The following is a 56,368-nucleotide window of genomic DNA, read 5'->3' on the forward strand; positions in this document are numbered from 1 at the left end:
TGGGACGCGAAGAACCAGGTGACCCAGGAGCAGGAGCGGGTCCGGCTGCCGCGCGCGGTCGCCGGGGACACCTGGCTCGGGCAGAACACCGACGCCGACCGGGCCACGCCGGTCGTCGACGAGGTCAAGCGCCTCGTCGGCGGGACGGCGACGATCTTCCAGCGCATGCCCGACGGCGGTATGCTCCGCGTCGCCACCAATGTCCTGGGCAAGGACGGCAAGCGCGCGATCGGCACCTATATCCCGGCCGTCGGCGCCGACGGCAAGCCCAACGCGGTCGTCTCGACCGTCACGGCGGGCAAGACCTACCGCGGCATCGCCTTCGTCGTCGACAGCTACTACGTCGCGGTCTACGAGCCGCTGAAGGACGAGCGCGGCCGCGTCGTCGGCATGCTGTACGTCGGGGCCAAGCAAGAGAGCATCCCCACGCTGCGGGAGGCCCTCATGCAGGCGAAGGCGGGCGAGCACGGCACGGTCGCCATCGTCGGCGGCAGCGGGGACCGGCTCGGCAAGGTCATGATGAGCACCTGGCCGGAGGGCACGGATCCGCTGACGGTCGCGGACGCCGACGGGAAGAAGTACCTCGCCGACGCCGTGGCCGCGGGCGCGACCCTCGACGCGGGGGAGCTGGCGACCGTGGCCTACCGCGACGGAGCGACGGGCGGCCACACCATCCGCGTGAGCTACTACCAGCCCTGGGACTGGGTGATCCTCGTCGACTCCCAGGACAGCGACTTTGCGACGGTGGACAAGGACGTGGCGGACGGGACGCGCGGCCTGATCCTGTCGCTCGTCGTCGCGGCACTGCTCGTCGCCGTCGTGGCCGCCGTCGTCGCGGGGCTCGTCGGCGCCCGCATGGCGCGCCCGCTCGAGCGGCTCCACGAGCGGCTGCGCGCGGTCTCGGACGGCGACGGCGACCTCACGGCTCGGCTCGACGAGGACGAGCCGGGGGAGGCCGGGCAGCTGGCGCGCGCCTTCAACGCCTTCGTGGCCAAGGTCGCCACCACCGTCGACGGCGTGGCGCGGGTCGCGGCGAAGCTGCAGGCGAGCGGCGCTGAAGTCGGCACGATCGCCGAGGACCTCGGCCGGGCGGCGAACCGTTCGGCCGAGCACGCGGCGCAGGCCGAGGGCGCCGCTCGCGACGTGAGCGCCAACGTCCACGAGCTGACGATGGGGGCCGAGGAGATGTCGTCCTCGATCACCGAGATCTCGCGCAACGCGGCGGAGGCGGCGGCGGTCGCGGGCGACGCGGTGCGGACCGTCGAGCGCACCACGGTGACGGTCGACAAGCTCGCGACCTCGAGCGCCCGGATCGACGAGGTGGTCAAGGCGATCACCTCCATCGCCGAGCAGACCAAGCTCCTCGCGCTCAACGCGACCATCGAGGCGGCCCGCGCGGGTGAGGCCGGCAAGGGGTTCGCGGTCGTCGCGAACGAGGTGAAGGAGCTGGCGACCGAGACCGCCCGCGCGACGGACGACATCAGCCGCCGCGTCGGCGCCATCCAGGAGGAGACCGGCGAGGTCACGGCGGCCATCACGCGGATGGGCGAGGTCATCGCGTCGATCGACAGCTTCCAGACCAACATCGCCGGCGCCGTCGAGGAGCAGACGGCGACGACGGCCGGCATGCAGCAGCAGATGGCCGGCACCCGCGACGCGGCGACCCAGATCGCGGCCGGCATCGCCGACGTGGCGGCGGCGGCGTCCTCGACCGACGAGCGTGCCGGGCAGGCGCAGCGGACCGCCGCCGAGCTGGCCGAGCTGACCGACGAGCTCGGGCGCCTCGTGTCCAGCTTCCGGCGCTGACGAGCTCACCTGGACGCCCACCACGGGGCCGGCTCGCACCCGCACGGGTGCGGGCCGGCCCTTCGTCGTCGCGGAGTGACTTCCGCAGGACCGTGCGTAGCCGATTGCGCTGGCAACGCGTTGGTCCCGCGTCCATGACGCGAGATCAGTCGGGTTTTTCCGGTTTTTCGCGCTGACGTGTCGGGGATCGACACCTCCGTCACGAGATCGCGAGTCGCGGACAGTCGCGACGGGAGCCGTCGAGCGGGAGGCCCGCTCCGGCACGAGACCCCACAGCACGGAAGGACGGACACCCATGATCGGAACGACCGACATCTCCGGCGTCATCGGCGGGACGCTGTACGGCAGCGACGGCGAGAAGATCGGCAAGATCGGCCAGGTCTACCTCGACGACCAGACGGGGCAGCCCGAGTGGCTGACGGTGCACACCGGTCTGTTCAGCACCAAGGAGACCTTCGTCCCGCTCGCCGAGGCGAGCACCACGGGTGACGAGGTGCGGGTGCCCTACACGAAGGACCAGATCAAGGACGCGCCCAACGTCGACCCCGAGGGCGGGCACCTGTCCGAGGCCGAGGAGGGCGAGCTGTTCCGCTACTACGGCGTGCAGCAGACGGGCACTGCCGGGTACGCCGGCGGCACCGAGGGCTACGCCGGCACCGAGCGCACCGAGGGCTACACCGGCACCGAAGGCTTCGCCGCGACCGAGGGCCGGGCGGGCTACGACGAGGCGGGCACAGTCGGGCACGACACCTCCGGCCCGACGACGGACGACGCGATGACGCGCTCGGAGGAGCGGCTGCGGGCCGGCAAGGAGACGGTCACCGCGGGCCGCGCCCGGCTGCGCAAGTGGGTCGAGACCGAGCAGCAGACGGTCACGGTGCCGGTCACCACCGAGCGCGCGACGCTCGTGACCGAGCCGATCACCGACGAGAACTACGACCGCGCCACCTCCGGCCCCGCGATCAGCGAGGAGGAGCACGAGGTCGTCCTGCACGCCGAGCGCCCGGTCGTCACGACCGAGGCCGTCCCCGTCGAGCGCGTGCGGCTCGACGTGGAGAGCGAGACGGTCGACGAGACGGTCACCGGTGACGTGCGCAAGGAGCGCATCGAGCTCGAGGGCGACGTCGACGCGGGCACCACGCGCCGCTGAGCCAGGCACGAGGAGCGGTGGCCGGACGTCCGGCCACCGCTTCCGTGTGCCCGGGCTCCTATCGGGCAGGGAGGACACATGTCCGAGGAAGCCTGGAGCGCTGCTGGGGTCGCCGAGCTGTCCGGCCGGCTGCGCGCGTTCCTGCTGGGCTACCTGCGCGACCGCAGCGCCGAGGTCGACCTCGACGACGTCGTGCAAGAGGCGCTGGCGCGGACCTGGGCGGCACGCGACCGGCTCGGTGAGGAGTCGGTCGCGGCGTTCGCGCTCGTGACCGCACGCAACCTCGCCCTCTCCCAGCTGCGCGCCGTGGCGGCGGCCGGTCGGGCGTACGACCGGATCCCCGTGCCCGAGCAGCCACGCGCCCCCCACGACGTCGCCGAACGGGCCGACCGCGCACGGATCCTGGCCGAAGCGCTCGCGGGCCTCCCCCTTCGCGACCAGGAGGCGCTGCTCCGGCACGACGTGGAGGAGGAGCCGCTCTCGGCGATCGCCGGGGACGAGACCTCTCCGACGGCACTGGCCGCGCGGCTCGCGCGGACCCGTGCCCAGCTGCGGGTCAACTACGTGCTGGCGGCGCAGCGCGTGCGGCTCCCCACGCCGCGCTGCCGTCCCGTCCTCGTCGCCCTGTCCGCGTCCGACCAGCGCCGCCTGCGCGAGACCCGGGCCGTCGCGCATCTCGCCGAGTGCGAGGCCTGCGCCCGCCTCGCGGAGCCGCTCTCCGCCCGGCGGCTGCCCGCCGGGTGGCTGGTCCCGGGGGCCGCCCCGCTCGCGTCGGTCGACGGGCCGCCGCCCTGGTGGCGGACGGCCACCCGCCGGGCGCTCCGGCCGCGCAACGTCACCGTGGCGGCGGTGGTGGCAGGTGCCGTCGTGGCCGGCGCCTTCGCGGCCGACCGGTCGCCCGAGCCCGTGCAGCAGGCCGCTCCTGCGCCCTCTCCCGGGATGCTGCCGGTGCTCGCGGCGCCGACGCCGCCGCAGCCACGGGCGACGACTACCGAGGTCCGCCTCGTCGGGGCCCGTGTGCTCGCCGTGCCCGCCGACGAGGGCTTCTGGGTGCAGGCTCCGCCGCAGGTGCGGCGGCTGCCCGGCCAGTCCGACCGCCTCTGGGTCCAGCTGCGCATCGCCGGTGGCGAGTCGCCCGCGCAGGTGGACGCGGGAGACCTCGTCGACGGGACCGGCCGCCTGGAGCCGACGCCGTCCCGCTTCGCCGCACGGGTCGGGGTCACCGCGGCGGAAGGGGCGCGGGACCTGGACCGGCAGCCGCTGCACCTCGTGATGCCGGTGGGCGGCCTGCGCGTCACGGCGGGCGGGTAGCCGTACCGCAGGGTGCGACGATGCACGCATGAGCGTGTTGATCTCGGTCGAGGAGCTGGCCGCCCGTGTCCTTCCGTCGCACCGCGGCGACGTGCGCCTGCTCGACGTGCGCTGGGCACTCGGCGGCCCGCCCGGGCGCGAGGAGTTCGAGGCCGGGCACGTCCCCGGCGCGGTCTACGTCGACCTGGACACCGAGCTGTCCGCCGCACCCGGCGAGGGCGTGGGCCGGCACCCGCTGCCGACACGGTCGGCCCTGCAGGAGGCCGCGCGCTCGTGGGGGCTGCGCGCCGGAGTGCCGGTCGTGGCGTACGACGGCGGCAGCGGCGCCGCGGCCCGGGCCTGGTGGCTGCTGCGCTGGGCGGGGCACGGCGACGTCCGGCTGCTCGACGGCGGGCTGCCCGCGTGGAGGGCGGCCGGGCATCCGCTGGAGGCCGGCCCGGCTCCCGTCCCCGAGCGCGGGGACGTGACGCTCACCGCGGGCCGGCTGCCGACACTCGACGCCGACGCGGCCGCGCGGCTCGTCACGGAGGGCGGGCTGCTGCTCGACGCCCGGGCGGCGGAGCGCTACCGCGGCGACGTCGTCTCGGTCGACCCGAAGCCGGGGCACATCCCCGGCGCGGTCAGCGCGCCGTACCTCGAGAGCCTCGGCGCGGACGGGCGCTTCCGGTCGCCGGCCGAGCTGGCCGAGCGCTTCGCCGCCCTCGGCGCCGCAGCGGGCAGGCCGATCGGCGTCTACTGCGGTTCGGGGGTGACCGCCGCGCACGAGATCGCCGCGCTGGCGGTCGCGGGCTACGAGGACGTGGCGCTCTACCCCGGCTCGTGGTCGCAGTACGCGACGCTGCCCGACCGCCCCGTCGCGACCGGACCGGAACCCGGCTGACGGGTCACACCGTCAGCGGCAGCTCGCGCAGGCGGGGGCCGGACTCGCGCAGCGGGGCCGGGTCGGCCAGTAGAGCGAGCCCGGGCAGTTGCTCGGCGACCTGCTCGAAGACGACGCGCGCCTCGAGCCGCGCCAGCGGTGCGCCCAGGCAGAAGTGGATCCCGGAGCCGAAGCCGATGTGGTGGCGCACGTGGGGACGGAAGATGTCGAAGCGCTCGGGGTCGGCGAAGACCTCCGGGTCGTGGTCGGCGCCGAGGATCGACAGCGCGACGAGGTCGAGCGCGGGGATCACGCCGCCGCCCAGCTCGACGTCGGTGAGGGCGTGCCGCGGAGGAGCGATCTCGACGGGCCCGTCGTACCTCACGGTCTCCTCGACGACCGCCGCCGCGAGGGAAGGGTCCGCGCGCAGCGCCTCCCACTGCTCGGGATGGGGCAGCAGCGCGGCGAGGCCGTTGACGACGACGTCGACGGTGGTCTCCTGGCGGGCCACCAGCAGCAGGACGACCATGGCGACGAGCTCGGAGCGGTCGAGCGCGTCACCCGTCGTCTCCTGCGCTACCAGCGCCGACAGCAGGTCGTCCTGCGGGTCGGCCCGTCGCCGAGCCGCCAGCTCGTCGACGTAGCGGCCCAGGGCGACGGTCGCCTCCGGGTTGTCCGGCCCGCCGGAGACGATCGCGGCCGAGCACTGCCGGAAGCGCGCCCGGTCCCGCTCGGGCACACCAACGAGCTGGGCGATGACGTTGACCGGCACCGGGTCGGCTAGGTCGCGTACACCGTCGGCGGAGCCACGCGCGCGGACGTCCGCGAGCAGCCGGTCGACGAGCTCGCGGATCGCGGGCTCGAGCCCCGCGACCATCCGTGGCGTGAAGGCCCCGCTGACCAGCCGCCGCAGCCTTGTGTGGTCCGGCGGGTCCACGGAGATGAGCTGGCGGGCGCCGATCCACTCCGCCTCGGTCAGCGTGTCCGGGCTCGGCGGGGGCGGGCCGCACGGGTCGTGGCGCCACGCCTCGTGGCCGAGGCCGGGGGAGAGCAGGCCCTGGCGGACGTCCGCGTGCCGAGCGACCACCAAGAAGCGACGCCCGCTCGCCGGGTCGATCTGGGGCACCGGCCCACCGGGCGCGCGCACCCGTGCGTAGAACGCGTGCCGGTCGCGTCGCACGGCCGGGTCCCACAGCTCCGAGGGCTCGAACGCGGCCACCGGCGCATCCTCGCACCGCCCGACGTCACCGACCCGTAAGGCCGAAGCGGCTTCCGCTCGACTCCCCGAGAGGGCGCAATGGGACACGAGGTCGCGAGGACGTACGCGGCCCGAGGCGAGGAGGCACCCCGTGGCACGTCGTTGGCTCGTCCCGCTCGTGGCCGCCGGAAGCGCGCTCGCGGGGTGCGGCGGCACGGCCGAGCCGTCGGCGGCCCCGGCCCCGCCGGCGGGTGCCGGCACCTCAGCCGCGAGCAGCGCCCCGGCCGCCGGCCGCACCCCCGCCCCCGGCAGCACTTCGCAGCCCGCCGCCGCACCGGGCGGGGCGCTCGACTTCGCTGCCACGACCCTCGACGGCGCGGCTTTCTCCGGCGCCTCGCTGCGCGGCAAGCCGACGGTGCTCTGGTTCTGGGCGCCCTGGTGCCCGACCTGCCTGATGCAGGCGCCCGGCGTCCGCGAGGCGATCACTGCCCACGGGGACGACGTCAACCTCGTCGGGGTCGCCGGGCTGGACAAGGCCGCCAACATGCCCGCCTTCGTGGAGATGGCGAAGATCTCCGCCATCCCCCACCTCTCCGACGAGCCGGGCGAGCTCTGGAAGCGCTTCGAGGTGGTCGAGCAGAGCACGTTCGTCATGCTCGACGCGGACGGGCAGGTGGTGTTCCGGGGCACGCTCGACCCCGACGAGATCGCCGGCCGCGTCGACGCGCTGGCCGGCTGAGGCAGAGGCTCGCATGACGGACGCCCCGCTCGCGCTCGCCGCCGCGGCCGGGATGCTCGCGGCGCTGAACCCCTGCGGCTTCGCGCTGCTGCCGGCGTACCTCTCGCTGGTGCTCGCGGACGCGCCGGGCCGGTCGCGCGCCGCGGCCACCGGGCAGGCGCTGCGCTTCGCGGCCGCGATGACGCTCGGCTTCGTCGCCGCCTTCGGGGTCTTCGGGCTGGCGCTGCGCCCGGTGGCCGGGCCGGTGCAGCAGCGGCTGCCCTGGCTCACGGTGACGCTCGGCGCGGCCTGCGCCCTGCTCGGCGTCTGGCTGCTGCTCGGCCGCAGCCTGCGCCTGCGCGGTGTCCGGGCACGCGGCGGCTTCCGGGTGGACGGCTCGTTCCCGGCGACGGTGGGCCTCGGCGTCGCGTTCGCGGCCGCCTCGCTCGGCTGCACCGTCGGCCCGTTCCTCGCGATCGTCGTGAGCAGCCTGCGGGCCGGCTCCCTCGTCGAGGGAGTCGCGCTCTTCCTCGCGTACGCCCTCGGCATGGGCGCGGTCGTCGCCACCGTCGCGGTCGCGGTCGCGCAAGCCCGCTCCTGGCTCGTACGCCGGATGCGGGCGGCGGCGCCCTTCGTCAGTCGGGCGGGCGGCGCGGTCGCGCTGGTGTCGGGGGCCTACGTCGCCTACTACGGCTGGTACGAGCTGCGCGTGCTCGGTGGGGACCTCGACGGCGACCCGGTGGTGCGGGCCGCCGGCCGCGTCCAGGGCGCGCTCGCGGACGCGCTCGACGCGATGGGCCTGGGCGCCGTCCTGGGCGTCCTGGCGCTGCTCGTCCTCCTCGGCGTCGGCACCGGCCGGGTGCGCCGAGCCGTGGCGGCCCGCAAGCTTCGGAAGCCGCTTGACCCGGTGAGCTAAGAGCATTAGCTTTTCGGCTATGACGCCTAGCTACCTCGACCGCGGCACCGGCCGCATCGCGTACGACGTGGTGGGGGCCGGCCCACTCGTGGTCTGCCTGCCCGGGATGGGCGACCTGCGCTCGGCCTACCGGTTCCTCGTCCCGCAGCTGGTCGAGGCGGGCTTCCGGGTTGCGACGATGGACCTGCGCGGCCACGGCGACAGCGACGTGAGCTTCGACCGCTTCGACGACGTCGCGGCCGGCGGCGACGCGCTCGCGCTCGTCGAGCACCTCGGCGGCCCCGCAGTCCTGGTGGGCAGCTCGATGGGCGCGGGCGCGGCGGTCTGGGCTGCGGCGGAGGCGCCGGCAGCCGTGTCTGGCCTCGTCCTGGCCGGCCCGTTCGTCCGCGACCCCGCCGCCGGCCACCTGACGAGGCTGGCGCTGCGGCTCGCCCTGCTCCGGCCGTGGGGCCCCAGCGTGTGGCGGGCCTACCACCGCAAGCTCTACCCGACGCGGCCGCCGGCCGACCTCTCCGACCACCTGCGGGGCATCGCCGCCGCCCAGCGCCGTCCGGGCGCCTGGCGGGCGTTCGCCGCGACGACCCGCACGAGCCACGCGCCGGCCGAGGCGCGCCTGGGGCAGGTGGCGGCGCCGGTCCTCGTCGTCATGGGCGACAAGGACCCCGACTGGCGCGACCCCGAGGCCGAGGCCGCCTGGGTCGCCGAGGCGCTGCACGGCGAGCTGCTCATGGTGCCGGGGGCGGGGCACTACCCGGCAGCGGAGCGTCCCGAGCTCGTCGGCCCGGCGGTCGCCGCACTCGCCGCAAGGGCGTCGGCGCGTGCCTAGGGCCGGCCTCACCCCGGGCCGGGTGGTCGAGGAGGCCGCCGTCCTCGCGGACGAGGCCGGCCTCGACCGCCTCACGCTCGCCCTCCTCGCACAGCGGCTCGGGGTCGCCCTTCCCAGCCTCTACAAGCACGTCAAGGGCCTCGACGACGTACGTCAGCAGCTGGGCGCGCTCGCGACCGCAGAGCTCGCGGCGCAGCTGGCCGACGCCGCCGCCGGCCGAGCCGGGCTGGACGCGCTCCTCGCCGTCGCGGTGGCCTACCGCTCCTACGCGCGGCGGCACCCTGGCCGCTACGCGGCGGCACAGCGAGCGCCCGACCCCGAGGACCCCGTCCACGTGGCGGCGGGGGAGCGGGCGGTCGGAACGATCTTCGCGGCGCTGCGGGGCTACGGCCTGGACGGCGACGACGCCGTGGACGCGACCCGCGGGCTGCGCAGCGCGCTGCACGGCTTCGTCTCTCTCGAGCAGGCCGGCGGGTTCGGCCTGCCGCAGGACGTCGACCGCTCGTTCGACTCGCTGGTGCGTTCGTTCGACGTCGCGCTGCGCGCGTGGCCGCGTGACCGGACCGTCGAAACTGTTGGCCCAAGGGGCTAAACCCGACCTCCCCGGAACCGATGACCTTTGTGTCAACGAGCTGCACCGGCCAGAAGGGGCGCCCCACCCAGGTGGGAGCCAAGTCAGGGGTCACGGCGACCCGCTGCGTCCCTGACGCCTCGGCCGGCACCGACATGGTGCCGCGAGGGACCGGCGGGGCAGCTCACGCACGGTCCTCTGGGAAGGAACCCCAATGCTCGCTCGTCTCCGCAACGCGCAGGAGAAGAAGGACTCGGGCTTCACGCTCATCGAGCTCCTCGTCGTCATGATCATCATCGGCATCCTCGCCGCGATCGCGATCCCGGTCTTCCTCTCGCAGAAGAGCAAGGCGCGCGAGACCTCGGCGAAGTCCGACGTCACGAGCCTCAGCAAGGAGGTCGCCGCCTACTTCGTGGACGGCCCGGCCAAGCTCAACGTGACCGGCTCGAGCGGCTCGTGGACCGCCACCGAGACCGGCACCGGCGCGTCGACCCCGGCGTGGACCACGACCGGCAAGCTCAGCTCCGGCAACGTCATCGACTCCTCAACGCACGTCGACGCCGCTGACAACTGGTGCGTCGCTGTCAAGACCTCGGACAGCGCGATCTGGACCTACAGCAGCACGCAGGGCCTGAAGAAGCTCACGACCTGCACCGGCGTCAACTAATCGTCACCGCTCGCAGGAGGGGTGGCCGCTTCGGCGGCCACCCCTTCTTCGCGTTCCGCGGCCCTCAAGCCGCCGCGGATCCGACCGACACACATCTCGTGACCACGGACGAAGGGATGTCGCGCGTGCTCTCCCGGCTGCGGCGTGACGACGGGTTCACCCTCGTCGAGGCCGTGCTGTCGCTCGTGATCTTTGCGCTGCTCGCCTCGATCACCGCGTCGCTCCTGATCGGGATCCTGGCCGTGACCAAGGCGAACGACAACCGTTCCGTCGCGTCGAGTCTGGCCTCGCAGCAGATCGAGGCGGTCCGGGCGAGCAAGGCGGTTGACATCCCCGACGGACTGGTCACCAGCAGCTCGACCGTCAACGGGACGACATACACCGTGCGGCAGAACGCGAACTTCGTCTCCTCCGGAGCGTCCGGCTCGCTCTGCACGTCGTCAAGCTCCACCCTCGCCTACAAGCTGGTCACCGTCGAAGTGACGTGGCCCGGCATGCGGTCGGAGAAGCCGGTACGCATGGAGACGCTCGAGGCGGTCGGCCTCGGTGCCGACGCGCTGGACGCCACGAAGGCGACGATCGCCGTACTGGTGCGGACACCCGCGGGAACGCTTGTGTCCGACGCGCTGGTGACCCTCGGGAACGGGCTGAGCCGGCTGACGGGGCTCGACGGATGCGCCGTCTTCACCGGTGTCGCGGCGGACACGTCCTACTACCCGTCGGTGTCCAAGTCCGGCTACGTCAATCGTGACGGGCAGGCGACGTGGACCGCGGGCTCGTCCGGGGTGAGCGCTGCGAGGGGCGAGGTCGGCCGCATGACGGTGGACACGTACGCCCCGAGCGGGTCGCTCGCCGTCACCCTGCGCTCGGCCAACGGCTTCCCGGTGCCGTCCTCCCTCGGCCTCACGATGCAGAGCACTATCTGGACGACGTCGCCCGTTCGTTCCTTCCCCGACTGCACGAACGCGCCGACGCCGCCGATCAGCTGCGTGTCTTGGGGATCGTCGGCTGACCCGACGGTCCAGGCACGGCCTCGGGTCGCGACCGCGCTCTTCCCGGATCGCTACACAGCCTGGGCCGGGACCTGCACGCCGGGTGCCCCGGCCACCAGTGCCACCACGGGGCTGCAGCGGGTGAACGAGGGGGCGACGACCCCGGCCACCCTGCAGCTCGTCGATCTGCTCGTGCGTCCTCCGGGCGTCACAGGCGCCAACCGCGTATGGCTGCAGAACACAGGGACCGGATGCGCGAGCGAGCAGTGGGCCCTCACCGAGGACGCGTCGACTCCGGGCACCTACCGGATCGCCCTGCCGGCGGGCACCACGACGTGGCGCGTCGTCACCACCGCGACGAGCGCACCCCCTACGTCGACCGCGCAGGTGGTCGTCGCGCCACGGCAGTTCCCGACCGCTTCGACGGTCGGGAACCCGGTGGTCCTGCCATGACCCTCCTCCAACTGCTCCGGCGACGTCGACCGAACGGCGATTCCGGCATTACCCTTGCCGAGCTCGTCGTCGCGATGTTCGTCGGCGGGATCGTGCTGTCCGGAGTGACAGCCCTGAGCATCGCGGTTCAGGGGTCCGTGGGGAAGGCCACCGCGCGGTCCTCCGCGACCTCGGACGTACGCATCGCGCTCGGATACATGACCGCGCGGCTCCGGGTCGCCGTGTCGCCGGACGGCGGGGCCACGCCGGCATTCACGTACGCCGGGCCGGACAAGGTGGTCTTCTACGCCAGCCTTTCCAAGCCCTCGAACCGTCCCACGCGATGGGACAAGCCCCGGCCAGTGAAGGTGGAGTACTGGGTCGACTCCGGCACCGGCTGCCTGATGCAGGCGGAGACCGCGCCGACGGAGGCGGCGGCGCCGTATTCCTGGACCAGTGGCCGCACGACCACCTGTCTCGCCCGCGGGACCGTCAACCCTCCGGACTCGACGGGGACGCGGCGACCGATCTTCACCTACTACGCGCAGAACGTGCTGGCAATGAAAGAGTTCGTCGCCGTGACGCCCGACGCGACGGGCGCCGTGGCCGACGCGGCCCGGCCGAGCATCGCCAGCGTCGCCATCGACCTCTCCCTCCAGCCGGCCAAGCCCGCGGGCGTCACGCCCGCCCGGGCGCAGACCCGGCTGACCCTGCCCAACCTGCTGAAGCTGTCATGAGCCGTCGAGGAGGAACTCCTGTGCGTCCGCGCCTGCTGTCGCGTGCCCGCCGCGCCGACGACTCCGGCTTCACCCTGGTGACCGTCACCGTCTCGATGGTCGTGCTCTTCCTGCTCCTGTCCGCAGCGATGGTCGTCGTGGTCAACGACCTGGGCCCGGAGCGCAGGAACCAGAGCGACCTGTCGGCGGTGGCCGCCGCGCAGGCGGGGGTCGACGAGTTCACGTCGCGGTTGAACGTCAACTCGAACTACTACCGTGACGACGAGATCGCGAAGACGACGAACGCCGCTCTTGCGACCGCAGCACAAATGTCCTCGAAGACGTTCCTCGGCGCGCCCGTGCCGGGCACCGGCACGTCCGGTGGCTACTTCAAGTATCGCCTGCTGAGCTCCACGGCGGACACGACCAAGAACGGCATCATCCGGCTGCAGGTCACCGGCACCAGCGCGTCCGGCTCGGGCGGGCGCTCGCACACGCTGACCGTCGAGTACCGGCGCAACCCGCTGCTCAACTACCTGTGGAACACGCAGTACGAGGCGCTGTACCCGGGCGCCTACAAGAACTCGGCCTCGGCTGTCGTCGACGGCGCGCCCTCCACCAACCGGACGTCCTACCGGGCGGACCCGAGGATGGTGGAGGAGCTCTGCGCCGCACGCTACTTCACACCGCGAGGCTCCAGCCAGATCGGCCGCGCCAACGTCCGCTACACCAGCGGCGTGCAGACGACCCTGACGAGCGGCGAGCGGTACACCCCGTACTACCTCGTCAACAACGTCGTGTCCTACGACCAGCGCACGATCACGGGGCTGTGCGCCTCGGGTGAACCGGAGTGGACGACGGGGGACGTCGTCGACGGGCCGCTGCACAGCAACGACGCGCTCAAGATCGGCGGCACGGTCGCCTTCCTCAACCGCATCGTGGAGACCGGGTGGAGCAGCACGGCTTCGCCGGCTCCTTCCTCCACGTCGCGGCTTTGGTACGGCAACAGCGCGCCGCTGACGCAGTACGCCGGTCGGCCGGCGTTCTCGCCGTACTACGCCCCGGACATCGAGCTGCCCGGAACCAACGAGAAGCTGCGCCAGTCCGCGGGCACGGACGGCTGTGTCTACACGGGGGAGACGACCGTCGTCTTCAACCGCACGACGATGAGCGTCTACAGCCCGAACACGAGAACGACCAAGGCCGGGTGCTTCAACGCCGCCAGCGCGAACACCGCGCAGACCTACCCGATCCCGTCGGTGGTCTACGTCGACGCCTCCGGCAGCACAGGCTGCACCAATGCCTGGGCGAGGCCGGCGGGCATGGACACCGGCGTGCAGACGAACGACTACTCGTGCACCCAGGGAGACGTCTTCGTGCAGGGCACGGTCGCGGGCCAGGTGACGGTGGCCGCCGCCAACGACATCGTCGTCACGGGTGACCTGAAGTACGACTCCGGGATCACGGGCACGGACGTCATCGGCCTCGTCGCCAACAGCTTCGTGTGGGTCTACCACCCGGTCGACGGCGGATCGAACATGCTCACGTCGGCCAACAGCGTGCACTACATCGACGCCGCCGTCACCGCGCTCAACCGCAGCTTCTCCGTGGAGAACTGGAGCGCCGGCGCCGGAATGTCCACGTCGGCGAACGACGCCACCAAGCTGAACGTCCGCGGCGTCATCGTCCAGAAGTTCCGCGGGGCGGTGGGCACCGGCGGCGGGGCGAGCGGCTACCTCAAGAACTACTCCTACGACGCTCGTCTGGCCAACCAGCCGCCGCCGTACTACTCGCGTCCCGAGGCCACCTCGTGGGACCCGACTCTCGTCTCGGAAGGCTAGCCCCGGGCTATGGCATTGCTCCTGCTGCTCGCCGTGGCCGGCCTCGCCGTCGGCTCGTTCCTCAACGTCGTCGTCTGGCGCGTGCCGCGCGGCGAGAGCGTCGTCACCCCGGCCTCGCACTGCCCGTCGTGCGGCGCAGCCGTGCGGACGCGCGACAACGTCCCGGTCCTGAGCTGGCTGCTCCTGCGTGGCCGGTGCCGCGACTGTGCGGCTCCGATCAGCGCGCGCTACCCGCTCGTCGAGGCGCTCACGGCCGTCGTGTTCGTCGTCCTGGGGGCGCGGCTCGGCGCCTCCTGGGAGCTGCCGGCCTTCCTCTACCTGGGCGCCGTCGGCGTCGCGCTCGCCCTCATCGACCTCGACGTGAAGCGGCTGCCCAACGCGATCGTGCTGCCGTCGTACGTCGTTGCCCTCGTGCTCCTGGCCGTCCCGGCTCTCGTCGACGGCCGCTGGCCGGACTACGGGCGCGCCCTGCTGGGGATGGCGATCCTCTACGGCGGCTACTTCGCCCTGGCCTTCGCCTACCCGGCCGGGATGGGCTTCGGTGACGTCAAGCTCGCCGGCGTGCTCGGCCTCTACCTCGGCTGGCTCGGCTGGGGGCCGCTGGCCGCGGGGGCGTTCCTTGGCTTCCTGCTCGGGGGAGTGGTGGGCGTCGTGCTCCTCGCCGGCCGCCAGGCGACGCGCAAGACGGCCCTTCCGTACGGCCCCTTCATGCTCCTCGGGGCGCTCATCGGCGTCCTCGCCGGCAGCGGGCTGGCCGGGGCCTACCTCGAGGCCATCGGCGCCTGAGCGGCGCACACCACCCGATCCCGCGCCCGCCGAGCGCTCAAGGGACCGCCCGCCGCGCCGAAGGTTCTTCTCGAGTGCACTTCCGTGCGCAGCGCGGCCAGGTCCGGCCGGGGAAGGAAGCGACGTGGCTGGAGCCATCGGTCTCGACATCGGGACCTCCGGCGTGCGGGCGGCAGAAATGTCGTTCAGCAAGGGTCGGGCGACCCTCGAGCGCCTCGGCGAGGTCCCCCTCCCGCCCGGCGCCGTCCGTGACGGGGAGGTCGTCGACCCGGCCGCTGTCGCAGCCGCGCTGCGCCAGCTCTGGAGCAGCGCGCACTTCTCCAGCAAGCGGGTCGCCCTGGGCGTGGCCAACTCCCGCGTCGTCGTCCGTCAGGTCGAGGTGCCGTGGATGCCGGTGGAGGAGCTCAAGGGCTCGCTCGCGTTCCACGTCCAGGACCTCGTCCCGATGCCGGTCGACCAGGCCGTGCTCGACTTCCACCCGCTCGAGGAGGTGGAGACGCCCTCCGGCGCCCGCGTCCTGCGCGGCCTGCTCGTCGCCGCCTCGCGGCAGATGGTCGACAGCCTGCTCGAGGCCGTCCAGCAGGCCAAGCTCGTCCCGGCCTCGGTGGACCTCACACCGTTCGCGGTCCTGCGGTCGGTCGGCTCCGTCGCCACCGACGACGCACCTGCTGAGGCGCCGGTGGAGGCGATCGTCGAGATCGGCGCCCGCGTCACCAACGTGCTCGTTCACCGGGCAGGGGTGCCGCGCTTCGTCCGCATCCTCGCCATGGGCGGGCAGCACCTCACCGAGGCGGTCGCCGACCGGCTCGGCGTGCCCTTCGGGCAGGCCGAGCAGCTCAAGCAGGACCTCGCCGGGCATGACGCCTTCGCCGAGGCAACGGCGGAGCAGGCCCAGGCGCGGCAGGCCCTGGAGGACGCGACGGGAGCGCTCGTCGCGGAGATCCGCGGGTCGTTCGACTACTACGTCGCGTCCACCGGCTCGGCGCCGATCGCGCACCTGCTGCTGAGCGGTGGCGGGGCCCGCCTCGCGGGCCTCGCGGCGCGGCTCTCCGACGTGACCCGGCTGCCGGTCCACGCAGTGACGCCGCTCCCGCGGCTCCGGCTCGGCAAGCACCTTCCCAGCGACGGCAGCCTCGACCGGCTCGCGGCCTCGTCGACCGTCCCCGTCGGCCTCGCTCTCGGAGCTGCGTGATGACGACCCCGCTCCTGTCCCTGCCCACCGAGGCGGCCGTCTCGCCGGCGCTCGCCGCTGCGCTGCCGCGGGTCAACCTGCTACCCCCGGAGATCGTCGAGCGCCAGCGCTTCCGCAAGGTGCAGGCCGGCCTCGGTGCCGGCCTCGGGGTCGTCGCCGCGCTCGTCATCGCCGCGTACGGCGTGACCGCCGGCTCCGTTTCGGACGCCCGGCAGGACCTGGCCGTGGCCACGGCCGAGGGCGCGCGGCTGCAGACCGAGCAGCAGGCGTACGCCGACGCCCCGGCCGTGCAGGCGAAGCTGAAGTCGGAGAAGGCGCTGCTCGCCGCGGCGATGGGCCAGGACGTGCGGTGGTCGCAGTACCTGCGCGACATCGCCCTGCTGATGCCGAACGGCGTCTGGCTCACCGACGTCTCCGTAGTCCAGGCGGGGGCCGGCGCCGGCGCGTCGGACGCGGCCGGGCAGGGCGTCGCCTCCATCGTGTTCAGCGGCAAGGCCACGAGCCAGAACGCCGTTGCGGGGTGGCTCGACGCCCTGGCCACCGAGCCCGGGTTCAGCGATCCCTTCTTCACGAACTCGACGTCTGCCCTCGATCCTCAGCTCGGACGGACGGTCGTCACCTTCTCCTCGACGGTGACCGTGACCTCCGAGGCGCTGTCCCACCGCTACGACTCGACGGGAAGCTGACATGACCCGCACCCACAAGTGGACGGCGGGCACGGTCGTTGTCGGCCTGCTCCTGCTCGCGGCCGGGTGGCTCCTGCTCGTGGGCCCGAAGCGCGCCGAGGCGTCCGGCCTGCGGGACGAGGCCACGGCGCAGACGGCTCAGAACGCGCAGCTGCACACCCAGCTCGCCGAGCTGAAGAAGCTCGCGGCCGAGCTGCCTGCCGCCCAGCGCGCGCTCGACGAGATCGGCAGCAAGGTGCCGGACACGGTCGGGCTTCCCGCGCTGGTGCGGCGTGTCTCGGCCCTGGCCAAGTCCTCCGGCGTCGACGTCGTGAGCATCACGCCGGCGGCGCCCGTGTCCGTCGCCGCTGCGGACGCGAGCGCGGACTCCGGTCTGCAGAGCGTCTCGGTCGGCCTTTCCGTCACCGGTGACTACTTCGAGGTGGCCGCCCTGCTCTCCAAGCTGGAGACGATGGGGCGGGCGTTCCTCGTGACGACGGTCTCCCTCGCCGACGCGAGCGCCAGCGGCGAGGACGTGCCCGCGGGCACCGTGCAGGCCCAGATCCAGGGCTCGGTCTTCGTCCGGGCAGCGGCCGGCGCGACCGCGACCGACGCCCAGCCGGGTGCCGCCGTGACGGGCTCGACGGCCCCCGCGGGCGCTTCCGGAACCTCCACCGCGCCGGCCAGCTGAGCCGGCCCCAGCAAGCGAAGGACATCTCGATGCCCCGCAGTGCAGGCACCGGCGCCCAGCCGCAGGTGCGGCCCGGCTTCCTCGTCGCCGGCGGCGGCGCCCTCGTGGTCGCCGTCGCCGCGGTCGCCTGGTCGGCGACGACCGGTGACGACTCCGACCTGGAGACGGCCTTCGACGTCCCGGTCGCCGTGGCCTCCGCGACCCCGACGCCGAGCGGAGACGCCCAGCCGGCCGAGGTCCCCGTCACCAGCGGCCGGACCGCCGGCGGCAGCGCCCTGCGCAACCCGTTCGTGCCGGTTGTCGCCGCGGTCTCGCCCACCCCGACCGCGACGCAGACTCCGACCGCGGCCCCGACCGCCGCCGTCTCGCCGGTGCCGTCCCCGGCCGCCACCGCGGCGCCGAGCGCGTCCCCGGACGGCACGGGGGCCCCCGCCACCACGCCGTCGCCGAGCCCCTCCGCGACCGCGGTCACCGTCAAGCTCGTGGCCGTGGCGGCGGACAACGCGGCCGCGACGTTCCTCGTGGCCGGCAAGACCTACGTCGCCGTCCCCGGCGCAGCCTTCGCCACGGACTTCACCCTCGAGCGGCTCGAGGGCGGCAGCTGCGGCACCATCGCGTACGCCAGCACCAAGAAGGACCTCTGCGAGGGCGAGACGGTCGCGGCGAAGCTGGGGTGACGGCCGGCGCTTGCGTGGGGCGGGCCCCTCGCGCTGTGCGAGGATTCGGTCCGTGCTGCGCTGGATCACCGCCGGGGAGTCCCACGGCCCCGCCCTGCTCGCCGTCCTCGAAGGGCTTCCCGCGGGGGTGCGCGTCACGACGCGCGACCTCGCCGATGACCTGGCCCGGCGCCGGCTCGGCTACGGCCGCGGCGCTCGCATGTCCTTCGAGCAGGACGAGGTCGAGCTGCTCGGCGGCGTGCGCCACGGGGTCACGCAGGGCGGGCCGGTCGCCGTGCGCGTCGGCAACACCGAGTGGCCCAAGTGGGAGCAGGTCATGTCCGCCGACCCGGTGGACCCGGAGGTGCTCGCGGGGCTGGCCCGCAACGCGCCGCTGACCCGGCCCCGCCCCGGTCACGCCGACCTGGTCGGCATGCAGAAGTACGGCTTCGAGGACGCCCGCCCGATCCTGGAGCGCGCGTCGGCCCGCGAGACCGCGGCCCGGGTCGCGCTCGGCCGCGTCGCGAAGGCGTTCCTCGCCCAGACCGTCGACGCGACGGTGGTCAGCCACGTCGTGCGCATCGGCGGCGCGGTCGCCCCGGACGGCGTCGTGCCGGGCCCGGACGACCTGGCGGCGGTCGACGCCGACCCGGTCCGCTGCTTCGACCCCGCGGCCAGCGCCGCGATGGTCGAGGAGATCGACCGGGCGCACAAGGACGGCGACACGCTCGGCGGCGTCGTGGAGGTCGCGGTCCTCGGGCTGCCGCCCGGCCTCGGCAGCCACGTCCACTGGGACCGCCGCCTCGACGCCCGGCTCGCCGGCGCGCTCATGGGCATCCAGGCGATCAAGGGCGTGGAGGTCGGCGACGGCTTCGCCCTCGCTGCGACGCCCGGGTCGAAGGCGCACGACGAGATCGAGACGGGCCAGGACGGCCGCATCCGGCGCCGCAGCGGGCGCTCGGGCGGCACCGAGGGGGGCATGTCGACCGGTGAGGTCCTGCGCGTGCGGGCCGCCATGAAGCCGATCGCCACCGTGCCGCGCGCGCTGGACACCGTCGACGTCGCCACCGGCGAGGCGACCAAGGCCCACCACCAGCGCAGCGACGTCTGCGCCGTGCCGGCCGCGGGCGTGGTGGCCGAGGCCATGGTCGCGCTCGTCCTCGCCGACGCCGTGCTGGAGAAGTTCGGGGGCGACTCCGTCGGCGAGACCCGGCGCAACGCCACCGCCTACCTCGACGGGCTGGGCATCCGTTGACGGCTCGACGGGTGCACTCGCTTTCATGAGCCCGCGTGCTGTCGTCGTCGGCCCGCCCGGTGCAGGCAAGACCACTGTGGGGCAGTTGCTCGCCCGCCGGCTCGAGGTGCCCTTCCGCGACACCGACTCCGACGTCGAGGCCGTGGCCGGCATGACGGTCGCGGACCTCTTCATCGAGAAGGGTGAAGCGCACTTCCGTGAGCTCGAGCGGGCCGCGGTCGCGGCCGCCCTCACGGAGTTCGACGGGGTCCTCGCGCTGGGCGGGGGAGCAGTGCTCGACGCCGGCACCCGCGCGGCCCTCGTCGCGTCCCCCGCACCCGTCGTCCTGCTCGTGGTCGGCATCGAGGACGCCGCGGCCCGCGTGGGGTTCAACCAGGCCCGCCCGCTCCTGCTCGGCAACCCGCGCCAGCAGTGGCAGCGGCTGCTCGAGCAGCGCAAGGGCTTCTACGAGGAGGTGGCCACCATGACGGTGCCGACCGACAAGCGCGCTCCCGCCCACGTCGCGGACGAGATCGCGGCCCGGCTGGCGGACGCGCAATGAGCGGGCCCACCCGCATCCACGTCGGGGGCGAGGCGCCGTACGACGTCGTCGTGGGACGCGGGCTCCTCGGGGAGCTGCGCGGCCTGCTCGGCGACCGCGTGCGCCGGGTCGCCGTGATCCACCCGCACGCGCTGGCCGCCACGGCGGACGCCGTGCGCGAGGACCTCGCGGCCGCAGGGCTCGAGGCCTTCGTGCTCGACACGCCAGACGGCGAGGACGCGAAGACGGCTGAGGTCGCGGCGTTCTGCTGGTCGGTGCTCGGGCAGGCGAGCTTCACGAGGACGGACGCGGTGGTCAGCGTCGGAGGCGGCGCCACCACCGACCTCGCCGGGTTCGTGGCGGCGACCTGGCTGCGCGGGGTGCGCGTCGTGCACGTGCCGACCACGCTGCTGGCGATGGTCGACGCGGCCGTGGGCGGCAAGACCGGCATCAACACGGCCGAGGGCAAGAACCTCGTCGGCGCCTTCCACCCGCCCGCGGGCGTCCTCTGCGACATGGCGACGCTCGAGACTCTGCCGGTGAACGACTACGTCGCCGGCCTCGCGGAGGTCGTCAAGGCCGGCTTCATCGCCGACCCGCGCATCCTCGAGCTCATCGAGGCCGACCCCGAGGGCGCGGCGTCACCGACCGGGCAGCACGCCCGCGAGCTGGTCGAGCGGGCGATCGCGGTGAAGGCGAAGGTCGTGACGGCGGACCTGCGCGAGTCCGGCGAACGCGAGTTTTTGAACTACGGGCACACTCTTGGCCACGCGATCGAGAAGGTCGAGCGCTACCAGTGGCGGCACGGGTCCGCCGTGGCGATCGGGATGATGTTCGCCGCCGAGCTCGCCCGGCTCGCCGGCCGGCTCGACGACGCCGTCGTGGACCGCCACCGGGCGATCCTCACCACGCTCGGGCTCCCCACGCAGTACGCCGCGGGCACCGCCGCGTGGCCGAAGCTGCTCGAGACGATGAAGGTCGACAAGAAGTCGCGCGGCGACCTGCTCCGCTTCATCGTGCTCGACGACGTCGCCAAGCCCTCCCGGCTCGAGGGGCCGGACCCCGCGCTGCTGGCGGCGGCGTACGCCGAGGTCACGCCGTGAGGACCGTCCTGGTGCTGAACGGGCCCAACCTCGGCCGGCTGGGCAGCCGCGAGCCCGAGGTCTACGGGTCGGAGACGTTCGCCGACCTGACCGCGGCGTGCGAGCAGGCGGCAGCCGAGGTCGGCCTCTCCGCCGACGTGCGGCAGACCGACGACGAGGCCGAGCTGGTGCACTGGCTGCACGCCGCCGCCGACAGCGCGACGCCGGTCGTGCTCAACCCGGCCGCGTTCACGCACTACTCCTACGCGCTGCGCGACGCCTGCGCCCAGCTCGACGGGCGCGCGCCGCTCGTCGAGGTGCACATCACCAACCCCGCCCGCCGCGAGGCGTTCCGGCACACGAGCGTCGTGGCCGGGGTCGCGACGGGCACGGTCGCCGGCTTCGGGCTCGACTCCTACCGGCTCGCGCTGCGCGCGGTCGCGTCGCTGCTCGGCTGACGAGCTTCCGCCGCCGACGGCGCGAGCGCCGCGCCTCGAGGAGAGGCGCGGCGCTCGCTGGGTCCGTGGCCGTGGCGTGTGTCAGGAGACGCTGATCGCGTCGACCGTGACGTCCTTGCCGCGCGAGCGCTTGTTGGCCTTGCCGGTGGCCGCCACGACGACCGTGTGCTTGCCGGGCGCGGCCTTCAGCGTGGCCACCGTGCCGCAGGAGCTGTAGCCCTTGTAGAGGTCGATCACGGCGCGCCGCTTCCCGTCGACCGCGACGGCGACCGTGCCGGACCGCGTGCTGCGGCAGGCCTGGACCGTCACCTTCGTCCCGCGCACCACCGCCCGGACCGCTGGCTTCGCCCCGACGGCGGCGACGCGCAGGAACGACTTGCCCGTCGCGTCCGAGGCCGTCACGGTGCGCCAGCCGCCGCGTACGCGCACGAGCGCCTTGCTCGCGCTGTCGACGACGCCGGTGGTGCGCACCGCCGTGGCGCTCGCGACCGCGGGCTTGCCGGACAGGTCGAGCACGCCGGCCGCCACCCAGGCCGAGTAGCGGGTGTTGGCCACGAGCGGCGCCGCGGGGGTGAAGGCGTAGGACGTGTCGCCCACCCGGGAGACGACGCCGCGCACGCGCACGCCGTCCTCGCCCACGACGCCCACCGTCGACGTCGTGACCCCGGTGACCGGCTCGCTGAAGGCCAGCGGCACGGCCCCGGTCAGCGCGAGCCCATCGCTCGCGCCGATCGAGAGCTGCGGGGTGTCGACGTCCCGGCGGAAGGACGGGCCGACCGACCACGGGTAGGCGAAGCCGGACTCGTCGAGGGCGCGGACCCGCCACGCGTAGACGCCGTTGCCCAGCTTGCTCGCGTCGAGCGTGGTGTGGCTGGTGGCCGGCGCGTCACCGGCGCGCACCACGCGGTCGGTGGTCACGTCGGCCACCGGCTGGGCGAAGTTGCCTTCCACGGCCAGCTGGAGCTGGTACGCCTTGGCCTCCGAGTCGGTCGCGCTGATCACCGCTCCGGCGGCGAGCGTCGGGGCCTGCGTCGACCAGGTGGCCGTGATCGTGGCCGGAGCCGACACCGTGGACACGGCGCGAACCGGGGACGCCGCCTTCTTCGTGAACTGCTGCGGAGCGGTGACCGGGCCGCACGTGCTCCACCCGCAGGCCTGCACGCCCCAGTAGAGCGAGCGCGCGTCGGGGAGGGTGCCGTACGGCGACAGGCTCGTCGCGTGCGTCTCCCACACGTGGTCGGCGTCGCGCAGGTCCTTGCTCCGCGACAGGTAGACCCGGTACTTCAGCGCTCCCGCCACGGGCTCCCACGAGAAGAACGGGGTCGCGGTGAGGCCGGCGGAGCCGGCAGGGGCGAGCCGGGCCGAGCCGGGGGCGGCCGAGACGTTTGCCTCGATGGCGGTGCCGGCCACGACCGCCACTGCCTGCTGCGACCACCGGCTGCAGTCGGGAGCGGGGGCGTACTTCGGCACGTCGGACGGGATGGGCACGGTGACCTTGCCCGTGCTGTCCTTCACCCCGTCGGCGTTGTCCCAGACGCCCGTGCAGCCGACCGCGGGGTCGGCGAAGGGCGTCTTCGTCGTGCTCACCGTGCCGTCGCGCCCGCGGACCCGCCAGTACCACGTGCCCGGGAAGAACTTGCCGTCCTCCATCGGGTTGCGCGCCGCGACGTCGTCGGCCGCGTCCTGCAGGCACACGGCCTTCGCGTCGGCCTGGGCCTTGTCCAGGCAGGGCTTCTGGGCCTCCTCGAGCCACTCGACCCGCGGGTCCATGCTCGTGTAGGCGAACGTGCAGCGCGCCTCGTCGCCGGGCAGCGCCTCCTTGCCGACGGCGGTGGCGTACGGCGCGAGGAAGGTGTGCTGGGTGAAGCAGGTGAAGCGCCGCTTGTCCTCGCGCCCCTCGTAGCCCCAGTCGTCGTGGAACGGGTCGGTGCTGAACTCGACCTCGTAGAACGAGGCGTCCTCGACCGGCTGCCAGCTCACGGCGGGCACCCGCGTGCCGGCAATGGTCACCGGCGACTGCGGCTGCGCGTCCCAGCTGCGGGTGAGAACGGCCGGCGCGCTCCAGTCGCCCGCTCCGGCGGCGGTCGTGGCGCGGACGCGCCACACGTAGTCCCCGCTGGGCAGGAGCGGAGGCAGCTGCCAGCCCGGGGCCGCGACGGTCGCCGCGAGGACGGTGGGGTCGAACTCGTCGCTGTCGGAGAGCTGGACCTCGTAGCCCGTCGCTCCCTCCACCGGCGCCCAGCGCAGCTCGGCGTTCGACACCACGGCCCCGCCCGCCGGCGCGAGCTCGACGGGGGCGGGCGCCGCCGCGGCCCCGGCCAGCTGAGCGGGCGCCACGACGAGCGCGGCGAGCACGGCGAGCGCGACCGGCAGCGCGCCGAGGCGCCAACGGCGCGATGTGGACATGCGGGCTCCCCTCGCGGGGGCGTCCGCCCCCTCTGCCCGACAGTCGGCGGGAACGCGCAGGCTGCGATGGCCCAGACGGATGATCGACCGCGCCCGGGCTGGGCCGGGAGGGTGACGTACGCGCGCCGCAGGCCGTCGGGCGGCCGCCCGCCCGCTCCCGGTAGGCTGGACCGCCGTGCCTTCGTGACGGTCGCATCCCGCAGCAGACGCGGGGACGACGGCGGGGCCGAGCGTCGAGGGACCCGCCGGAGCCGCCGTCACGGTCGGACGGTGCCTTCGAACGCCCCAGCGGGCGCTCGGCGGGGCGGGCACGGCACGACGACGGACGAACGAGCGAGGCGAGGCGTACCCGTGGCGACGAGCAACGACCTGAAGAACGGCCTGGTGCTGAACATCGACGGCCAGCTGTGGACCGTCATCGAGTTCCAGCACGTCAAGCCCGGCAAGGGCGGCGCCTTCGTGCGCAGCAAGCTCAAGAACGTCCTGTCCGGCAAGGTCGTCGACCGCACGTTCAACGCGGGCGTCAAGGTCGAGACCGCGACCGTGGACAAGCGCGACATGCAGTACCTCTACAAGGACGGCAACGACTTCGTGTTCATGGACACGGACTCCTACGACCAGCTGCACGTGCCGGCGGCGACCGTGGGCAAGAACGCCGACTACCTCCTGGAGAACCAGGAGGCGATGGTCGCCATCCACGAGGGCACGCCGCTCTACATCGAGCTCCCGGCCTCCGTCGAGCTCGTCATCGAGTACACCGAGCCCGGCCTGCAGGGCGACCGGTCCACCGGCGGCACCAAGCCGGCCCGCCTCGAGACCGGCGCCGAGATCTCGGTCCCGCTCTTCATCACCAGCGGCGAGAAGGTCAAGGTCGACACCCGCGACGGGTCCTACCTCGGCCGCGTGTCGAGCTGACGTGTCGGCACGCCACAAGGCGCGCAAGGGTGCGCTCGACGTCCTCTTCGAGGCCGAGCAGCGCGGCCGGGACGCGCTGACCACGCTCGCGGAGAAGGTGCAGCGGGCCGACCCGCCGGTCGCGGCGTACGCGGCCGAGCTCGTCGAGGGCGTCAGCGCGCACCGCGCGGCGATCGACGCGGTGCTCGCCGAGCACGCCCAGGGGTGGGAGCTGGACCGGATGCCGGCCGTCGACCGCAACGTGCTGCGGATCGGCGCCTACGAGCTGCTCTACCGGGACGACGTCCCGGGCGCGGTCGTGGTGTCCGAGGCCGTCCTGCTCGTCGGCGAGCTGTCCACCGACGAGTCGCCGGGGTTCGTCAACGGCCTGCTCGGCCGGCTGCTGGAGCTGCGCCCCCAGCTCTCCCAGGTGGCGGGGCCGCAGGAGCCGCAGGCCTGAGCGGCCGCGCGGGCAGCGGACGCCCGCCCCAGACAGCGAAGGAGGCGCCCCCTCAGGGGCGCCTCCTTCGTCGTCGTTGCGGGCCGTCGCGGCCGGTGCTGCCTCAGTCCTCGACGACTGCGCGCCGGGCCTCGGGGTTGAGCACGCCCCACGTGATGAGCTGCTCGGTCAGGACGCTCGGCGACTGGTCGTAGATCACCGCGAGCGTGCGCAGGTCGTCCTGCCGGATCGAGAGCACCCGGCCGTTGTAGTCCCCGCGCTGGCTCTGGATCGTCGCGGCGTAGCGCGCGAGCGGCCCGGCCTTCTCCGCCGGGACCGAGCCCAGGCGCTCGAGGTCGATGACCAGCCGCGGCGGCGGCTCCGCCGCGGCGCTGGGCGCCCCCTCGGGCAGCAGCTCGGCGACCGGGACGCCGTAGAAGTCGGCCAGCTCCGCGAGGCGCTGCACCGTGACCGCGCGGTCCCCGCGCTCGTACGACCCGACCACGACCGCCTTCCAGCGGCCGTCGGACTTCTCCTCGACGCCGTGCAGCGAGAGGCCTTGTTGGGTCCGGATCGCCCGGAGCCGCGCTCCCAGCGCCCTTCCGTACTCGCTTGCCACCCGTGAACCTCCCAGCGATTACCGGCCGCGAGGGCCGTGACTTAGAGTGACGTTACGGAGAGTGAAGGCCGCAGGTCAAGGCCGACTCCGTGTTCACCATCCGTACGGGGGACAGCGGGCGGTCAAACCGGGTCACGATATCCCACTGCGCCATGCTCGCTCCCGGTTCGCCCGTCCGACCGCCGGTCTGGCCGGTGCGCCGGCAGCTGCCCTTGCCCCGGGCCCTCCTCGTGCCCCCTTCGGTCGCCGCTGTCCCGCTTGATCCGGTCGGAAGGTTAGGGGAGGGCGGAGCCTCGACTGCGCCGCTCTCCGCGCGACGCGCCGCGTTGGCTGTTGCCGCGCCAAGAATCGCACTGCGCGTCACGATGATCGGACGCTGCGTGCGGGGCTGACAGCTGCTCGTGCCTCCCCGCCGACGCTCCGCGGGCGAGGTGCACCCGCCCGACCACCAGGCGCGCGGCGAGGGCGGGAGGCCCCGGCTGGTACCGTGCCAGACGGTGCGGCGGCTCCCCGCCGCGCCGAGAATCCGAGATCGACGTCCTTTAAAGGCCCGTCCAGCGAGGCGGGCAAGGAGGTCCAGCGTTGACGACCGTCCCCTCCGCGGGGCGGCGCGATGTCGAGCCCGGCCCGGCAGCTGCCGAGGACCGCGACGCCGACGTGCGCACCGTCCTGACCGCGGCCGAGATCGACCGTTCCCTGTCCCGCATCGCGCACGAGGTCCTCGAGCGCGGCAAGGGCGGCGACGACCTCGTGCTGCTCGGCATCCCCACCCGCGGCGTCGCGCTCGCGCGCCGGCTCGCCCAGCGCATCGCGAGCTTCGAGGGGAGCCCCGTGCCGGTGGGCAGCCTCGACGTCACGATGTACCGGGACGACCTGCGGCTGCGCCCCGCCCGTGCCCTCGAGCGCACGGAGATCCCGGCGAGCGGCGTCGACGGCAAGCTCGTCGTCCTCGTCGACGACGTGCTCTTCTCCGGCCGCACGGTGCGCGCCGCGCTCACCGCGCTCGACGACGTCGGGCGGCCGCGGGCCGTCCAGCTCGCCGTCCTGGTCGACCGCGGCCACCGGGAGCTGCCCATCCGCGCCGACTACGTCGGCAAGAACATCCCGACCTCGCTGCGCGAGAACGTCCTCGTGCAGCTGGCCGAGCACGACGGCGCCGACGCGGTCCTGCTGCGCCCCGCGGGAGGCGCCCGATGAGGCACCTGGTCTCCGCCGGCGACCTCAGCCGCGACGAGGCGCTGCTCGTCCTGGACACCGCCCACGAGATGGCGGGCCTGCAGCAGCGCGAGATCAAGAAGCTCCCGACCCTGCGCGGCCGCACCGTCGTGAACCTGTTCTACGAGGACTCCACGCGCACGCGGATCTCCTTCGAGGCCGCGGCGAAGCGGCTCTCGGCGGACGTCATCAACTTCAGTGCGAAGGGCTCATCGGTCTCCAAGGGCGAGAGCTTCAAGGACACCGCTCTCACGCTGCAGGCCATGGGGGCCGACGCGGTCGTGGTCCGGCACTCGGCCAGCGGCGCGGCGCAGCGGCTCGCGGCCTCGGGCTGGGTCGGTGGCAGCGTGGTCAACGCCGGGGACGGCACCCACGAGCACCCCACGCAGGCGCTGCTCGACGCATACACGATGCGCCGCCGGCTCAACGCCGGGACGGGTGACCTGGCCGGCCGGCGGGTCGCCATCGTCGGCGACGTCCTGCACAGCCGGGTCGCCCGGTCCAACGTGCTGCTGCTCGCCACGCTCGGCGCCGACGTCACGCTCGTGGCGCCGCCGACGCTGCTGCCCATCGGGGTCGAGAGCTGGCCGTGCGCCGTGTCCTACGACCTCGACGCCGTGCTGCCCAAGGCCGACGTCGTCATGCTGCTGCGTGTGCAGCGCGAGCGCATGAGCGAGGCCTACTTCCCCAGTGCCCGGGAGTACACCCGCCGCTACGGTCTCGACGCCACCCGGGCGGCGGCCCTGCAGGACTCGGCGATCGTCATGCACCCGGGGCCGATGAACCGCGGCGTCGAGATCGCCGCAGAGGTCGCCGACTCCGAGCGCTCCACGATCGTCGAGCAGGTGGCGAACGGGGTCAGCGTGCGCATGGCGGTCCTCTACCTGCTCCTCGGCGGGGCGTTCGACACCAGCAAGGAGCAACAGCGATGAGCGCTTCAGCGAATTCGAGTACGTTCATCCTGCGCGGCGCGCGGCCGTACGGCGGCGACCCGGTGGACCTCGTCCTGCGCGACGGCGCCGTCGCCGAGGCCGCGGCCGCCGGCACCGCGTCAGCAGCCGGCGCGACCGTCGTCGACGCCGACGGGCTGGTTGCCCTGCCGGGCCTGGTCGACCTGCACACGCACCTGCGCGAGCCGGGGCGCGAGGACGCCGAGACCGTCGAGACGGGCACGCAGGCCGCCGCCCTGGGTGGCTTCACCGCCGTGCACGCCATGGCCAACACCGACCCCGTCGCCGACACGGCCGGCGTCGTCGAGCAGGTGTGGCGGCTCGGCCGCGAGGCGGGCCACTGCGACGTCGCTCCGGTGGGGGCTGTCACGGTCGGGCTCGGCGGCGAGCGGCTCGCCGAGCTGGGCGCGATGGCCGACTCCGCGGCGCGGGTCCGGGTCTTCTCCGACGACGGCAAGTGCGTCTCCGACGCGGTGCTGATGCGCCGGGCGCTCGAATACGTCAAGGCGTTCGACGGGGTCATCGCCCAGCACGCCCAGGAGCCGCGGCTCACCGAGGGCGCGCAGATGAACGAGGGGGCGCTCTCCGGGGTGCTCGGGCTGCGCGGCTGGCCCTCGGTCGCCGAGGAAGCGGTCATCGCCCGCGACGTCCTGCTCGCCCAGCACGTCGGCAGCCGGCTGCACGTCTGCCACGTCTCCACCAAGGGCTCGGTCGAGATCCTGCGCTTGGCGAAGGAGCGCGGCATCGACGTCACCGCCGAGGTCACGCCCCACCACCTGCTGCTCGACGAGTCGCTGGCGGCGTCGTACGACCCGGTCTACAAGGTCAACCCGCCGCTGCGCGGCAAGGACGACGTCCAGGCGCTGCGCCAGGCGGTCGCCGACGGCGTCATCGACGCGGTCGCCACCGACCACGCCCCGCACGCGGCCGAGGACAAGGAGGGCGAGTGGGCCAACGCGCTGCCCGGCATGCTCGGCCTCGAGACCGCGCTCGCCATCGCCCAGGAGGCCCTGGTCGAGACCGGGCTCCTCGACTGGGCCGGCGTCGCGGACCGGCTCTCCACCCGGCCGGCGCGGATCGGGCGCCTGGCGGGCCACGGCCGGCCGCTGCGGGCCGGCGAGCCCGCCAACGTCGTCCTCGTCGACCCGGCCGTACGCCGGGCCGTGGACCCCGGAGCCCTCGCCTCGCGCAGCCGCAACACCCCCTATGCGGGCCGGACGCTGCCGGGCCGGGTCGTCGCGACGTTCCTGCGTGGGCGCCCCACCGTCCTGGACGGGGCGCTGGCGTGAACGCCGCGCTCCTGCTCACCGCCGAGCAGCAGCACCTCACCCGGCTCGGTGACCGGCTCTGGCTCGCGGGCGGCCTGCTCGCGGTGCTCGCGCTCGGCTACCTGCTGATCTGGCGCGGCTGGCGCAACCGCGGCCGGCGGCAGAACGACGTGCCGGCCCTGCACGAGGTCCCCGAGGCCGTCGCGCGCGGCGCCGTCCGCGCCCGCGGCGAAGGGACCTACGTCGTGACCACGACGGCGGGGGACTGGCTCGACCGGATCGTCGCGCACGGGCTCGGGACGCGCAGCCTGGCCCACATGATCGTGTCCGAGGCGGGCGTGCTCTTCGCCCGCGTCGGCGCCCCCGACGTCTTCGTCCCTCTGGCCGCGCTGCGGGGCGCGCGGCTCGAGCGCGGGATGGCGGGCAAGTTCGTAGAGGAAGGCGGATTGGTGGTCGTCACCTGGGAGCACGGGACGCGGCAGCTCGACACGGGGTTCCGGCCCCGTGCCGCAGCCGACCGGGACGAGCTGCTGGCAGCGGTGCAGGGGCTCGTGGAGGTGAAGTCCTGATGGCGCCGAACCCGGCACTGCTCGTCCTCGAGGACGGGCGCGCCTTCCGCGGCGAGGCGTTCGGCGCCGACGGCGAGGCGTTCGGCGAGGCGGTCTTCGCCACCGGTATGACGGGCTACCAGGAGACGCTGACCGACCCGTCCTACCACCGCCAGGTCGTCGTCATGACGGCCCCGCACGTCGGCAACACCGGCGTCAACGACGAGGACCCCGAGTCCCGCCGGGTGTGGGTGTCGGGCTACGTCGTCCGCGACCCGGCCCGCCGCCCGTCGAACTGGCGGGCGCAGCGGACGCTGCAGGACGAGCTGCGCGAGCAGGGCGTCGTCGGCGTCGGCGGCATCGACACCCGCGCGCTCACCCGCCACCTGCGCGAGCGGGGCGCGATGCGAGTCGGCCTGTCGACGGTCGAGGACGACCCGGCCAAGCTGCTCGAGCGCGTGCTCGCCAGCCCCGGCATGGTCGGCGCGGACCTCGCCGCCGAGGTCACGACGCCGGAGGCGTACGTCGTGCCGGCCGTCGGTGACGCGCAGCTGCGCGTCGCGTGCCTGGACCTGGGGGTCAAGCGCGCCACCCCGCTGCGCATGGCCGACCGCGGCATCGAGGTGCACGTGCTGCCCGCGACGAGCACCATCGACGACATCCTCGCCGTCGCGCCGGACGGGCTGTTCGTGAGCAACGGGCCGGGCGACCCGGCCACGACCGACGGGCCGGTGCTGGCCGTCCGCGGCGCGCTCGAGCGCGAGCTCCCGACGTTCGGCATCTGCTTCGGCAACCAGATCCTGGGCCGCGCGCTCGGCCTCGGCACCTACAAGCTGCGCTACGGCCATCGCGGCATCAACCAGCCCGTGCAGGACCGCACCACCGGCAAGGTCGAGGTGACGGCGCACAACCACGGCTTCGCCGTGGACGCGCCGATCGACGGCACGCCGGTGGAGACGCCGTACGGCCGGGCCGAGGTCAGCCACGTCGGGCTCAACGACGGCGTCGTCGAAGGGCTCCGGCTCCTGGACGCGCCCGCGTTCTCGGTGCAGTACCACCCGGAGGCGGCGGGTGGGCCGCACGACGCGGCGTACCTCTTCGACCGCTTCCGCGACCTGATGCTCGACAAGAAGGGACGTCGCTAGATGCCGCGCCGCGACGACATCCGCAGCGTCCTGGTGATCGGCTCCGGGCCGATCGTCATCGGGCAGGCCGCGGAGTTCGACTACTCGGGCACCCAGGCCTGCCGCGTGCTCAAGGCCGAGGGCCTGCGCGTCATCCTCGTCAACAGCAACCCCGCGACGATCATGACCGACCCGGAGATCGCCGACGCGACCTACGTCGAGCCGATCACCCCCGAGTTCGTGACCAAGGTCATCGCGACCGAGCGCCCCGACGCCCTGCTGCCCACGCTCGGCGGCCAGACCGCGCTCAACACCGCGATGGCGCTGGACAAGGCCGGCGTCCTCGAGGAGTACGGCGTCGAGCTCATCGGCGCCAACGTCGAGGCGATCGTGAAGGGGGAGGACCGGCAGAAGTTCAAGGAGGTCCTCGACACGATCCCGGGGGCCGGCTACGCGGACTCGCGCATCTGCCACTCCATGGAGGACTGCCTCGCGGCGGTCGAGGAGCTCGGCTACCCCGTCGTCGTCCGACCGTCCTTCACCATGGGCGGCTCCGGCTCGGGCCTCGCCTACGACGAGGAGGGCCTGCGCCGCATCGCCGGAAGCGGGCTTCACCTCTCGCCGACGACTGAGGTCCTGCTCGAGGAGTCGATCCTCGGGTGGAAGGAGTACGAGCTCGAGCTGATGCGCGACCGCAACGACAACGTCGTGGTGGTCTGCAGCATCGAGAACCTCGACCCGATGGGCGTGCACACAGGCGACTCGATCACGGTCGCGCCCGCGATGACGCTCACCGACCGTGAATACCAGGTCCTCCGCGACATCTCGATCGCCATCATCCGCGGGGTCGGGGTCGACACCGGCGGCTGCAACATCCAGTTCGCCGTCAACCCGGAGACCGGGCGCGTCGTCGTCATCGAGATGAACCCGCGCGTCTCGCGCTCGAGCGCCCTCGCGAGCAAGGCGACCGGCTTCCCGATCGCCAAGATCGCGGCGAAGCTCGCCGTCGGCTACACCCTCGACGAGATCCCCAACGACATCACCCGCGTCACGCCCGCGAGCTTCGAGCCGACGCTGGACTACGTCGTGGTCAAGGCGCCGCGGTTCGCGTTCGAGAAGTTCCCTTCGGCCGACTCGACGCTGACCACGCACATGAAGTCGGTCGGCGAGGCCATGGCGATCGGGCGTAGCTTCCCCGAGGCGCTGCAGAAGGCCCTCCGCTCGCTCGAGCGCAAGGGCTCGAGCTTCAGCTGGGCCGGCGAGCCCGGCGACAAGGACGCCCTGCTCGCGGCGGCCAAGCGGCCGCACGAGAGCCGGCTGCTCGAGGTGCAGCAGGCGCTGCGCGCGGGCGCCACCGTCGAGGAGGTGCACGAGGCGACCGGCATCGACCCGTGGTTCGTCGACCAGGTCGCCCTCATCAACGAGGTCGCCGAGCAGGTGCGGGGCGCCCGGGAGCTGACTCCGGACCTGATCCGGCGCGCGAAGCGGCTCGGGTTCTCCGACGCCCAGCTCGGCGAGCTGCGCGGGATGCCCGAAGCCGTGGTCAGGGGTGTGCGGCACGCGCTCGGTGTGCGCCCGGTCTACAAGACCGTCGACACCTGCGCGGCCGAGTTCGCCGCGAAGACGCCCTACCACTACTCGGCCTACGACGAGGAGGACGAGGTCGAGCCGCGCGAGAAGCCGGCCGTCCTCATCCTCGGCAGCGGCCCGAACCGCATCGGGCAGGGCGTCGAGTTCGACTACTCGTGCGTCCACGCGTCCTTCGCCCTGCGCGACGCCGGCTACGAGACCGTCATGGTCAACTGCAACCCGGAGACGGTCTCGACCGACTACGACACCAGCGACCGCCTCTACTTCGAGCCGCTCACGCTCGAGGACGTGCTCGAGGTCGTCGCCGCCGAGCGGCGCGCCGGGCCGGTCGCCGGGGTCATCGTGCAGCTCGGCGGGCAGACCCCGCTCGGCCTCGCGCAGGCGCTGGAGGAGGCGGGCGTCCCCGTCGTCGGGACCTCGCCGTCCGCCATCCACCTGGCCGAGGACCGCGGCGCGTTCGGGCGCGTGCTCGCCGCCGCGAAGCTGCCCGCGCCCCAGCACGGCACCGCCACGACGTACGACGAGGCGAGCGAGATCGCCGCGGGCATCGGCTACCCGGTGCTCGTCCGCCCGTCCTACGTCCTCGGCGGCCGCGGCATGCGCATCGTGCACGACGCCGACGAGCTGGCCGAGTGGTTCAAGTCGGTCGCCGGCGCGGTGACCCCCGAGCACCCCGTCCTCGTCGACCGCTTCCTCGACGACGCCGTCGAGATCGACGTCGACGCGCTGTACGACGGCGAGGAGCTCTACCTCGCCGGCGTCATGGAGCACATCGAGGAGGCCGGCGTGCACTCGGGCGACTCGGCCTGCGTGCTGCCCCCGGCCACTCTCGGCGCCGAGGAGATCGCCCGCGTACGCAGCTCCACCGAGGCGATCGCCCGCGGCGTCGGGGTGCGCGGCCTGCTCAACGTGCAGTTCGCGATCGCGTCGGACGTGCTCTACGTCCTCGAGGCCAATCCGCGCGCGTCGCGCACGGCGCCGTTCGTCTCCAAGGCGACCGCCGTGCCGCTGGCCAAGGCCGCGGCCCGGATCATGCTCGGCACGACCATCGCCGAGCTGCGCGCGGAGGGCATGCTGCCCGAGCGCGGCGACGGCGGCGACCTGCCGCTCGGCACCCCGCTCTCGGTCAAGGAGGCGGTGCTGCCGTTCTCCCGGTTCCGCACCGTCGAGGGCGGCCACGTCGACGCGGTGCTCGGCCCGGAGATGCGCTCGACCGGCGAGGTGATGGGCATCGACTCGACGTTCGGCACGGCGTTCGCCAAGGCCCAGGCCGCCGCGTTCGGCGGGCTGCCCACCAAGGGCCGCGTCTTCGTGAGCGTCGCGAACCGCGACAAGCGCGCGATGATCTTCCCGGTCAAGCGGCTGGCCGACCTCGGCTTCGAGCTGTGCGCGACGGAGGGCACCGCGGCGGTGCTGTCGCGCAACGGCGTGCCCGCGACGGTCGTCCGCAAGCACAGCGAGCGCGCGCTGACGCCGGGGGAGCCGACGATCGTCGACCTCATCCTCGAGGGGCAGGTCGACATGGTGGTCAACACCCCGACCGGCCGCGCCGCCCGCGCGGACGGGTGGGAGATCCGTACGGCCGCGGTCGCCATGGACCGCCCGATCATCACCACCGTGCAGGAGCTGGCCGCCGCGGTCCAGGGCATCGAGGCGCTGACCCGCGGCGACATGGGCGTCCGGTCGCTGCAGCAGCACGGCGAGACGATCCGCGCGGCGCAGGCGCTGTCGCCGTCCTCGACGGCGCGGGGGAAGTGACCGTGGCGTCCTCTCCTCCCGCCGGCGGGGTCGTGCAGGTGCGCGGCGAGGCGCTGTCCGTGCGCCGCGTCGGCGCCTACTACGCGCTGACGCTGCTCGCCCCGGGCGTCGCCGAGCGCTTCCGGCCGGGCCACTTCGTCGCGCTCGCCATCGGCGACGAGAGCTCGAGCATGCTGCTGCGCCGCAGCTTCAGCATCTACCGCTGCCAGGAGCGCGGCGTCTACGGCGGGACCGTCGAGATCGTCGTCTCCGCCCACGGGCCGGGCACCGAGTGGCTCGCCTCGCGCCGCCCGCACGATCCCGTCGACGTCGTCGGCCCGCTGGGGACGCCGTTCGCGCTGCCCCGCGAGCCGGCCAGCTGCACCCTGGTCGGCGGCGGCTACGGCTCCGCGCCGCTCTTCACGCTCGCCGAGCGGCTGCGCGCGCGGGGCTGCCGGGTCGACATCGTGCTCGGGGCCGCGACCGAGGAGCGGCTCTTCGGGGTCCTCGAGGCCAAGCGCATGGCCGACTCGGTCACGGTGACGACCGACGACGGGTCGCTCGGCACCCGCGGCCGCGTCACCGACGTGCTGCCCCGGGTCATGGAGCGCGCGGGCACCGACGCGGTCTACGCCTGCGGCCCGATGGCGATGCTGCGCGCCGTGTCCGACGTGGCCGCGGGCTCCGGGGTGCCCGCCCAGGTGGCGGTCGAGGAGGCGATGGCCTGCGGCATCGGCGTCTGCATGACCTGCGTGCTCCCCGTCGTCGGCGAGGACGGGGTCACCCGCATGGTCCGCTCCTGCACCGAGGGGCCGGTCTTCCGCGGGGACACCGTGCGCTGGGCCGACGTCGGTACCGTCCCCGCCGACTGCCTCGGCGCCCCCGTCGCGGCCGGAGGGCACTGACGATGACGACACCACCCGCCGTGCGGCCGGTCCTGCCGCAGAGCGCCGACGTGCCCGAGCCCGAGGTCGACATGCGGACCTCGCTCGCCTGGGCCGCGCTGCCCAACCCGCTGGCGACCGCCTCGGGCTGTGCCGCCAACGGGCGCGAGCTCTCCCGCTTCTTCCCGCTCTCGCGACTCGGTGCGATGGTCACCAAGAGCGTCATGCTCGCGCCGCGCTCGGGCCGCCCGACCCCGCGCATGGCCGAGACGCCGAGCGGCATGCTCAACTCGATCGGCCTGCAGGGGCCGGGCGTCGACGCGTTCGTCCAGCAGGACCTGCCCTGGCTCAAGGCCCAGGGCGCCCGCACCATCGCCTCGATCGCGGCCGGCAGCATCGACGAGTACGCCGAGGTGGCCGCCCGGCTCGCGCTCGCGCCGCCGGGGACGGTCACCGCGGTCGAGGTCAACATCTCCTGCCCCAACGTCGAGGACCGCGGGCTGGTCTTCGCCTGCGACCCCGACGCAGCGGCGGCCGCGGTCGCCGCCGCGCGCAGCGCCACCGACCCGTCCATCCCCGTCCTGGCGAAGCTCTCCCCGGACGTCACGGACATCGTCTCGATCGCCCGTGCCTGCGTCGGCGCCGGCGCTGACGGCCTGACGATGATCAACACCGTCCTCGGCATGGTCATCGACACCACGACCCTGCGCCCCGTCCTCGGTGGCGTCACCGGGGGCCTGTCCGGCCCCGCCATCCGCCCGGTCGCCGTCCGCTGCATCTGGCAGGTGCACGCCGCGCTCCCGGAGGTGCCGATCCTCGGCGTGGGAGGGGTGCGCACTGGGCTCGACGCCCTCCAGCTCATCCTCGCCGGGGCGAGCGCGGTGTCGGTCGGGACGACCGTCTTCAACGACCCGGGTGCGCCGCTGCGCGTGCTGGGCGAGCTGCGGACGGCGCTCGCCGAGCGCGGGTTCGAGCGGATGCGGGACGCCGTCGGCTACGCCCACTCCGCCCTCGGGGCGGGAGCGGACCGCATCGCCCCGCCCGTGCCGCCGGGGCCGAGCCTGCGGGCACCGTCCGCCGACGGCGCCGGCAGCGGCTACGACGAGACCGCCTACGACGAGGGCCGCTGATGACCAGCACGACCCCCGCTCCCATCGCGGTCGCCCTCGACGCCCCCGACCTGGAGACCGCCGTCGCGTGGGCCAGGGCGGCCGGCCCGCACGTACGCACGCTCAAGGTCGGCCTCGAGCTCTACCTGCGCTGCGGGCGCGAGGCCGTCGAGGCCGTCCGCAGCGCGAGCGGCGGGCGCGAGGTGTTCCTCGACCTCAAGCTGCACGACATCCCCAACACGGTCGCGGGTGCCGTCCGCTCGGTGGCCGACCTCGCGCCGGACTACCTGACCGTGCACGCCGCGGGCGGCCCGGCGATGGTCCGCGCCGCCGCCGAGGCGCTGCCGGCCGGGCGCGTCACAGCCGTGACGGTCCTGACCAGCCTCAGCGCGCAGGACCTCGACCGGATCGGCCTGGCCGGGCCTGCGCTGGACGCCGTACGCCGGCTCGCGGCGCTGTCCGTCGCCGCCGGCGCCCGCGCCCTGGTCTGCTCGCCGCAGGAGGTCCTGGCGGTGCGCGAGGAGGTCGGGCCCGACATCGTCCTCGTCACGCCCGGCGTTCGCCCAGCCGGCGCGGCGCTGGGGGACCAGGCCCGGGTCGCCACTCCCGAGCAGGCGCTCGCCGACGGCGCGGACCTGCTCGTCATCGGCCGGCCCATCACGGGCGCGGCCGATCCGGGGCAGGCGGCGGCCGGTCTCGCAGCCGCCCTGGCGCCCGGCGCCCGCTGACCAGCAGCCCCGCGCCCCGGCGTACCCAGGGGGGTGCGTTGCCTCCCCGTCCGAGGACTCGCTAGGTTTCCGGCTTCAGGCCGTCGAACTTTCTCCCGGCCGTCGAAGCAGCCCGGCGTCCAACCGCGAGGTGAACCGCGTGCCCCTTCCCCCTCTGACGCCCGAACAGCGGGCTGCGGCCCTCGAGAAGGCCGCGGCGGTGCGGCGCGCCCGCTCCGAGGTGAAGAGCCGCCTCAAGCACTCGGGCGCCTCCCTCGGCGAGGTGATCGCCACCGGCCAGGACGACGACGTGGTCGGGAAGATGAAGGTCTCCGCGCTGCTGGAGTCCATGCCGGGCGTGGGCAAGGTCCGCGCGAAGCAGATCATGGAGCGCCTCGGCATCGCCGAGACCCGGCGGGTCCGGGGCCTGGGGGCCAACCAGGTCGCCGCCCTCGAGCGCGAGTTCCCCGCGCGGGACGCGTGACGACGCCCGAGCAGGCCTCGCCCCCGCCGCGCCGGCTGACCGTCCTGTCGGGCCCCTCGGGGGTCGGCAAGACGACCATCGTCAAGGCGCTGCGGGAGCGGTACCCCGACGTCTGGGTGTCGGTCTCGGCGACGACGCGCTTCCCCCGGCCCGGCGAGGTGAACGGCGTGCACTACTGGTTCGTCACCGACGCCGAGTTCGACCGCCTCGTCGCCGAGGGCGACCTGCTGGAGTGGGCGGTGTTCGCCGGCAACCGCTACGGCACCCCCCGCGGCCCGGTGCAGGCCCGGCTCGACGCCGGCGTGCCCGTGGTGCTCGAGATCGACCTGCAGGGCGCGCGCCAGGTGCGCGACCGCGCCCCGGACGCGCTGCTCGTCTTCGTCGCGCCGCCGTCCTGGGACGAGCTCGTCCGGCGGCTGTCCGGCCGCGGCACCGAGCCCGAGGACGTCGTGGCGCGGCGCCTCGAGGCCGCGCGCGAGGAGCTGGCGGCCGAGGGCGAGTTCGACGTGACGCTGGTCAACACGGATGTCGATGAGCTGTGCACCCGGCTGGTAGCCTTGCTGGAGTCTCCTGTCAACCCGAGCGCCTGACGCCACAGCACGACGGCACCGGCTTTGCGGGCTCACGGGGGAGCACCCAGCCAGCGACGAGAGCGAGCAGAGCGTGTCCGGTTCCCAGGTCGTCCCCGAGGGCATCACCAACCCGCCGATCGACGAGCTGCTGGCGGCCACCGACTCCAAGTACAGCCTGGTCATCTACGGCGCCAAGCGCGCCCGCCAGATCAACGCGTACTACTCCCAGCTCGGCGAGGGCCTGCTGGAGTACGTCGGCCCGCTGGTCGAGACGCACGTCCACGAGAAGCCGCTGTCGATCGCGCTCCGCGAGATCAACGCCGGCCTGCTCACGGCGGAGCCGATCGAGCAGCCGTAGTCCTGTTGCACGTCACGAAGCGGGCTCGCTCTTCCCGGAGCGGGCCCGCTTCGTCGTTCCCGGCCGGGGCTGGTTGGCTGGGCTGCCATGGCTGAGATCGTCCTCGGGGTGACCGGCGGCATCGCCGCCTACAAGGCCTGCGAGCTGCTCCGGCGGCTGCGCGAAGCCGGGCACGGCGTGACCGTCGTCCCGACCGAGGCCGCGCTGCGCTTCGTCGGCGCGCCTACCTGGGAGGCGCTGTCGGGGCGCCCGGTCCGCCGCGACGTCTGGTCGGACGCGGCCGACGTCCCGCACGTGCGCATCGGGCGGGAGGCCGACCTCGTCGTCGTCGCCCCCGCGACCGCGGACCTGCTGGCCCGCGCCGCGCACGGGCTCGCCGACGACCTGCTGACCAACGTGCTGCTGACGGCGCGCTGCCCGGTGGTCTTCGCCCCCGCCATGCACACCGAGATGTGGGAGCACCCGGCGACGCGGGCCAACGTCGCCACTTTGCGGGCTCGTGGCGTCCAGGTGCTCGACCCCGCCGTCGGGAGGCTGACCGGCGCGGACTCGGGGCCGGGCCGGCTGCCCGAGCCCGAGCAGATCGCCGAGGCGTGCCGGCGGGCGCTCGCCCGCGCCGCCACCGACGTGGTCACGAGCGGGGCTCGGCCGCTGCAGGACCTCGCCGGGCTCCGGGTCGTCGTCACGGCCGGCGGGACGCGGGAGCACCTGGACCCCGTGCGCTTCCTCGGCAACCGGTCCTCCGGGCGGCAGGGCTGGGCGCTGGCCACGACCGCCCTGGCGCGCGGCGCCGAGGTCGACCTCGTCGCGGCCAACGTCGCGCTCCCTCCGCCCGCAGGGGCGCGGGTGGTCCCCGTCCGGTCGGCGGCCGACCTGCACGCGGCCGTGCTGGGCCTGGCCCGCGGCGCCGACGTCGTCGTCATGGCCGCGGCTGTCGCGGACTTCCGCCCCGTGCGCACCGAGCAGGCGAAGATCAAGAAATCGGGGACGGCCGCCCCGACGATCGAGCTCGAGCAGACCGAGGACGTGCTCGCGGGCCTGGTCGCGGCCCGGGCCGCCGGGGAGCTCGGGGCGCCGGTGATCGTCGGTTTCGCCGCCGAGACCGGCGACGCGGAGGCGGACGTGCTCACGCACGGCCGGGCGAAGCTCGCCCGCAAGGGATGCGACCTGCTGGTGGTCAACGAGGTGGGGGACGGGCCACGCTCGACCGGGTTCGAGTCCGCGGACAACGCAGGGGTGGTCCTCGCCCGCGACGGGTCCGAGCAGGTCGTCGCCCCCGGGCCGAAGGAGGCCCTCGCCGACGTGGTCTGGGACCGTGCCCTCGCCCTGCTGCCCGACCGCGCGGGCTGACCGGGCCGGCTCCCGGCGGGCGCGTGGCGCTCGTCTCATCATGCGGGCCAGTTGAGTCCGAACGGCGGGTGCCGCGCCTGGTCCCCGGTAGGCTCGGCGGCTAGCCACCGCCCGTACGGGCGCCGAAACCGCCCAGAGCCCGAGCGTGTCCGCCCGGGCACTACGCCGGAGACCAGGAGAGCGCGTGTCCCGACGCCTGTTCACGTCCGAGTCAGTCACCGAGGGCCACCCGGACAAGATCGCCGATCGGATCAGCGACTCGGTCCTCGACGCCCTGCTCAAGGACGACCCGAAGAGCCGCGTCGCGGTCGAGACGCTCATCACGACCGGCCAGGTCCACGTCGCCGGTGAGGTCACGACGCAGGCGTACGCCGACATCCCCGGCATCGTGCGCGACGCCGTCCTCGAGATCGGCTACGACTCCTCGGCCAAGGGCTTCGACGGGCTGTCCTGCGGGGTGTCGGTGTCGATCGGCGCGCAGTCGCCCGACATCGCCCAGGGCGTCGACGACGCGTACGAGTCCCGGGTCGAGGGCGACGACGACCCGCTCGACCGCCAGGGCGCCGGCGACCAGGGGCTGATGTTCGGCTACGCCTGCGACGACACCCCCGAGCTCTACCCGCTGCCGATCGCGCTGGCTCACCGGCTCGCGCAGCGCCTCACGGCCGCGCGCAAGGAGGGCGTTCTCCCGTACCTCCGCCCGGACGGCAAGACCCAGGTCACGATCGAGTACGACGGCGACCGCGCCGTCCGCCTCGACACCGTCGTGGTCTCGAGCCAGCACGCCGAGGACATCGACATCGCCGGGATGCTCGCGCCCGACATCGAGGAGCACGTCATCAAGCCGGTGCTCGCCGAGGCGGCGCCCGTGGGCCTGGAGACCGAGGGCCACCGGCTGCTCGTCAACCCGACCGGCAAGTTCGTCATCGGCGGCCCCATGGGCGACGCCGGCCTGACCGGCCGCAAGATCATCGTCGACACCTACGGCGGCATGGCCCGCCACGGTGGCGGCGCCTTCTCCGGCAAGGACCCGTCCAAGGTCGACCGCTCCGCCGCGTACGCGATGCGCTGGGTCGCGAAGAACGTGGTCGCCGCCGGCCTGGCCAAGCGGTGCGAGGTGCAGGTCGCGTACGCGATCGGCAAGGCGCACCCGGTCGGCCTGTTCGTCGAGACGTTCGGCACCGGCCAGATCGCCGACGAGAAGATCCAGGACGCCGTGCTCTCGGTGTTCGACCTGCGTCCGGCTGCGATCATCCGCGACCTGGACCTGCTGCGCCCGATCTACGCCCAGACCGCGGCCTACGGCCACTTCGGCCGTGACCTGCCCGACTTCACCTGGGAGCGGACCGACCGCGCCGACGCGCTGCGTGCGGCCGCCGGGGCCTGACCCCATCGCGCTCCGCCCGACGGGCGGCCGCTCCCGCACCGGGGGCGCGCCGCCCGTCGGCGTTGAGGGGTACGGCACGGACCGGCGCCAGGCGGCGGCTGTCGCCGGGCCGCGGTCAGGAGGGGCGGCGCGGGGAGCGGCTCCGCGTTATGTCGGCCCTGTCGGTACCGGCTGCTAGGACTGGGAGAGTGATCGCGACGGGAGTGGAGCCGCCGCACGAGCAGCTGGCGCTCGTGCGCGAGCAGGTCCGGCGTGCCCGTCCGCGGCCGGTCGACCCGCCCGCAGCGGACCGGCCGGTGGCGCGGGTGGCGGTCGACGTGGCCCTGGCGCACCTGGACCGCGCGTTCGACTACGTGGTCACCGAGCCGCAGTCCGCGGCCGCCGTGCCCGGTGCGCGGGTCCGGGTGCGGTTCGCCGGACGTGACGTCGACGGCTTCGTCCTCGAGCGGGTCGACAGCAGCGAGCACTCCGGGCGGCTCGAGCGCATCCGGCGGGTCGTGTCCCCCGAGCCGGTGCTAGCCCCCGACGTCGCCCGGCTCGCCCGTGCCGTCGCGGACCGCTACGCCGGCACGCTCGCCGACGTGCTCCGGCTCGCCGTGCCGCCGCGGCACGCGGCCGTGGAGGCGGAGGGCGTCGGGGCGGAGGGCGTCGGGGCGCAGGGCGTCGGGGCGGACGGCGTGAATGCGGACGGCGTGAATGCGGACGGCGTGGATGCGGACGGCGTTGATGCAGCCGACGCGGCAGCGGGTGCCGGGGAAGCGGCGGGCGTCGGGGCGGAGCACGTCGCGCCCGAGCAGGCGATCCCGGCCGACGCGTTCGGCGTGGGGCCGGACGCGGTCCGGGACGCAGCGGCGGGCTCGGTCGTGGCCCTGCCGCCGGTGCCGGAGCCGGGCCCGTGGTCGCGCTACGTCGACGGCCCGTCCTACCTGGCGGCGGTCGCGGCGGGGGGAGCGCCGCGCGCGGTCTGGGCGGCGCGGCCCGGCGACGACTGGCCGCAGGAGATCGCCGTCGCGGTCCAGGCGGCCTTGGCCGGAGGACGCGGAGCCCTGGTCGTCGTGCCCGACGCCCGCGACGTCGCGCGGGTCGACGCTGCCCTGGCCGAGATGCTCGGCCCTGGCCGGCACGTGTCCCTGACCGCGGCGCTGGGCCCTGCCGAGCGCTACCGCCGGTTCCTGGCCCTGCGTCGGGGCCGCGCCCAGGCCGTGGTCGGGACGCGCGCCGCCGCCTTCGCACCCGTCCGGCGGCTCGGCCTGGTGGTCTGCTGGGACGATGGCGACGAGAGCCTCGCCGAGCAGCGCGCGCCCTACCCCCACGCCCGCGAGGTGTGCCTGCTGCGTGCCGCGCACGGGGACAGCCCCGGGCCCGCCGATGCCGTGCCCGCGCCGGCGCTGCTGCTCGGCGGGAGGACGGTGACGGCCGAGGGCATGCAACTGGTCGAGAGCGGCTGGGCGCGCGCGCTGGCTGCTCCGCGAGCCGAGGTCCGCGCGGCCGCGCCCCGGGTGCGTACGGCTGCCGACGGCCCCCGCGCCGACGACCCGCTGGCTGCCGCGGCCCGCATCCCGAGCTCGGCCTGGCGCGCGGCCAGCGCAGCCCTCGAGCGCGGCCCGGTCCTCGTCCAGGTGCCTCGTGTCGGCTACGTGCCGGCGCTCGCCTGCAGCCGCTGCCGTACCCCCGCCCGCTGCCTGCACTGCTCCGGGCCGCTGGCGCTGCGGGCCGGCGGGTCGGTCCCGGCCTGCCGCTGGTGCGGGCGCGGAGGACCGGGCTGGAGGTGCGCCGAGTGCGGCGCCGACCGGCCCCGCGCGATCGTCGTCGGCGCGGCGCGCACCGCCGAGGAGCTCGGACGCGCCTTCCCGCGCGCCCGCGTGCGCCAGAGCTCCGGCGACAAGCCGCTGCTCCGCGTCGCCGACCGACCGGCACTCGTCGTCGCCACTCCGGGCGCCGAGCCGGTCGCGGACGGGGGCTACGCCGCCGCCCTGCTGCTCGACCCCGTGGCCCTGCTCGCCCGGCCGGACCTGCGGGCCGAGGAGGAGGCGCTGCGGCGCTGGACCGCCGCGGCGGCGCTCGTCCGTCCGGCGGCGGAGGGCGGCGAGGTCGTGCTCTGCGGCGATCCGGGGCTGCCGGGAGTGCAGGCGCTGGTGCGGTGGGACCCGTTCGGCGCGGCCGCCGCGCAGCTTGCCGAGCGGGCGCCGCTGGGGCTGCCGCCAGTCGCCCGGGTCGCGACCGTCACCGGCCCACTGGCCGCGGTGGCCACCGTGCTGGCCGACGTGCGGCGCACCCTCGACGGGGCGGGTGTGACCGGGGTCGACCTGGGGGTCCCGGTGGAGGCCGAGCTGACGCGCCGGCCCGCCGGCCGTGCGGGCCCCCCGCCCGCTGACGAGCCGCCGGTCGCGCGTGCCGTGGTCCGCGCGCCGCGCGCGGCCGGGGCGGCCCTGGCTTCGGCGTTGGCGACGGCTCAGGCCCTGCGGTCTGCGCGGCGCGACTCCGAGCCCGTGCGGGTGCGGGTCGACCCGCTCGACCTCGGGTAGGCGGACGCCTCGGCCGGCCGTCGTCGGAGGACCGGTTCTCGCGCGTCGGGGCGACTGCCGCCCGCCGAGCGGCCGCGCGCACGCCAGGGGCGCCGGCTCCGGTCTCCTAGACTGAAGCGTTCCGCCCGCCGTCCCGAGGAGTGCCAGCCCGTGGCGATCCAGCCCATCCGACTGTTCGGAGACCCGGTGCTGCGCACCAAGGCGGAGCCGGTCGTCGACTTCGACAAGGAGCTGCGCACTCTCGTCAAGGACCTGACCGAGACCATGATCGACGCCCCGGGCGCCGGCTTGGCCGCGCCGCAGATCGGCGTCTCTCTGCGGGTCTTCACCTACTACGTCGACGGCGAGCTCGGCCATTTGGTGAACCCCACGCTCGACCTGTCCGAGGAGCAGCAGGACGGCGACGAGGGCTGCCTCTCGCTCCCGGGCCTCGCCTTCGACACCCGGCGTGCGATGCGCGTGGTGGCCAAGGGGCAGAACGAGTTCGGCGACCCGGTGATCATCGAGGGCAGCGCGCTGCTGGCCCGCTGCGTCCAGCACGAGACCGACCACCTCGACGGCGTGCTCTTCATCGACCGGCTCGACCGCGAGCAGCGCAAGCTGGCGCTGCGCGCGCTGCGGGAGGCCGAGTGGGCCGGTGCCCCCGCGCCCCCCGTGAAGGAGAGCCCGCACGCCACCCACGGCCTGGCCTTCTAGCCGCCGTGCGCCTCGTCTTCGCGGGCACGCCCGACGTCGCCCTTCCCAGCCTGGACGCCCTGATCGCGAGCCGGCACGAGGTGGTCGCCGTGGTCACCCGGCCCGACGCGCCGGCCGGGCGCGGCCGTCGGCTGGCCCCGAGCCCGGTGGCCGAGCGTGCTGCCGCCGCCGGCATCGAGGTCCTCAAGCCCGCCCGCCCGCGCGACCCGGAGTTCCTCGAGCGGCTTGCGGCGATCGCCCCCGACTGCTGCCCGGTGGTCGCCTACGGCGCGCTCGTGCCGCGGGCGGCCCTCGACATCCCGCGGGCGGGCTGGGTCAACCTGCACTTCAGCCTGCTCCCGGCCTGGCGCGGGGCCGCCCCCGTCCAGCACGCCGTGCTCGCCGGCGACGAGGTGACCGGAGCCAGCACCTTTCTGCTCGAGGAGGGCCTCGACACCGGGCCCGTCTTCGGCCTGGTGACCGAGACGGTGCGCCCGACCGACACCAGCGGCGACCTGCTCGACCGGCTCTCGCGCTCGGGGGCCGGGCTGCTCGCGGCGACGCTGGACGCCATCGAGGACGGGACCGCCGCGCCGACCCCGCAGCCGGCCGATGGCGTGAGCCTGGCGCCGAAGCTCACGGTGGAGGACGCGCGGCTGGACTGGTCGCAGCCGGCCTTCGCCGTCGACCGGCGCGCCCGCGCGTGCACCCCCGCCCCGGGCCCGTGGACGACGTTCCGCGGCGAGCGGCTCCGGCTCGGGCCGGTACGCCCCCTGCCCGACGCCCCAGCCCTCGCGCCCGGCGAGCTCGCGGTCGACCGCGCCGGCGCCCGCGTCGGCACGGCGACCGTGCCGGTGCAGCTGGACCAGGTGCAGCCCGCCGGCAAGCGCGCCATGGCAGCGGCAGACTGGGCGCGCGGGACCCGCCCGGAGCCGGGGGAGCGGCTCGGGTGAGCGGCGACGGCGGCTCCAGGCCAGGCGCCCGGGCCGCGGGCTCTGCACCACGGCGCGGGGCCGGGTCCGGGCAGCGCTCTGGCGGGCCGCGCCGGGCTCAGCCGGACGGCGCCCGGCGCCCGCAGCGGCGCGCACCGCAGGACCCGGCGCGCGACACCGCCTACGAGGTGCTCCGGGCGGTCCGCGAGCGGGACGCCTACGCCAACCTCGTGCTGCCCGCCCTGCTGCGCGAGCGCGGCCTCGAGCCGCGCGACGCCGCGCTGGCGACCGAGCTCGCCTACGGCACGCTGCGCGGGCTCGGGACCTACGACGCCGTCCTCGCCGCGTGCGCCGACCGGCCGCTCACCCGGGTCGACGGGCCGGTGCTCGACGTGCTGCGTCTCGGCGCCCACCAGCTGCTCTCCACCCGGATCCCGCCGCACGCCGCGGTGTCCGCGACGGTCGACCTGGTCCGCCGCGGCCCCGCCCGCGGGGCTGCGGGCTTCGCCAACGCCGTGCTGCGTCGGGTGGCCGGCCGCGACCGGGACGAGTGGCTGACCGAGCTCGCCCCCGCGTACTCCGAGGACCCGGTCGGCAACCTTGCGCTCACCCACGCCCACCCGCGCTGGGTCGCCGAGGCGCTGCGCGACGCCCTCGACGGGTCGCTGGAGGAGCTCGCGGCCGCGCTCGCCGCAGACAACGCCCGGCCGGCGGTGACGCTGGCCGTGCGCCCGGGCCGGGCCGACGTCGAGGAGCTGCTGGCCGACGGCGCGCACCCCGGCAGCTGGTCCCCGTACGCCGCGGTGCTGCCCGGAGGAGACCCCGGCGACCTGCCCGAGGTCCGGGCCGGGCAGGCCGGGGTACAGGACGAGGGCAGCCAGCTCGTGGCCCTGGCGGCCGCGGGCGCGGCGATCGAGGGGCCGGATGCCGCGTGGCTCGACGGGTGCGCCGGGCCAGGGGGCAAGGCAGCGTTGCTGGCCGGGCTCGCGGCCGGCCGAGGCGCGCGCGTGCTCGCGGCCGAGCTGGCGCCGCACCGCGCGAGGCTGGTCGCGCAGGCGGCCGTGCCGACCGGGGCCGCTGACGTGGTCGTCGCGGACTCGACGGTGCCGGCGTGGCGGCCGGGCGCGTTCGACCGGGTCGTGTTCGACGTGCCCTGCAGCGGCCTCGGCGCGCTGCGCCGCCGCCCCGAGGCGCGCTGGCGGCGTACGCCGGAGGACGTCGCCGGGCTCGGCCCCCTCCAGCGCGCCCTGCTGCGCTCTGCGCTGGAGGCGGTGCGGCCCGGCGGAGTGGTGACCTACGCCACCTGCAGCCCGCACCGCGCGGAGACCCGCGACGTCGTCGAGGACGTGCTCGCCGGGCGCGACGACGTCGAGCGGATCGACGCGCGTGCGGTCCTCGCGGCGGTCGCGGTGCGCCCGCTGCCCGCGCTCGGCGACGGGCCGGACGTGCAGCTCTGGCCGCACCGGCACGGGACGGACGCGATGTACCTCACCCTGCTGCGCCGGCGCTGAGGCCGCCGGCCGGCCCCGGTCGGCCGGCTACGCGACGATCGCCGGCCGGCCGGTGTCGAGCTTGCCGGTCACGACCCGGTCCTTGCCCGCGCGCTTGGCCTCGTAGAGATGGGCGTCGGCGGTTCCGAGCAGCGCACCGAGCCGCGGATGGGCCGGGCCGGGGCCGCCGGTGGCGACGCCGACGCTCATGGTGACGCGCAAGCCGGGGGAGACGTCGTCGAGGTCCAGCGCGGCCACTGCGGCGCGCAGCCGCTCGCACGCCTCCGCGGCCTGGCCCTGCTCGGCGCCGGGCAGCAGCAGCACGAACTCCTCGCCGCCGAGCCGCACGACCAGGTCGCCGGCGCGCCGGCCCCGGTCCAGGGTCGTGGCCACGCGGCGCAGCACCTCGTCGCCCGCCGGATGGCCGAAGCGGTCGTTGACCGTCTTGAAGTCGTCGATGTCGCACACCGCGAGGCTGATGGAGTGCGGCGGCTCGCGGCGGGAGTCGATGGCGCGCAGAGCGGCGTCCAGCTCGCGCCGGTTCCCGAGCCCGGTCAGGAAGTCCCGCCGGGTCATGCCCTCGAGCTGGCCGGCGAGCACCCGGGACCGACGCAGCGCGTCCTCCAGCTCCTCGGTACGCGCCGCGACCCGCGCCTCGAGCTGCCCGTTCACCTCCGAGAGCCTGGCGGCGAGGTCGGCCGCCTGCAGCCGGGCGGTCTCCGCCTCGCGGAGCAGGGTGGAGACGATGCGCGAGGTGAGGAAGGCGGCGAACGCTGCCACCACCGACATGAGGACCCCGGCGACCGCGACGTCGTCGTAGCTCGACGGCCGGGTCCCGTCGCCGGAGATGTGCGGAAGCGCGAGGATCAGCCCGACGGTCGCGAGCAGCACGAGCGGCACCGCCCGCACCCGGACGACGAGGCCGCCGACGAGGACGATCACCGAGCAGTAGACCGGCGAGAGCTGAGCGTTGGTCACGTGGACGATGCCGGCGATGATCGTGCCGAACGTGCAGACGACCGCGGCGCTCGCGATCCCGACGTGCCCCCGGCGGGCCAGCGGCACCACTCCGAGATACGCGGCGCTCGTCAGGGCGAGCGTCCACAGCCCGCTGCTCGCGTCGGACAGCTGGGCGACGATCGGGGCCAGCACCAGGGCGATGACCGAGACGCTGGAGCAGAGCGCGACCAGCACCCGGCCGCGGCGGCGTACGTCGGGGTCAGGGTGCTGCACCCGCAGCAGCGAGGCGAGCAGGCCGCGCACCGTCTGCACGCCGACTCCCTCCTCGCGTCGCGGGCCCTCCGCCTACCATCGGCGCTCATGCACCGCGTCGAAGCCGTTCTCAGCTGCGTCTTGCCCCGGCCGGCCCGCTCGTGACGGTCCAGATCTCGCCGAGCATCCTCAGCGCCGACTTCACCGACCTGGCGCGGGAGGTGGCACGGATCGCGCCGGCCGCCGACTGGGTCCACGTGGACGTGATGGACGCCCACTTCGTGCCCAACCTGACGATCGGCCTCCCGGTCGTCGAGCGGCTCGCCCAGGTCAGTGAGCTCCCGCTCGACTGCCATCTGATGATCGCAGACCCGGACCGCTGGGCGCCCTCGTACGCCGAAGCCGGTGCACGCTCCGTCACGTTCCATGCCGAGGCCGTGTCCGCCCCGGTACGCCTCGCCCGCGAGCTGCGCGCCCGCGGGGCCCGGGCGGGGATGGCGCTCAACCCGGCGACGCCGATCGAGCCGTACGCCGACCTGCTCCCCGAGCTGGACATGCTGCTGCTGATGACGGTGGAGCCCGGGTTCGGCGGCCAGAAGTTCCTCGACCTGGTGCTGCCGAAGCTGCGCCGCACGCGCGAGCTGGTGTCCCGGTCCGGGGCGCAGGTGTGGCTGCAGGTCGACGGCGGTGTCGCGGCCGACACCGTCGAGCGCGTCGTCGAGGCCGGGGCGGACGTCCTGGTGGCCGGGTCGGCGGTGTACGGCGCCGAGGACCCCGCCGAGGCGGTCCGCGGCCTGCGCCAGCTGGCCGCGCAGGCGCAGACCGCGCAGGCCTGACCCGGGATCGGGCGCGGTCTCCAGCGGCCCGAGCTCACCGGATGCCGGCAGGGTCCACCCACCGAGCCGGCCGTCCCGCATCGTGGACGCCGTTCAACGGAAGCCCGGCGGGAATCCCCGCGCGTGCGACGATGTTCCCCGAGCACGACGCGTGCCCCGGGATCGGTGCAAGTCCGAACCGGCGGTGACAGTCCGCGACCCGGCCGAGGCGCCTCCGGCGCCGGGGCCGGCTGACCCGGTGCAACTCCGGGACCGACGGTGAGAGTCCGGACGGGAGGCGGCACGCGGCGGGTGGGACGTCCGCGTCCCCGCGCGGAGCTGGCCGCCGACGGCGCCGGTGCCGCGGCGGGAGCGTGCGCCGGTCCGCTCGCCGCTGCGGCCTGCCCGCTCTCCGGGGCCCGCGCAGGTAGGCGAGCAGCGGGACGGAGGGGCGGATGGCCGGTCAGGCCGAGGTCGAGGCGATGCGCCGTGCCGTGCAGCTGGCGCAACGGGGAGCCGCGACCGCATCGCCGAACCCCGTCGTGGGCTGTGTGGTCCTCGACCCCGACGGCCGGACGGTCGGCGAGGGCTGGCACGAGCGCCCCGGCGGCCCGCACGCCGAGGTCGCCGCGCTGCGCGCCGCCGGAGCCGCCGCTCGCGGCGCAACTGCCGTCGTCACCCTGGAGCCGTGCCGGCACACCGGCCGCACCGGCCCGTGCACCCGCGCCCTGCTCGAGGCCGGCATCGCCCGGGTCGTCTATGCCGTCGCCGACCCGTCCGCGGTCGCCGGCGGCGGGGCCGAGCAGCTGCGCGCCGCGGGCGTCGCGGTCGAGGGCGGGGTCCTCGCCGAGGAGGCGGAGGCGGGCAACGCCCGGTGGCTGACGGCCGCCCGGCTGGGCCGACCGCAGATCGTGTGGAAGTACGCCGCGACGCTCGACGGCCGGTCGGCCGCAGCCGACGGCACGAGCCGCTGGATCACGAGCCCGCAGGCCCGGGCCGACGTCCACGCGCTGCGCGCCGACGTCGACGCGGTCGTCGCCGGGGTCGGGACGGTGCTCGCCGACGACCCGCAGCTCACGGTGCGCGCCCCCGACGGCACGCCCGCCGCCCGGCAGCCGCTGCGCGTCGTCGTCGACACGGCCGGGCGCACGCCGACCGGCAGCTGTGTCCTCGACGACACCGCGCCGACGTGGGTCGCCACCGCTGCAGAGCTGGGCGTCGGCCCCGACGGGCACGTCGACCTGCAGGCGCTGGCCCGCGGGCTGTACGCGCGGGGCGTGCTGCGCGCTCTGGTCGAGGGCGGTCCCACGCTCGCCGGCGCGCTGCTGCGGGCCGGGCTGGTGGACCGGGTCGTCGGCTACGTCGCCCCCGCCCTCCTCGGCGCCGGCGCGCCCGCGCTCGCGGAGGCCGGCGTGGCGACGATCGCCGACGCGTACCGGCTCGAGCTGCTGGACGTCCGGCGCGTGGGGCCGGACGTGCGACTGGAAGCGGTGCCGCGTGCCCGGGGCGCGCGGCAGGACGAGGCGGAGGAGTAGGCGTGTTCACCGGCATCGTGGAGGAGCTCGGCGAGGTCGTCGGGGTCGAGGAGCTCGGCGACAGCGCGCGGCTCACGCTGCGCGGCCCGTTGGTGACGAGCGACGCCGTGCACGGCGCGTCGATCGCGGTCAACGGCGTCTGCCTCACCGTGGTCGACGTCGTCGACGGGGTGTTCTCGGCCGACGTCATGCGCGAGACGCTCGTGCGCTCGTCGCTGGGGGCGCTGCGGGTGGGGGACCGGGTCAACCTCGAGCGGCCGGTCGCCCTGAGCTCGCGGCTCGGCGGCCACATCGTGCAGGGCCACGTGGACGGCACCGGGCAGATCGTCTCGCGTACGCCGGGGGACCGGTGGGAGGTCGTGCGCGTGCAGGTGCCGGCCGGCCTGGGGCGCTACGTGGTGGAGAAGGGCTCGATCACGCTCGACGGGGTCTCGCTGACGGTGAGCGCGGTCGGCGAGGGATGGCTCGAGGTGAGCCTCATCCCGGCCACGCTCGAGGCGACGACGCTCGGGAGCAAGGGCCCCGGTGCCCCGGTCAACCTGGAGGTGGACGTGCTCGCGAAGTACGTGGAGTCCCTGCTCGGCCCGCGAGGCGCCGCATGACCGCGGTCGCCGACGGGCCGACCGAGGTCCGGCTCGACCCGGTCGAGCTCGCCGTCGCGCACATCGCCGCCGGCCGCGCCGTGGTCGTGGTGGACGACGAGGACCGCGAGAACGAGGGCGACATCATCTTCGCCGCCGAGAAGGCGACGCCGGAGCTGGTGGCGTTCATGGTCCGGCACACCTCGGGCTACGTGTGCGTGCCGCTGCCCGAGGAGGAGTGCGACCGGCTCGGCCTGCCCCCGATGACGGCGGTGAACGAGGACCGGCGACAGACGGCGTACACCGTCACCGTGGACGCCAAGGAGGGTGTCACGACCGGCATCTCCGCCACCGACCGCGCGCGCACGATCCGGCTGCTGGCCGACCCGGCGTCGACGCCGACGAGCTTTCTCCGCCCCGGCCACGTCGTCCCGCTGCGCGCCCGTGCCGGCGGCGTGCTCCGGCGGGCGGGCCACACGGAGGCCGCGATCGACCTGGCCGAGCTGGCGGGGCTGCGGCCGGCCGGCGTGCTCGCCGAGGTCGTCAGCGAGGAGCACCCGGGCGACATGGCGCGCCTGCCCGAGCTGCGCCGCTTCGCCGACGCCCACGGCCTGCCGCTGGTGTCGATCGCCGCGCTCATCGCCTACCGCCGGCGGTTCGAGAAGTCGGTCGAGCGGATGGCGGAGACCCGGCTGCCGACGGAGTTCGGGACGTTCCGGGCCGTCGGCTACCGCGACCTGCGCGACGGGGCCGAGCAGGTGGCCCTGGTCGCTGGCGACCTCGGCGACGGCGAGGACGTGCTGGTCCGCGTCCACTCCGAGTGCCTCACCGGCGACGCGTTCGGCTCGCTGCGCTGCGACTGCGGCCCGCAGCTGCACGCGGCGCTGCGCACCGTCGCGGAGGAGGGGCGCGGGGTCGTGCTCTACCTGCGCGGCCACGAGGGCCGCGGCATCGGGCTCATCGACAAACTACGGGCCTACGCCCTGCAGGACGCGGGCGCCGACACGGTCGAGGCCAACCTCGCGCTCGGGCTGCCGGCCGACCGTCGCGACTACGGCACCGGCGCGCAGGTCCTGGCCGACCTCGGCGTGCGCACGATGCGGCTGCTCACCAACAACCCGACGAAGCGCGCCGGGCTCGAGGGGTACGGTCTGCAGATCTCCGGGACGGTGCCGCTGACCGTGGTGCCGACCGAGGACAACCTGCACTACCTGCGGACCAAGCGGGATCGGATGGGGCACGAGCTCCCCGACCTGCCGGACTCCGGCCCGGAGGGGCCGAACCTCGAGAGGAGCCCCACGTGAGCGGAGCCGGCGCCCCGACGGTCCACGCCGACGGGCACGGGCTGCGCGTGGCGGTCATCGCCGCCCGCTGGCACGAGGAGATCATGGGCGGGCTGCTCGACGGCGCGCTGACGGCGCTGTCGCACTGCAAGGTCGAGGACCCCGTCGTGGTCCGCGTGCCGGGCACCTTCGAGCTGCCGGTCGCGGCTTCCCGGATGGCCCGGTCCGGCTGCGAGGCCGTCGTCGCCCTCGGCGTGGTCATCCGTGGAGGGACGCCGCACTTCGACTACGTGTGCTCGGCGGCCACCTCCGGGCTGACACAGGTCTCGGTCGAGACCGGCGTGCCGGTCGGGTTCGGCGTGCTCACGTGCGACGACGAGGAGCAGGCCTACGCGCGGAGCGGGCTGCCGGGGTCGCAGGAGGACAAGGGGTACGAAGCGGCGAGCGCCGCGGTCAGCACGGCCGTCGTGCTGCGGGACGTGCTGAAGGGATGGGCGTGAAGTCGTTCGAGGCGCTGTTCGCCGAGCTGTCGGAGAAGGCCGCCACCCGGCCGGAGGGGTCGGGCACGGTCGCCGAGCTCGACGCCGGGGTGCACTTCATCGGCAAGAAGGTCCTGGAGGAGGCGGCCGAGTCCTGGATGGCCGCCGAGCACGAGTCCAAGGAGCGCGCGGCCGAGGAGATCAGCCAGCTGCTCTACCACTCGCAGGTGCTGATGCTGGCGCTCGGCCTCACGCTCGAGGACGTCTACAACCACCTCTGACCGGTCGCCTGCCGGTCCGCACGGACCGGCACGGAGGCTGGGCGAGGGATGGGGCGCACGGGACGGGGAAGGACGTAGGCCTCGGCACCGGGTAGCCCCGGCCCGTGCAGCGAGGGAGGCTGCCATGGCACACCGCACGTACCGCCCGCCCACGTCCGCCGACGGGCAGACGCTCGGGGTCCTGTGGGTGACCGCCGTGGCCGTGGTGCTCCTCCTGCTCATGTGGGCGGTCTGACCCGCCCCGGCGCCTCGCCTGGCGGAGGCCGGCTCCGTCGTCTGAGAGGATGGGGCACGTGCTGAGGGTCGCCGTTCCGAACAAGGGCTCGTTGTCCGCCGCTGCCGGCGAGATGCTCAAGGAGGCGGGCTACGCGCAGCGCAGCGACCCGCGTGAGCTGGTGCTGCAGGACCCGGCCAACGACGTCGAGTTCTTCTTCCTGCGCCCGCGCGACATCGCGGTCTACGTCGGGTCGGGCCAGCTGGACCTCGGCATCACCGGGCGCGACCTGCTGCTGGACTCCGGGGCGCCCGCAGAGGAGGTCCTGCCGCTGGGCTTCGGCGGCTCGACGTTCCGCTACGCCGCCCGTCCGGGGACCGCGGCCTCGCCGAAGGAGTTCACCGGCAAGCGCGTCGCCACGTCCTACCCCGGCCTGGTGTCCAAGCACCTGGCCGACCTCGGCGTCTCCGCGGAGGTCATCCGGCTGGACGGGGCGGTCGAGACGAGCGTGCGGCTCGGCGTCGCGGACGTGATCGCGGACGTCGTGTCGACCGGGACCACGCTGCGCCAGGCGGGCCTGGAGATCCTCGGCGACCCGATCCTGCACAGCGAGGCCGTCCTGGTCCGCCGGGCGGGGAGCCCGTCGGTGCCGGCCGTCGAGCAGCTGGTGCGCCGCCTGCAGGGCGTGATCATCGCCCGCCGCTACGTGCTCATGGACTACGACGTGCGCGCCGAGCTCGTCGAGCAGGCCGTCGCCATCACCCCCGGCATCGAGTCGCCGACGGTGTCTCCGCTGCACGACCGGGGCTGGGTGGCGGTGCGCGCGATGGTGCCGCAGACCGACACCAACCGGGTGATGGACGAGCTCTGGGAGCTCGGGGCGCGCGGGATCCTGGTCACCGGCATCCACGCGTGCCGGCTCTGAGCAGCACGGGGCCGGGCTCCCCGGCCGTGGCACCGACGCCGCCTGCGCTGCCGCACACCTTCCGGCCGCGCTGGGGGAGGCGGGTGCCGTACGCCCTGGCCGTGGTGGTCCTCGCGGTCTTCGTGCTGCTCGTGGCGGGCCTCTCGGACTGGCCCGTCCTCGACCGCAGCCTCGTCGCGCTGGTCGGTGCCTTCATCGTGTGGTTCCTGCACCGGCTCGCCGACGTGCGCGTCGTGGCCGACGAGCACGGCCTGACCGTCGCCAACATCCTGGGCCGGCGCAGCCTGGACTGGGCCGAGGTGGTCGGCGTGACGCTGCGCCCGGCCGACCCGTGGCTCGTGCTCGACGTCGCCGACGGGACCACGGTCTCGGCCATGGGCGTGCAGGGCTCCGACGGCGCCTATGCGGTGCGGCAGGCCGCGCAGCTGGAGCTGCTGGTCGCCGAGCGCTCCGGCACCGAGGGCCGCTGAGTGTCGGGTCACGGCGGGAAGACGATCCCGGACACGGGGTTCGCCGGTGACGAGGGCGTCGCCGACGCGGCGGTGACGGCGGCCCTCGCCGCGTACGCCGCGGACCCCGGGCGCGCCCCGGAGGTGCTGACGGCGCTGGCCGCGTCGCGCCTGCTCGTCCCCGTCGTCGCCGTGCTCGCCGAGGAGGAGGACGTCGCTGCCGGGCAGCTGCGCCGGGAGAAGCGCACCGACATGGCCCTCGTCACCGTCGAGGGCCCCGGCGGCCGGGCGCTGCCCGTGTTCACCAGCCTCGAGACGCTGGCGCGGTGGAGGGCGGACGCCCGCCCGGTGCCCGTCGAGCCTTCGCGAGCGGCGGTCGCCGGGGCTGCGGAGGGCGCGCAAGCGCTGCTGGTCGACCCCGCCGGCCCGGTGCCGTACGTCGTGGCCGGCCCGGCCCTGCGCGCGCTCGCCGAGGAGCGGGTGCCGCTGCCGATGTACGCCGACCCCGAGGTCATCGCTGCCGTGCAGGCCCTGGTCGCGGCCGAGCCGGACGTGACCGCGGTGCTGCTGGCCCCGGCCGAGGGCGTGGACGCCCGGATCGTGCTGACGGTGCGGGCGGGCGCGGCGCTCGAGCCGGTGGTGCAGCGCCTCGGACGGGCGCTGCAGGGCGAGCGCGTGCTGCGCGAGCGCACGCTGCGCGGCGTGGACGTCGCGGTCGAGACCGCCTGACCGGGCCCGCCGGCCGGGGATAAGCCGCGATCACCGGGGCATCGTCGGCCCGTGCACCAGCAGCCGGACTCCTCGCTCTTCTTCGTCGGGACCGCGACCACCGTCCTGCGCCGCGACGGCTTCACGGTCGTGACCGACCCCAACTTTCTGCGCCGCGGCCAGCGGGCCTATCTGGGCAAGGGGCTGAGCTCGCGCCGGCTGACCGACCCCGCGATCGCGGTGGAGGACCTGCCGCCGCTGGACGCCGTCGCGCTCTCGCACCTGCACGGGGACCACTACGACCGGGTCGCGAAGCGGGGCATCCAGCCGACCGTGCCGGTGGTCACGACGGTCCCGGGGGCGAAGCGGCTGAAGCGCCGCGGGGTGTCGAGCGCCGGGCTGCGGACGTGGCAGCCGTGGGAGCTGTCCAAGGGCGGGAGCACGCTGCGCATCACCGCCCTGCCCGGGCGGCACGCGCCCGGGCCGATGCAGGCGGCGCTCCCGACGGTCATGGGCATGCTGCTCGAGTTCCACCCGGCGGACGGCGGGCGGCCGTACCGGATCTACGAGAGCGGCGACACGCTCGTCATCGACGACCTCACGGAGGTGGTCCGGCGCTACCCGGACATCGACATGGCGCTGCTGCACCTGGGCGGGACGAAGGTGCTGGGCGTGACCGTGACGATGGACGGGCGGATGGGGGCGGACCTGATCGAGCTGCTCGAGCTCGGACGCCGCGCCAAGATCGTCCCCGTGCACTACGACGACTACGGCGTGTTCAAGTCGCCGCTCGAGGACTTCCGCGCCGAGGTCGAGCGCCGCGGGCTCGTGGCGGACATCCGCTACGTAGCCCGCGGCGACACCCTTCCCCTGGACTGACGCCTGTCGCCCCCTGGACTGACGCGCCCTGCCGACGCCGTGGCCGGCTCGGCGCCCGAAGGGGACGGTCGGTCAGCGCCCGGCGCCGCGCGGGTAGACCGGGCCGGTGAGCTTCTCGCCCGGGCCCTCGCCGGGGGCGTCCGGGACCAGCGAGGCCTCGCGGAAGGCGAGCTGCAGCGAGCGCAGCCCGTCGCGCAGCGGGGCCGCGTGGTGGTGGCCGAGCGCCGGGGCGGCGGCGGTCACGAGCCCGGCGAGCGCCGTGATGAGCGTGCGGGCCTCGTCGAGGTCCTTGTGCTCGGCGGCGTCCTCGTCCTCGGCCAGGCCGCACTTGACGGCGGCGGCGCTCATCAGGTGGATCGCGGCCGCCGAGACGATCTCGACCGCGGGTACGTCGGCGATGTCGCGCGCGGCGTCGGAGGCCGGGGCACCGGGGGCA

Annotated in this window: 56 protein-coding genes and 1 riboswitch (2 of these 57 running past the window's edge); of the genes, 51 read left to right on the forward strand and 5 right to left on the reverse strand. The window is 74.8% G+C overall.

Annotated elements, in window-relative coordinates:
- The 4 genes from G9H71_RS09410 to G9H71_RS09425 form a co-directional block, all read left to right on the forward strand.
- Positions 1-1,806 carry the 3' portion of a methyl-accepting chemotaxis protein gene (locus G9H71_RS09410; protein WP_166281033.1) on the forward strand. 315 nt of this gene lie to the left of the window's left edge, so the window shows 1,806 of its 2,121 coding nt (coding positions 316-2,121); its start codon lies beyond the left edge, outside the window; it ends in the stop codon at positions 1,804-1,806.
- 295 nt (positions 1,807-2,101) lie between these two features.
- A complete protein-coding gene (locus G9H71_RS09415; RefSeq protein ID WP_166281034.1) occupies positions 2,102-2,956 on the forward strand; it encodes a DUF2382 domain-containing protein in 855 nt (284 codons plus the stop codon).
- Between the two features lie 78 nt (positions 2,957-3,034).
- On the forward strand, positions 3,035-4,267 hold the full coding sequence (locus G9H71_RS09420; protein ID WP_166281035.1) for an RNA polymerase sigma factor: 1,233 nt from the start codon (positions 3,035-3,037) through the stop codon (positions 4,265-4,267).
- Positions 4,268-4,295: 28 nt separating this feature from the next.
- Complete coding sequence (locus tag G9H71_RS09425; RefSeq protein ID WP_166281036.1) at positions 4,296-5,147, forward strand: sulfurtransferase; 852 nt, start codon at positions 4,296-4,298, stop codon at positions 5,145-5,147.
- A 4-nt stretch (positions 5,148-5,151) separates the two neighbouring features.
- Here the strand turns inward: G9H71_RS09425 and G9H71_RS09430 are convergent, their stop codons facing one another.
- On the reverse strand, positions 5,152-6,345 hold the full coding sequence (locus tag G9H71_RS09430; RefSeq protein ID WP_166281037.1) for a cytochrome P450: 1,194 nt from the start codon (positions 6,343-6,345) through the stop codon (positions 5,152-5,154).
- Positions 6,346-6,475: 130 nt separating this feature from the next.
- On the opposite strand from G9H71_RS09430, the gene G9H71_RS23625 reads away from it, so the two are divergent.
- The 17 genes from G9H71_RS23625 to aroQ all read left to right on the forward strand — a co-directional run bounded on the left by G9H71_RS23625 (position 6,476) and on the right by aroQ (position 21,308).
- Positions 6,476-7,063 (forward strand): TlpA family protein disulfide reductase, encoded by a 588-nt coding sequence (locus G9H71_RS23625; RefSeq protein ID WP_166281038.1) that lies wholly within the window; start codon positions 6,476-6,478, stop codon positions 7,061-7,063.
- Between the two features lie 13 nt (positions 7,064-7,076).
- Positions 7,077-7,958: a cytochrome c biogenesis CcdA family protein gene (locus G9H71_RS09440; RefSeq protein ID WP_166281039.1), complete on the forward strand. Its 882-nt coding sequence runs from the start codon at positions 7,077-7,079 to the stop codon at positions 7,956-7,958.
- A gap of 19 nt (positions 7,959-7,977) precedes the next feature.
- On the forward strand, positions 7,978-8,784 hold the full coding sequence (locus G9H71_RS09445; RefSeq protein ID WP_166281040.1) for an alpha/beta fold hydrolase: 807 nt from the start codon (positions 7,978-7,980) through the stop codon (positions 8,782-8,784).
- Positions 8,777-9,376: a TetR/AcrR family transcriptional regulator gene (locus tag G9H71_RS25015; RefSeq protein ID WP_166281041.1), complete on the forward strand. Its 600-nt coding sequence runs from the start codon at positions 8,777-8,779 to the stop codon at positions 9,374-9,376. Before G9H71_RS09445 ends, G9H71_RS25015 begins: the two co-directional genes overlap by 8 nt.
- A 193-nt stretch (positions 9,377-9,569) precedes the next feature.
- Positions 9,570-10,022, forward strand: coding sequence for a type II secretion system protein (locus G9H71_RS09455; RefSeq protein WP_166281042.1), 453 nt, complete (start codon positions 9,570-9,572; stop codon positions 10,020-10,022).
- Between the two features lie 98 nt (positions 10,023-10,120).
- A complete protein-coding gene (locus G9H71_RS09460) occupies positions 10,121-11,467 on the forward strand; it encodes a prepilin-type N-terminal cleavage/methylation domain-containing protein (protein WP_166281044.1) in 1,347 nt (448 codons plus the stop codon).
- Positions 11,464-12,183: a PilW family protein gene (locus G9H71_RS09465; protein WP_166281046.1), complete on the forward strand. Its 720-nt coding sequence runs from the start codon at positions 11,464-11,466 to the stop codon at positions 12,181-12,183. The genes G9H71_RS09460 and G9H71_RS09465 overlap by 4 nt, the downstream gene beginning before the upstream one ends.
- Positions 12,184-12,203: 20 nt before the next feature.
- Positions 12,204-14,003, forward strand: a complete 1,800-nt coding sequence (locus G9H71_RS09470) for a type II secretion system protein (RefSeq protein WP_166281048.1) — start codon at positions 12,204-12,206, stop codon at positions 14,001-14,003.
- 9 nt (positions 14,004-14,012) lie between these two features.
- Positions 14,013-14,789 carry a prepilin peptidase gene (locus G9H71_RS09475; protein ID WP_166281050.1) on the forward strand — a complete coding sequence of 259 codons (777 nt, stop codon included), beginning with the start codon at positions 14,013-14,015 and terminating at the stop codon, positions 14,787-14,789.
- 124 nt (positions 14,790-14,913) lie between these two features.
- On the forward strand, positions 14,914-15,981 hold the full coding sequence (gene pilM, locus G9H71_RS09480) for a type IV pilus assembly protein PilM (RefSeq protein WP_166281052.1): 1,068 nt from the start codon (positions 14,914-14,916) through the stop codon (positions 15,979-15,981).
- Entirely contained in the window at positions 15,981-16,667 is a 687-nt protein-coding gene (locus G9H71_RS09485) for a PilN domain-containing protein (protein ID WP_166281054.1), read from the forward strand. Before pilM ends, G9H71_RS09485 begins: the two co-directional genes overlap by 1 nt.
- A gap of 1 nt (position 16,668) precedes the next feature.
- On the forward strand, positions 16,669-17,337 hold the full coding sequence (gene pilO / locus G9H71_RS09490) for a type 4a pilus biogenesis protein PilO (RefSeq protein WP_166281056.1): 669 nt from the start codon (positions 16,669-16,671) through the stop codon (positions 17,335-17,337).
- Positions 17,338-17,366: 29 nt separating this feature from the next.
- Positions 17,367-18,014, forward strand: coding sequence for a hypothetical protein (locus G9H71_RS09495; protein ID WP_166281058.1), 648 nt, complete (start codon positions 17,367-17,369; stop codon positions 18,012-18,014).
- A 43-nt stretch (positions 18,015-18,057) separates the two neighbouring features.
- Positions 18,058-19,248: a chorismate synthase gene (gene aroC, locus G9H71_RS09500; RefSeq protein ID WP_166281237.1), complete on the forward strand. Its 1,191-nt coding sequence runs from the start codon at positions 18,058-18,060 to the stop codon at positions 19,246-19,248.
- Positions 19,249-19,273: 25 nt separating this feature from the next.
- Positions 19,274-19,789, forward strand: coding sequence for a shikimate kinase (locus tag G9H71_RS09505; RefSeq protein WP_166281060.1), 516 nt, complete (start codon positions 19,274-19,276; stop codon positions 19,787-19,789).
- Complete coding sequence (gene aroB, locus G9H71_RS09510) at positions 19,786-20,871, forward strand: 3-dehydroquinate synthase (RefSeq protein WP_166281062.1); 1,086 nt, start codon at positions 19,786-19,788, stop codon at positions 20,869-20,871. The genes G9H71_RS09505 and aroB overlap by 4 nt, the downstream gene beginning before the upstream one ends.
- On the forward strand, positions 20,868-21,308 hold the full coding sequence (gene aroQ, locus G9H71_RS09515; RefSeq protein ID WP_166281064.1) for a type II 3-dehydroquinate dehydratase: 441 nt from the start codon (positions 20,868-20,870) through the stop codon (positions 21,306-21,308). Before aroB ends, aroQ begins: the two co-directional genes overlap by 4 nt.
- An 81-nt stretch (positions 21,309-21,389) precedes the next feature.
- Here aroQ and G9H71_RS09520 read toward each other — a convergent pair whose 3' ends face one another.
- Positions 21,390-23,714 carry an Ig-like domain-containing protein gene (locus G9H71_RS09520; protein WP_166281066.1) on the reverse strand — a complete coding sequence of 775 codons (2,325 nt, stop codon included), beginning with the start codon at positions 23,712-23,714 and terminating at the stop codon, positions 21,390-21,392.
- A gap of 351 nt (positions 23,715-24,065) precedes the next feature.
- On the opposite strand from G9H71_RS09520, the gene efp reads away from it, so the two are divergent.
- Together efp and nusB are read left to right on the forward strand one after the other, a co-directional pair.
- Positions 24,066-24,629, forward strand: a complete 564-nt coding sequence (gene efp / locus G9H71_RS09525) for an elongation factor P (protein WP_166281068.1) — start codon at positions 24,066-24,068, stop codon at positions 24,627-24,629.
- A 1-nt stretch (position 24,630) separates the two neighbouring features.
- Entirely contained in the window at positions 24,631-25,068 is a 438-nt protein-coding gene (nusB, locus tag G9H71_RS09530; RefSeq protein WP_166281070.1) for a transcription antitermination factor NusB, read from the forward strand.
- Positions 25,069-25,171: 103 nt separating this feature from the next.
- Here nusB and bldD read toward each other — a convergent pair whose 3' ends face one another.
- A complete protein-coding gene (bldD, locus tag G9H71_RS09535; protein WP_166281072.1) occupies positions 25,172-25,666 on the reverse strand; it encodes a transcriptional regulator BldD in 495 nt (164 codons plus the stop codon).
- 657 nt (positions 25,667-26,323) lie between these two features.
- Here bldD and pyrR point away from each other — a divergent pair.
- From pyrR to G9H71_RS09625, 18 genes are all read left to right on the forward strand, one after another.
- Positions 26,324-26,863, forward strand: a complete 540-nt coding sequence (gene pyrR, locus G9H71_RS09540) for a bifunctional pyr operon transcriptional regulator/uracil phosphoribosyltransferase PyrR (protein WP_407939694.1) — start codon at positions 26,324-26,326, stop codon at positions 26,861-26,863.
- The gene (locus tag G9H71_RS09545) at positions 26,860-27,813 is read left to right on the forward strand and encodes an aspartate carbamoyltransferase catalytic subunit (protein ID WP_166281076.1); all 954 of its coding nucleotides are present in this window, start codon (positions 26,860-26,862) and stop codon (positions 27,811-27,813) included. The genes pyrR and G9H71_RS09545 overlap by 4 nt, the downstream gene beginning before the upstream one ends.
- Positions 27,810-29,120, forward strand: coding sequence for a dihydroorotase (locus tag G9H71_RS09550; RefSeq protein WP_166281078.1), 1,311 nt, complete (start codon positions 27,810-27,812; stop codon positions 29,118-29,120). The genes G9H71_RS09545 and G9H71_RS09550 overlap by 4 nt, the downstream gene beginning before the upstream one ends.
- Positions 29,117-29,668 carry a PH-like domain-containing protein gene (locus G9H71_RS09555; RefSeq protein WP_231134467.1) on the forward strand — a complete coding sequence of 184 codons (552 nt, stop codon included), beginning with the start codon at positions 29,117-29,119 and terminating at the stop codon, positions 29,666-29,668. Before G9H71_RS09550 ends, G9H71_RS09555 begins: the two co-directional genes overlap by 4 nt.
- Entirely contained in the window at positions 29,668-30,792 is a 1,125-nt protein-coding gene (gene carA / locus G9H71_RS09560; protein WP_166281089.1) for a glutamine-hydrolyzing carbamoyl-phosphate synthase small subunit, read from the forward strand. The genes G9H71_RS09555 and carA overlap by 1 nt, the downstream gene beginning before the upstream one ends.
- The gene (carB, locus tag G9H71_RS09565; protein ID WP_166281098.1) at positions 30,793-34,119 is read left to right on the forward strand and encodes a carbamoyl-phosphate synthase large subunit; all 3,327 of its coding nucleotides are present in this window, start codon (positions 30,793-30,795) and stop codon (positions 34,117-34,119) included.
- A 2-nt stretch (positions 34,120-34,121) separates the two neighbouring features.
- Positions 34,122-35,003, forward strand: a complete 882-nt coding sequence (locus tag G9H71_RS09570; protein WP_331272873.1) for a dihydroorotate dehydrogenase electron transfer subunit — start codon at positions 34,122-34,124, stop codon at positions 35,001-35,003.
- A gap of 71 nt (positions 35,004-35,074) precedes the next feature.
- A complete protein-coding gene (locus G9H71_RS09575; RefSeq protein WP_407939696.1) occupies positions 35,075-36,112 on the forward strand; it encodes a dihydroorotate dehydrogenase in 1,038 nt (345 codons plus the stop codon).
- Entirely contained in the window at positions 36,112-36,819 is a 708-nt protein-coding gene (gene pyrF, locus G9H71_RS09580; protein WP_166281102.1) for an orotidine-5'-phosphate decarboxylase, read from the forward strand. Before G9H71_RS09575 ends, pyrF begins: the two co-directional genes overlap by 1 nt.
- Positions 36,820-36,958: 139 nt before the next feature.
- Complete coding sequence (mihF, locus tag G9H71_RS09585) at positions 36,959-37,282, forward strand: integration host factor, actinobacterial type (protein ID WP_166281104.1); 324 nt, start codon at positions 36,959-36,961, stop codon at positions 37,280-37,282.
- Complete coding sequence (gene gmk, locus G9H71_RS09590; RefSeq protein WP_166281106.1) at positions 37,279-37,872, forward strand: guanylate kinase; 594 nt, start codon at positions 37,279-37,281, stop codon at positions 37,870-37,872. Before mihF ends, gmk begins: the two co-directional genes overlap by 4 nt.
- 73 nt (positions 37,873-37,945) lie before the next feature.
- Positions 37,946-38,212, forward strand: coding sequence for a DNA-directed RNA polymerase subunit omega (rpoZ, locus tag G9H71_RS24470; RefSeq protein ID WP_166171774.1), 267 nt, complete (start codon positions 37,946-37,948; stop codon positions 38,210-38,212).
- 87 nt (positions 38,213-38,299) lie between these two features.
- The gene (gene coaBC, locus G9H71_RS09600) at positions 38,300-39,562 is read left to right on the forward strand and encodes a bifunctional phosphopantothenoylcysteine decarboxylase/phosphopantothenate--cysteine ligase CoaBC (RefSeq protein ID WP_166281108.1); all 1,263 of its coding nucleotides are present in this window, start codon (positions 38,300-38,302) and stop codon (positions 39,560-39,562) included.
- Positions 39,563-39,746: 184 nt separating this feature from the next.
- Positions 39,747-40,949: a methionine adenosyltransferase gene (gene metK, locus G9H71_RS09605; protein WP_166281110.1), complete on the forward strand. Its 1,203-nt coding sequence runs from the start codon at positions 39,747-39,749 to the stop codon at positions 40,947-40,949.
- 191 nt (positions 40,950-41,140) lie between these two features.
- A complete protein-coding gene (locus tag G9H71_RS09610) occupies positions 41,141-43,474 on the forward strand; it encodes a primosomal protein N' family DNA-binding protein (RefSeq protein WP_407939698.1) in 2,334 nt (777 codons plus the stop codon).
- A 150-nt stretch (positions 43,475-43,624) separates the two neighbouring features.
- Entirely contained in the window at positions 43,625-44,170 is a 546-nt protein-coding gene (gene def, locus G9H71_RS09615) for a peptide deformylase (protein WP_166281114.1), read from the forward strand.
- A gap of 5 nt (positions 44,171-44,175) precedes the next feature.
- The gene (gene fmt / locus G9H71_RS09620) at positions 44,176-45,102 is read left to right on the forward strand and encodes a methionyl-tRNA formyltransferase (protein WP_166281116.1); all 927 of its coding nucleotides are present in this window, start codon (positions 44,176-44,178) and stop codon (positions 45,100-45,102) included.
- Positions 45,099-46,592 carry an RsmB/NOP family class I SAM-dependent RNA methyltransferase gene (locus tag G9H71_RS09625; RefSeq protein ID WP_166281118.1) on the forward strand — a complete coding sequence of 498 codons (1,494 nt, stop codon included), beginning with the start codon at positions 45,099-45,101 and terminating at the stop codon, positions 46,590-46,592. The genes fmt and G9H71_RS09625 overlap by 4 nt, the downstream gene beginning before the upstream one ends.
- A 27-nt stretch (positions 46,593-46,619) precedes the next feature.
- Here the strand turns inward: G9H71_RS09625 and G9H71_RS25020 are convergent, their stop codons facing one another.
- Entirely contained in the window at positions 46,620-47,843 is a 1,224-nt protein-coding gene (locus G9H71_RS25020; RefSeq protein WP_331272875.1) for a GGDEF domain-containing protein, read from the reverse strand.
- Positions 47,844-47,944: 101 nt separating this feature from the next.
- Between G9H71_RS25020 and rpe the strand changes: the two genes are divergently transcribed.
- From rpe to G9H71_RS09680, 10 genes are all read left to right on the forward strand, one after another.
- Complete coding sequence (gene rpe, locus G9H71_RS09635) at positions 47,945-48,619, forward strand: ribulose-phosphate 3-epimerase (protein WP_166281120.1); 675 nt, start codon at positions 47,945-47,947, stop codon at positions 48,617-48,619.
- Between the two features lie 147 nt (positions 48,620-48,766).
- Positions 48,767-48,907, forward strand: a riboswitch (FMN riboswitch).
- Positions 48,908-49,053: 146 nt separating this feature from the next.
- On the forward strand, positions 49,054-50,133 hold the full coding sequence (gene ribD / locus G9H71_RS09640) for a bifunctional diaminohydroxyphosphoribosylaminopyrimidine deaminase/5-amino-6-(5-phosphoribosylamino)uracil reductase RibD (protein WP_166281122.1): 1,080 nt from the start codon (positions 49,054-49,056) through the stop codon (positions 50,131-50,133).
- Between the two features lie 2 nt (positions 50,134-50,135).
- Entirely contained in the window at positions 50,136-50,735 is a 600-nt protein-coding gene (locus tag G9H71_RS09645) for a riboflavin synthase (RefSeq protein WP_166281124.1), read from the forward strand.
- Complete coding sequence (locus tag G9H71_RS09650) at positions 50,732-52,018, forward strand: bifunctional 3,4-dihydroxy-2-butanone-4-phosphate synthase/GTP cyclohydrolase II (protein WP_166281127.1); 1,287 nt, start codon at positions 50,732-50,734, stop codon at positions 52,016-52,018. Before G9H71_RS09645 ends, G9H71_RS09650 begins: the two co-directional genes overlap by 4 nt.
- Positions 52,015-52,497, forward strand: coding sequence for a 6,7-dimethyl-8-ribityllumazine synthase (gene ribH / locus G9H71_RS09655; protein WP_166281129.1), 483 nt, complete (start codon positions 52,015-52,017; stop codon positions 52,495-52,497). The genes G9H71_RS09650 and ribH overlap by 4 nt, the downstream gene beginning before the upstream one ends.
- Positions 52,494-52,757, forward strand: a complete 264-nt coding sequence (locus G9H71_RS09660; protein WP_166281131.1) for a phosphoribosyl-ATP diphosphatase — start codon at positions 52,494-52,496, stop codon at positions 52,755-52,757. The genes ribH and G9H71_RS09660 overlap by 4 nt, the downstream gene beginning before the upstream one ends.
- A 293-nt stretch (positions 52,758-53,050) precedes the next feature.
- Positions 53,051-53,896 carry an ATP phosphoribosyltransferase gene (gene hisG, locus G9H71_RS09665; protein WP_166281133.1) on the forward strand — a complete coding sequence of 282 codons (846 nt, stop codon included), beginning with the start codon at positions 53,051-53,053 and terminating at the stop codon, positions 53,894-53,896.
- A 26-nt stretch (positions 53,897-53,922) separates the two neighbouring features.
- Positions 53,923-54,366, forward strand: a complete 444-nt coding sequence (locus G9H71_RS25025) for a PH domain-containing protein (RefSeq protein ID WP_166281135.1) — start codon at positions 53,923-53,925, stop codon at positions 54,364-54,366.
- Positions 54,367-55,074: an SseB family protein gene (locus G9H71_RS09675; RefSeq protein WP_166281137.1), complete on the forward strand. Its 708-nt coding sequence runs from the start codon at positions 54,367-54,369 to the stop codon at positions 55,072-55,074.
- A 51-nt stretch (positions 55,075-55,125) separates the two neighbouring features.
- A complete protein-coding gene (locus tag G9H71_RS09680; RefSeq protein ID WP_166281139.1) occupies positions 55,126-55,932 on the forward strand; it encodes an MBL fold metallo-hydrolase in 807 nt (268 codons plus the stop codon).
- 72 nt (positions 55,933-56,004) lie between these two features.
- Here G9H71_RS09680 and G9H71_RS25030 read toward each other — a convergent pair whose 3' ends face one another.
- Positions 56,005-56,368 carry the 3' portion of a DUF1844 domain-containing protein gene (locus G9H71_RS25030; protein ID WP_331272876.1) on the reverse strand. 110 nt of this gene lie beyond the right edge of the window, so the window shows 364 of its 474 coding nt (coding positions 111-474); its start codon lies beyond the right edge, outside the window — the gene reads right to left on this strand; the stop codon is at positions 56,005-56,007.

Source organism: Motilibacter deserti, assembly GCF_011250635.1.
GTDB lineage: Bacteria > Actinomycetota > Actinomycetes > Motilibacterales > Motilibacteraceae > Motilibacter_A > Motilibacter_A deserti.

What these genes read in the sequence shown, in the direction of transcription:
- G9H71_RS09415 (WP_166281034.1), top strand. Translation starts at nt 2,102, where the DNA reads ATGATCGGAACGACCGACATCTCCGGCGTCATCGGCGGGACGCTGTAC.
- G9H71_RS09420 (WP_166281035.1), top strand. Translation starts at nt 3,035, where the DNA reads ATGTCCGAGGAAGCCTGGAGCGCTGCTGGGGTCGCCGAGCTGTCCGGC.
- G9H71_RS09425 (WP_166281036.1), top strand. Translation starts at nt 4,296, where the DNA reads ATGAGCGTGTTGATCTCGGTCGAGGAGCTGGCCGCCCGTGTCCTTCCG.
- G9H71_RS09440 (WP_166281039.1), top strand. Translation starts at nt 7,077, where the DNA reads ATGACGGACGCCCCGCTCGCGCTCGCCGCCGCGGCCGGGATGCTCGCG.
- G9H71_RS09445 (WP_166281040.1), top strand. Translation starts at nt 7,978, where the DNA reads ATGACGCCTAGCTACCTCGACCGCGGCACCGGCCGCATCGCGTACGAC.
- G9H71_RS09455 (WP_166281042.1), top strand. Translation starts at nt 9,570, where the DNA reads ATGCTCGCTCGTCTCCGCAACGCGCAGGAGAAGAAGGACTCGGGCTTC.
- G9H71_RS09465 (WP_166281046.1), top strand. Translation starts at nt 11,464, where the DNA reads ATGACCCTCCTCCAACTGCTCCGGCGACGTCGACCGAACGGCGATTCC.
- G9H71_RS09475 (WP_166281050.1), top strand. Translation starts at nt 14,013, where the DNA reads ATGGCATTGCTCCTGCTGCTCGCCGTGGCCGGCCTCGCCGTCGGCTCG.
- G9H71_RS09485 (WP_166281054.1), top strand. Translation starts at nt 15,981, where the DNA reads ATGACGACCCCGCTCCTGTCCCTGCCCACCGAGGCGGCCGTCTCGCCG.
- pilO (WP_166281056.1), top strand. Translation starts at nt 16,669, where the DNA reads ATGACCCGCACCCACAAGTGGACGGCGGGCACGGTCGTTGTCGGCCTG.
- G9H71_RS09495 (WP_166281058.1), top strand. Translation starts at nt 17,367, where the DNA reads ATGCCCCGCAGTGCAGGCACCGGCGCCCAGCCGCAGGTGCGGCCCGGC.
- G9H71_RS09505 (WP_166281060.1), top strand. Translation starts at nt 19,274, where the DNA reads ATGAGCCCGCGTGCTGTCGTCGTCGGCCCGCCCGGTGCAGGCAAGACC.
- aroB (WP_166281062.1), top strand. Translation starts at nt 19,786, where the DNA reads ATGAGCGGGCCCACCCGCATCCACGTCGGGGGCGAGGCGCCGTACGAC.
- G9H71_RS09520 (WP_166281066.1), bottom strand. Translation starts at nt 23,714, where the DNA reads ATGTCCACATCGCGCCGTTGGCGCCTCGGCGCGCTGCCGGTCGCGCTC.
- G9H71_RS09545 (WP_166281076.1), top strand. Translation starts at nt 26,860, where the DNA reads ATGAGGCACCTGGTCTCCGCCGGCGACCTCAGCCGCGACGAGGCGCTG.
- G9H71_RS09550 (WP_166281078.1), top strand. Translation starts at nt 27,810, where the DNA reads ATGAGCGCTTCAGCGAATTCGAGTACGTTCATCCTGCGCGGCGCGCGG.
- carA (WP_166281089.1), top strand. Translation starts at nt 29,668, where the DNA reads ATGGCGCCGAACCCGGCACTGCTCGTCCTCGAGGACGGGCGCGCCTTC.
- carB (WP_166281098.1), top strand. Translation starts at nt 30,793, where the DNA reads ATGCCGCGCCGCGACGACATCCGCAGCGTCCTGGTGATCGGCTCCGGG.
- G9H71_RS09575 (WP_407939696.1), top strand. Translation starts at nt 35,075, where the DNA reads ATGCGGACCTCGCTCGCCTGGGCCGCGCTGCCCAACCCGCTGGCGACC.
- pyrF (WP_166281102.1), top strand. Translation starts at nt 36,112, where the DNA reads ATGACCAGCACGACCCCCGCTCCCATCGCGGTCGCCCTCGACGCCCCC.
- coaBC (WP_166281108.1), top strand. Translation starts at nt 38,300, where the DNA reads ATGGCTGAGATCGTCCTCGGGGTGACCGGCGGCATCGCCGCCTACAAG.
- ribD (WP_166281122.1), top strand. Translation starts at nt 49,054, where the DNA reads ATGGCCGGTCAGGCCGAGGTCGAGGCGATGCGCCGTGCCGTGCAGCTG.
- G9H71_RS09650 (WP_166281127.1), top strand. Translation starts at nt 50,732, where the DNA reads ATGACCGCGGTCGCCGACGGGCCGACCGAGGTCCGGCTCGACCCGGTC.